This is a genomic window from Thiobaca trueperi (assembly GCF_004342175.1).
Classification (GTDB): Bacteria; Pseudomonadota; Gammaproteobacteria; order Chromatiales; family Chromatiaceae; genus Thiobaca; species Thiobaca trueperi.
The window spans coordinates 1-56338 of the sequence record NZ_SMAO01000005.1; the positions used below are offsets into that span (position 1 = coordinate 1).

The window sequence follows — 56338 nt, forward strand, 5'->3', positions numbered from 1 at the left end:
TCAGGTTGGGACGGCTTCCCCGGCTCACGCTTCTATAAACTCCGTTGATCAAAACTCCGTGTCAATCCTTGGGAACAGAACATACAAGGTTGGGACGGCTTCCCCGGCTCACGCTTCTATAAACTCCGTTGATCAAAACTCCGTGTCAATCCTTGGGAACAGAACATACAAGGTTACATACAAGGTTGGGACGGCTTCCCCGGCTCACGCTTCTATAAACTCCGTTGATCAAAACTCCGTGTCAATCCTTGGGAACAGAACATACAAGGTTGGGACGGCTTCCCCGGCTCACGCTTCTATAAACTCCGTTGATCAAAACTCCGTGTCAATCCTTGGGAACAGAACATACAAGGTCGGGTTAGCGGAGCGTAACCCGATCTACAGGATCGGTTTAACCCGCCTCGTCGCGAGTCAGTTTGTCGTAGGTGCCGACCAGTTCGGTATGCGCCAGGATGTGATCCTCCATCGCCAGCAGCAGATCGTCCTTGCCCGGATTGCCCAGTTCAGCGGGCAAGCGGGTATCCAGGGCATAGAGTCGATGGAAATAGCGGTGACGGCCAATGGGCGGACAGGGTCCGCCATAGCCGGTGCGCCCCCAACTGTTGACGCCCTCGCCGGTGCCTGCCGGCAGATCTGCCAGGGCGACGCCTTCCGGCAGTCCCCGGCAGGACGGCGGCAGGTTATAGAGGATCCAGTGATCCCAGACCATGCGCGGTGCGGCGGGATCGGGCGCGTCCGGATCATCGACGATCAACACCAGACTCTCGGTGCCGTCCGGGAGATGATCCCAGGTCAGCGGCGGTGATCGATCCTCGCCCTCACAGGTCAGACGGCGTGGGATGGTGCCACCATCGACGAACGCATCGGATGTGAGAACCAGTGCCATCTTCATCTCCTCCAGTCGTTTAAACCGCGTCCAGCGCGATATGCATCATTTTCATTTTGTGTTTGACTTTGAGGATGTCACCGACTTCAGTGGAGACGCGGTTTAAAACTTCATATTATTGAATATATTAAACCGCGCCAACTCCAACAGTCGTCGATTCTGCCAAGGCCGACCCAATCCCCAAACATCACATACCGCACCGGGCGCGGTTTAAGATTGACGTTTTTTTTACAGTATACTTCGGCTCTTCGCACTCAATCGCGGGGGCGGTATGCCATGCCCCGCTTCTCACTCAAGCGCCAAGACAGGATCAACAATGCCTGATTACAATGCCGAGGATGTCCGCAATCTCGCCCTGGTCGGCCACGCCGGTTCCGGAAAAACCACGCTGGTGGAGGCGTTGCTTGCCGCCACCGGCGTCATCCCCGCGCCAGGAAGCGTCACCCGGGGCACCACGGTCTGCGATTTCGATCCGTTGGAAAAGGAACTGCAACACTCGCTGGATACATCCATCACCAGCTTCAACACCGCCGGCAAGCATATCAATCTGATTGACACCCCCGGCTACCCGGATTTTCTTGGACGCAGCATCGCGGTGCTGCCTGCCGTCGAGACCGCCGCCCTGGTCATCAATGCCCAGGCCGGGATTGAGCCGATGAGCATCCGGCTCATGAAGGCCGCCGACAACCGCAATCTCTGCCGGCTCATCATCGTCAACCAGATCGACGCCCCGGATCTGGATCTCGCCACACTCACCGCGCAGATCCGCGAGACTTTTGGCGCCGAATGTCTGCCGATCAACCTGCCAGCGGACGGCGGCAGGCGGGTTATCGACTGCTTCTTCCAGCCCAGCGGCGAAGGTGCCGATTTCTCCTCCGTCGATGAGGCGCACAGTCAGATCATCGATCAGGTCGTCGAAGTGGACGAGGATCTGATGGCGCTCTATCTGGAGCAGGGTCAGGAACTCCAGCCCGAACAGCTCCATGACCCCTTTGAGGTCGCACTGCGCGAGACGCATCTGATCCCGATCTGTTACGTCTCCGCCCAGACCGGCGCCGGCATCCCCGAACTGCTGGAGATCCTGGTCCGGTTGATGCCCAATCCGTCCGAGGGCAATCCGCCGCTCTTCCTCAAAGGCGAAGGTGCCGACATGGCCCCGGCCAGCGTCGCGCCCGATCCCGCGCTGCATGCCATCGCTCATGTCTTCAAGATCGTCAACGACCCCTATCGCGGCAAGCTCGGCATCTTCCGCATCCATCAGGGCCGGATCAATGTTGGCAGTCAGCTCCTGATTGGCGACGCCCGCAAGCCATTCAAGGTCAATCATCTCTACCGGCTGCATGGCGCCGAGCAGATCGAGGTCAGTGAAGGCGTGCCGGGCGACATCCTCGCCGTCTCGCGTGTCGATGACATCCATTTCGACGCCGTGCTGCACGATTCACACGACGAAGACCATTTCCATCTCTCCAGCCTGGAGTGCCCGGTGCCGCTGTTCGGGCTCGCCATCAACACCACCAAGCGTGGCGACGAACAGAAACTCACCGACGCCCTGCACAAACTGGAGTCGGAAGATCCCTGTTTCCATATCGAGCACAACGCCAGCGCCAACGAGACCATCGTGCGCGGTCTCGGCGAGCTGCATCTCAAGGTGATCCTGCGCCGGCTGTCCGAGCAGTTCCATGTGGACGTGGAGACCCATCCGCCGAGCATCCCTTACCGCGAGACCATCCTGGGCAAGGCTGAAGGTCACCATCGGCACAAGAAGCAGACCGGCGGCGCCGGCCAGTTCGGCGAGGTCTATCTGCGGGTCGAGCCCAACGAACGCGGCGCCGGCTTCGCGTTCATCGATGCGGTCGTCGGCGGGGTCATCCCCGGCAACTTCATCCCGTCCATCGAAAAAGGCGTGCGTCAGGTGCTGGATGAAGGCGCGATTGCCGGTTATCCGCTTCAGGATCTCAAAGTCACCGTTTATGACGGCAAGTTCCATCCCGTCGATTCCAAGGATATCGCCTTCGCCACCGCCGGACGCAAGGCCTTCATTGATGCCGTGCTCAAGGCGCAGCCGGTGATTCTGGAACCCATCGTCAAGATCCGCATCACCGCCCAGGATACCGCCATGGGCGATCTGGCCGGCGATCTCTCTAGCCGGCGCGGACGCATCAACGGCAGCGAAACCAAGAGCCGTGGACGCATCCTCATCGAAGGCGAAGTGCCGCTGGCTGAACTGTCAGGTTACGATGCCCGTCTCAAGGCGCTCACCGGCGGTGAGGGTACCTACAGCATCGAACTCAGCCACTATGATCCGGTGCCCGGCAACATCCAGAAGCAGATGACCGACGCTTATCAGCGGGCGGAGGACTGAGATCCGACAGGCGCCGGGAAACGTCGCGCCAGTGGCGTTTCCCGACTGTCCTGCGAACCGTCGCAAAGCATTCAAGTCGCCCTATCGGCAGTCGTTAAAGACTGAATCATACGGCAGGCCCGCAACGGGTTTCTGCCGTATTCAAGATGTCTGCCACACCAAGGGCAGACACCGGGCTGTATCCAGCAGCATTCCTGATTCGGGGACTCCACCATGTACAAATCTTCCAGCCTTTTCCTTGCCGGCTGTCTGGCGCTCGCATGGTCGAACAGCCATGCCGCCGACTACCCCTATTCAATGAAGATCACCGTCAATAAGCCCAAAGGCAGCGTTGCCGAGGCGGCGGCCAAGAACAAATCCAATCCCTCGACGATCCCGTTCACCCCGTGCAACGATGATGTGGATCAGGATGTTTTGGGGTTTCAACTGGATTTCGATGCAGGTACGCGCACCCGCGACAAGAAAGATCCCTCACTCATCGTCTCGACGCTCAGAAATGTGTATTTGATCTTTTATAACCCCAGTGCCCTGGGCGCCAAGCCAATCCCGGACACCTCGCTCACTCAAGGGACAGCGGAAAACGCAGAGCTGACGGATCAGCCGCCCCCGGAGCCCTATCCCACCCCGCTTTACCCCGAGTTGTGCGAAAAAACCGATGGGACTTACGTCGCCTGCGATCCAAAGGTCTGGGTGCTGGTACGTCCCGCTGTGAGTTTTGGCATCATGGCGATGGAGCCGCTGGTGGACATCACCGATATCCGTCCGTTGGACATACCTCCTTCCCCAACGCTGCCGCTTGGACTCCACGGACATATCTATCTCTCCACTGACGAAAATCTTGGCACGGGCAAGATTTCCGAGCTTCTGCTGCGCTCCTACATGCGTTTCGACGAACTGAAAAAGGGCATCTGGGCTCTGGTTGGAATCATTGCCCCGAAAGACGATCCGGCCCAGACGGATCCTGCACCCGTTCCGCTGAACTTTGCCGATCCGACCACCTGGGCCGCTTGGGATGCAGCAACCTTCCTGCTTGGTGCACCCTGGACACATCCCAGCCAGACTGAAGCGAAACCCGCAATCAGTCTGATATGCAAATGAAATCCGGGATGGAGATTGAAAACGCCGCGCAAGCGGCGTTACAAACCAGCCATTGAATCACTGTGAGTCGCAATGGCCGTTTTAGCGGGGAGATGGATAAACGCCGGGGGCGTAACCGGGGGCATAACCAGGGAGAAAGCCTGGATACCCATAGGGTGAGGCGGCCGGAACGGGTGGCTGCATGCGTTCCCAGTGCTGGCGCATCCGCTCGTCCGCCTCGCGACGCATCGCATCGTACTGGGCTTCATATTGGGCCCGGATACGATCCTGCTGCCAGGCAATGAGATTGGGGTCGAAGGGGGCAGGTGCCATCGGTTGCACCGCTGCTGGCGCGGCAGGTGCGGCTTGCATGGGTGCAGGGGCGGGTGCGGATGTCATGGCAGTGGGCGCTTGCGGCGTCACGACCGGCGCATTGATCTGCCTTGCCGACGCCGTCTGGATTGGCGTTTCAGCGGCAGGTGCCGGTGGCTGGATTCTGGCGGGGGCGGTTGTCAGTGCCGCCTGTGCGGGTGCTGTCGTGACGGGCGTGTTCACCGGCGCTGCTGCTGGTGCCGTTTCGTTCGCGGTCCTGGCTGCTGCGGTCTGACTGGCAACATTCGGTGTGACCGCCGGTTCCGCGCTCGGCAGCGCAGTGATGGCGAGCGGATTCAATTTATTGATGGAATCGACGACTTCAGTGAAAGAAGGATTTCCCTCTCGTTCAATCGAGCTGAGATAGAGATAGGCGAATGTGATCACCAGTCCCCACAGGATCAGTTTCGGCAGCCAGCCGAAACCCGAACGGGGCGAGGTATTGTCCGGGGTCGTCATGGTTGGTACTCCTGAAAGCGGTTGAGTTGAAGAATAGCCCCGTGCATGGCGTGGCCAGCATCAGCGCACGGTTGCCAGGTTGGTCAAGACCCCGACGATCCGCTCGACGCAAAGGGCCAGGTTTGCCTCGATCTCCTGCATGGTGATGATGCCGTCGTCGCCTTTGCCAGCGGCCCAGTTGACCACAAACGCCAGACTGGCATAGCACAGCCCAAGCTCACGCGCGAGGCTCGCCTCGGGCATGCCGGTCATGCCAACCATATCGCAGCCATCGCGCTCGTAGCGCCGGATCTCGGCGGCGGTTTCGAGCCGTGGCCCCTGGGTTGCGCCATAGACGCCGGTATCGATGACCGTCTGACCGGTGTGGGTGCAGGCGCTGATCAGAGCCTGACGCAGTTCCTCGCAATAGGGCGTGGTCAGATCAATGTGTTCGACCGTTCCAGTCGTGCCGTCGTGGATGCTGTGTTCGCGTCCGTAGGTGTAATCGATGATCTGATCGGGAACCGCCAGGACGGTGGGCGCAAAACGGGGTGTAATGCCGCCCACCGCCGCCAGGGCAACGACGTGCTCGGCGCCGCAGTTGCGCAGCGCCCAGAGATTCGCCCGATAGTTGATCCGATGCGGCGGCAGATGATGGGAAGGGCCGTGGCGGGGCAGGAAGAGCACCTCCGCATCGCCCAGCCGACCCCGTGTCACCGGGGCCGAGGTTTCACCGAAAGGCGTCGCGACAGTCTGTGCGTCGCTGACCAGGAGCGAAGGCAGCCCGGAAAAACCCGAGCCGCCGATAATAGCGAGAGGAATCATGCGCCCACCACGACCAATAAAGGGGAGGTCAGTCTACCGAAGAGCGCCCCGGAAACCAAACCGGCGCAGTGGCGCCGGTTTCTTCGGGTTTTGTCCGGCGCCTCAATAACCCATTGAGCTGGCGCGCGACGTCTCTTGGAACAGGCCGATTTCCAACAGCTTGGGAAGCAAGACCTGCTCTTCCCGTTCGATCCGTTTGGCCACCATATCGAAGACCTCATGTGTTTCGGCCAGAAAATCGTCGGTGAAGTCAAAATCGCAGTGTCTGAGCCAGTTTTGATGGTAATCGTCGAAGACCTTGCGCAAGGGTTTCTCGCCGCTGATGAAGCCCCAGGCAATGGATTTCACCTTTGGATCGTCATGGATCAGCAGGGTCGGATAAAGACCGCGATCCTCCGCCGCCAGATGAACGCTGACCTTGGTGCCGAGATCGCACAGGAGATCGTAAGCGGTTTTGGCGTTGGGACGGACCTTCAGCCGCTCCGGAGTCAGGATGGCCTTGAGTTCTGCGATCATCTGACGCAGCTCGGCGTGCGAGTTGCGATATTGGTCCAGGCTGGACATGGGGTATCCTCCTCATTGATCTATTTATATTGATGATGCGATCAAACACGAACAAGGCGCCCGTTACTCAGATATCCGCCTCTATATCAGATATCCGTTTCGGCCACGGCATAGATGCCGGGGGCATTACGAAAATAGTTTTTATAGTCGAGACCATAGCCATACAGGTAGCGATCCGCAACCTGTATGCCGACCACATCCGCCTCACACTGGTGCGGACGCCGCTTTTCGACCAGCACGGCGGTCTGTACGCTCGCCGCGCCGTCCTCATGACAGGCGCGCACGATCTGCTCCAGGGTGATGCCTTCGTCCAGGATGTCATCCAGAACCAGTATATGCTCGCCGCGAATCGCTGCTGAGGGACGATAGCGCCAGGCGATCTCGCCGCCGCTGGTCGCGCCCTGATAGCGACTGGCATGAATATAGTCGATCCGAAGCTGGAAATTGAGCCGTGGCAACAGCAGGCCGGCGACGATGACCGCGCCGGTCATGACGCAGAGCACCAGCGGATCCTTGTCCGCCAGACGTGCGGTCAGGTCCGCCGCCATGCGATCCAGCGCCGCCTCCATGTCCTGAGCCGTGGCCAGGCAGTCGGCGCGTTCCGCGACACCTGCATATTGATTTGCGTCGAGCTTCATCCAGGGTTCTCCGGGTTGGACCGCGTCCAGTATGGCGTGCGGTGTTTTGGCGTTGGTCACGCCTCGTCTGGAATGAGGCGGACTCGCTCCAGGCAGGCGCAAAACAGGATGCGTCACGCTGGACGCGGACTGGTCGGGTCGGTCAGTCCGAGATCAAGCGTTTCCAGTTCTTCGAGCCGGGCGACATGCTGGACCGCGTGTTGCCAGTCGGGCTGTTCGTGCAGATGCGCGCGGTCGGGTCGGGGGCCGCGGCCGTGCATGCGCAGCAGTCGCAACTGGATCGCCGGATCGGGCGGGTTGCGGAAGGCATCGACAATCGCGACCGCTGCCGGGCGATTGTTGCAGATCAGAAGCATATCGCAACCCGCCTGCGCCGCCGCGTGCGCGCGTTCGGGATAATCGCCGCCGGCCGAGGCCGCCGCCATGTTGAGGTCGTCGCTGAAGATGACGCCCTGGAAGTCGAGCCGCCCGCGCAGGATGTCGTGCAGCCAGACCGGCGAAAATCCAGCGGGCCGGGTGTCGATCTGCGGGTAGATGACATGCGCCGGCATGATGGCCTCCAGACCCTGATCGATCAGGCGCTGGAAAGGAACCAGATCCTCCATCAGGAGATCGGCGAACGGGCGCGGATCGGTCGGCAGATCGGTGTGCGAATCGGCGGCGATGCCGCCATGACCGGGAAAGTGTTTGCCGACCGCCGACATGCCCGCGCGTCGCACGCCATCCGTCCAGGCCGACGCCAGCTCGCAGACCGGCTGTGTCGCAGACGCGAAGCCGCGATCACCGATGACCCGGCTGATCCCCCGGTCCAGGTCGAGCACGGGCGCAAAACTGAAATCGACCCCGACCGCGCGCAATTCGGACGCCATCAGCCAGGCGACCGACTCGCAGACCCGGCGCGCCTGTGCGGGATCCTGTGCGTACAGGCGTCCGAAACGTCCTGCCGCTGGTAGTCGTGTGAAATCGGTGCGAAAACGCTGTACCCGACCGCCTTCCTGATCAACGCCGATCAGGAGTGGCGGTTCGCGCAGGGCATGGATCGCCGTTGTGAGTTCGGCCAGTTGTGATGGCGATTCATAATTGCGGGCGAAGAGAATCACCCCGCCGACAGCCGGATGACGCAGCAGCTCGCGGTCCTCGGCGTCGAGCGCCGTCCCCGCGAGATCAAGCATGATGGATCCGAGTGACATTCCAGGTGGCCGTTGGTCATTGACTGCGCTTTTTTAACATAGGCGCATGGCGGGTGGCGAGGATCGCGCGCAATCACCAAATCCAATCGGCCCGCAAACCTGTTAATCTTCGGTCGATTCAGGATGCCGGATGGCATCCTGTTGGTTTTTTCACCCCCGCCCCGATACTGGCGTCAAGGCGTTGTGATCACAGCGCACGGGTCAACGAGGATAGTCTTGAATGAAAGCGAAGAACCTGAACATCCTGCTCTGGATCGGCGTCACCTTCTGGCTGGTGACGATGCTCAATAGCATGAGTTCGCCCAATCAGATCGAGTCGCGCAGCCTGAGCTACAGTCAGTTCCTCCAGGAACTGTCGGAAGGATCCATCCAAGAAGTGACCATCCAGGAGCAGCGGGTGATGGGGGTGCGTCGCGATGGCTCGCGCTTCGAGACGCTCAATCCCGGCGATCCGGCGCTCGTGGGCGATCTGCTCAAGAATTCAGTCACCATCCGCGCCGAGCCGCCGGATTCGCCCAGCGTGCTGGTGCAGCTTCTCAGTTCGTGGCTCCCGTTCCTGCTGCTGATGGGCGTCTGGTTCTGGTTCATGCGGCGCGGCGCGGGCGGCGGTGGCGCGGGCGGTCTCTTCAATTTCGGCAAGAGCCGCGCGCGTCAGCATGCCGAGGGCGAGGTCAAGGTCACGCTCAAGGATGTCGCCGGGGTCGAAGAGGCCAAGGAAGAGGTGGGCGAGCTGGTCGAGTTTCTGCGCAACCCGCAGAAGTTCTCCAATCTGGGCGGCCATATTCCGCGCGGTGTGCTGATGGTCGGTCCTCCCGGCACCGGCAAGACCCTACTGGCGCGCGCCATTGCCGGCGAGGCCAAGGTGCCCTTTTTCAGCATCTCCGGCTCGGACTTCGTCGAAATGTTCGTTGGCGTCGGTGCCTCGCGGGTGCGCGATCTTTTCGAGCAGGCCAAGAAAAGTGCGCCCTGCATCATCTTCATCGACGAAATCGATGCTGTGGGACGCAAGCGTGGTGCGGGTCTCGGTGGCGGGCACGACGAGCGCGAGCAGACGCTGAATCAGCTTCTGGTCGAAATGGACGGCTTCACCGGTAACGAGGGCGTGATTGTCATCGCCGCCACCAACCGCGCCGATGTGCTGGATCCGGCCCTGCTGCGTCCCGGTCGCTTCGACCGCCAGGTGGTGGTGGGGCTCCCGGATCTCGCCGGTCGCACCGCGATTCTGGAGGTCCACATGCGCAAGGTGCCCATCGCCGAGGATGTCGATGCCCGCACCATCGCGCGCGGCACGCCCGGTTTCTCCGGCGCCGATCTCGCCAATCTGGTGAACGAGGCGGCCCTGTTCGCGGCCCGTGCCGGTGACACCGAGGTCTCGATGCGGACCTTCGAGAAGGCCAAGGACAAGATCATGATGGGCGCTGAACGGCGCAGCATCGTCATGTCCGAGTCCGAGAAAAAACTGACCGCCTACCACGAGGCCGGGCACGTCATCGTCGGGCGGCTGGTGCCGGAGCATGATCCGGTCCACAAGGTCAGCATCATCCCGCGCGGTCGGGCGCTGGGTGTCACCATGTTCCTGCCGGAACGTGATCGCTACAGCATGAGCAAGCGTCAGTTGGAGAGCCAGATCTCCAGTCTCTTCGGCGGGCGCGTGGCGGAAGAGATGACCTTCGGCCCCGAGCAGGTCACGACCGGCGCCTCCAACGACATTGAGCGCGCGACCGACATCGCCCGCAACATGGTGACCCGCTTCGGGCTCTCGGATGGCATGGGACCGCTGGCCTATGCCGAGGACGAGGGCGAGGTGTTTCTCGGTCGCTCGGTGACGCAGCAGCGTCAGGTCTCGCCGGAAACTGCACTGTCCATCGACCGTGAGGTGCGGCTCATCATCGATCGCAACTATCGGCGTGCCAAGCAACTGCTGGAGGAAAACCAGGACAAGCTCCACACCATGGCAACGGCCTTGCTGAAATACGAGACCATCGACAAGGACCAGATCGAAGACATCATGCAAGGTCGCCCGATGCGCGAGCCGGAGGATGACCATCATCATTCCAAGCCCCGTGCCGGCAGCGGCAACACGGCTGCCAAGGGTGACGGCGCTCATCCGCCGATTGTCGCCGACGGGATCTGAGCCGATCCCGGTCAGGGGTCGAATCCTGGCTGACTCTGGCTGAACGAAAAAAGCCCCCGCAAGCGATGGCGGGGGCTTTTTCATGCCTGTCGATCAGTTTCCCAGCAGATGCTGGAAATTGGCCAGTCGCTGGGGATGAATCAGTCCTCTGGCCACCGCATCGAGAATGGCGCAGTCCGGCTCATGCCGGTGCCGGCAGTCGGCAAAGCGGCAGCGACCCAGATAGGGCTGGAACTCACGGAATCCCTGCTGGAGCGCGTCGCGGTCGATGGCGCCGAGCCGGAAGCTGCGCACGCCGGGCGAGTCGATCAGAAAGCCGTCATTGGGCAGACGGTAACAGGTGGTCGCGGAGGTCGTATGCCGGCCCAGCCCGGTCGCTTTTGACAGACGGCCGATCTGAATCTCGCGATCCGGGAGCAGTGCCTTGACCAGCGACGATTTGCCCACGCCGGACTGCCCGACCAGCACGCTGGTCTCGCCCGCCATGCTGGCGGTCAGTTCGGCCAGGGTCTCAGGCTCGCGCAGGCTGGTCCAGAAGGTGCGATAACCGATGGCGGGATAATGGGCGAAGCGCTGCTCGAACGCGCGGCGCGCCTCGCCTTGCAGCAGATCCATCTTGTTGCCGACGATGACCGCATCGATGCCGATGAGCGCCGCCGCGACCAGGTATTGATCGATCAGATAACCGCTCGGCTCGGGTTCGGGCGCGATCAGCACCAGAAGCCGCGTCAGATTGGCGGCGAGCGCCTTGTCATGACCGTTGAAGTCGGGTCGGCTGAGGACGGTCGCGCGCGGCTGGATGGCCGTCACCACACCCTGATCGTCGGCGATCCGCTGCCAGACCACGCGATCACCACAGACCGGATGGCCGATGTTCTGGCGCGACAGACAATGGAAGAGATGCCCGTTGGCGCCCTCGACCGCCAGATTGGCGCCATGACGGACGACGACCCGACCCGCTTCCGGCTCGGTCTCCGCATCGATCTCGGCCAGCGCGCTCTCCGGTCGCGAGGCGAGCCGCTCGCGGCGGCGTTCCTGGATCGCTTTGATCCGCTCGATCTGACGCTCTGACAGCCGACGCTTGGGCATCGGATCAGCGCGGGGGGCAGTGGTTGGATGTGGCGGGCAAAACGGTCGTCAGGACAGAGATGATGACAGGGCAGGGGGCGATCATGGGTGTGGCTCCGGAATCCATTTCCGGTGCATTGTAGGGGAAAGCGGAGCGGCTCCGCACGATTTGCGCTCCAGCCGTGCTTCGTCACGTGCATCTTCCATTGTGCCAGCGACTCGGGCGTCACAAGCCCCACCCGCCGCCGGTTGCCTGGACGGTCAGCGCGTCAAAGGAACCGCCATGCCGGGCGAACGGTTGTCGGCGGATCATCCACTCATCGCAAACCGCGCGGCAACCCTGAATGCGGCTTCCGGCCTGACGCGGGCTGTGGGATCATCGTCACCCCTTCGCTTGCAGTAAGCTCACTCATGACCAATCCCGACGAAACCATCCGCTTCAGCGTGTCACTGCCCAAAGCGCTCCTGGACGAACTGGACCGGCGCGTGGTCGGCAAGGGCTATGCCTCGCGTTCTGAACTGGTGCGGGATCTGATCCGCGAGCGGATCGTGGAAGCAACCTGGGATCGTGGCGACGAAGAAGTGGCGGGCGTGCTGACCATCGTCTACGACCATCATCAGCGGGAACTGACCCAGCAGATACTGGAGATCCAGCATCGCCAGTTCGTGCAGGTGGTGGCGACCACGCATGTTCACATGGATCACCATAACTGTCTGGAGACCATCATCATTCGCGGCATGCCGGCGGAGATCGAGCGTCTCAGCCAGGAGATCGGCGGTCTGCGCGGGGTGCGCTTTGCCGAACTGACCCGCGCTTCGCGGATTCAGAATTAAGGCGTTTTCCAGGACAGTTTCTACCCGCCTGAAACGCCGTCAATTGAGACAGGATTAACAGGATTCAAAATAATTTTTTATAAATCCTGCTCATCCTGTTAAACCGCGCCCGGTGCGGCATGTGATATTTGCGGATTGACTCGGCCTTGGCAGAATCGACGACCGTTCGAGCGGGCGCGGTTTAAGATAAAAAATATAAAATTTTAAACCGCGTTTCCGCTGATGTTGGTGGCCTCTCCAAGCCGAATACAAACTGAAAATGACGTATATCGCTCTGGACGCGGTTTAATCCTGTCTATTTGAGGCGTGTATCAGGTATGAATCTTTTTATTTGCCGTCTGACCGCCGCGACCCTGCTCGCGCTGTCGTCGGCGTGGGCGGCCGAACCGGCGGTGGCGCCCGCCATCCCTTCAGCGGATGCGACCCCGCCGGAGTCGGCGCTGGCGACCTATCAGGCCCTGTCGGCCAGCCAGTCCCGCAACTATGACCGCACGCAGGATATTTCGCCCCGGCAGATGCTCCTGCTGCTGGAGGTGTGCGAGCGTACCGGGGCCAGTCTGGGACAGATGCTGGCGACCGGGGAGCATGAGAGCGCCCGGACCTGGAACGACCATGTCCGTCCCACCTTGAACGACGGCAGTCTGGGTTCGGCAAGCGGGGTCTGGCAATTCATGCCCGGGACCTTCCATCGCATCGTTAAACGATTCGGAACGCAACTGCTGGCGGCGAGCGAGGCGGACCCGACCGCCGGACGCGAACACCTGGATTTGGGTGAAGGGCCGTTCAGCGATGCCCAGGTGCGTGGTCTGATTCAGGAAACGGTGGATGGCAAACGGGGTGCGGACGATGAGGAACTCAAGCGGCTGCGTCACAATTTCGCGGTGCTGGCCTTCGCGAAACATTATCTGAGCGTGGATTCGGGCGCCAGGACACCCGAAGAAGACTATCTCTATCACTTTCTGGGGGCCGAACAGGGGCGACGGGTATTGGCGCTGGCACAGGGCGAGGCCCGCAATACCCTGAGCGTCAAACCGGTGGAGACGCCACTGCCCGTCGCGGCACCGCCCGCGCTCGCCGTGGCCGATGTCCGCGCCTCCATCCGGGCCACCGCCGCGACCATCTCGCGGGACGAGATCCTGATGCCTGCCGAACGGCGTTTGTCGCCAGTCGTCCGTCAACGGGCGCCGTCGCGCGTGTCGGTACAGTGGGCGCCCGTCACCGCATCGCAGAAATCCGCATTCGATTACATGATCGCCAGCCTCAAGCCCAATGCCGCTGCGCTGGAAAGGTCGGCGGATCGTGCGCGCGTGCCAACCCCTCGCGTCGGCTCGGCCATCTGGTCGCCGCCAACTCCTGCCATACCGCCGCCGGTCTCCTCAGAGTGGGGATTTGCCGCCGATTCACCGGTCGTGACCGGCAACCTTGGGATGTTCTACCGCGACGGTCAGGGCCAGACCCAGCCGTATACCTGGGGCGAATTCATGGATCATCTGGCCCAGCGCGTCCGGGCGAAGGATCAGCCGGCGATGGTGCGGGCCAAATATGGTGTCGGCTTCGGATTGACAGGCGGCGATCTGCCGCAGCGTGCCTTTAATCCGGCGATCGAATCGAAAGCGGCGACCTTTCGTCATGAGATCAGCGGCGAGGTGCTGGTCCCCGAGGCGCTGGTGACGGGGCCGCTCGGCCCGGACGAAACGCGGTGGTACAAAAATCGCCTCGCCGCACTGATCCAGCAGGGCGAGGATCAACCGCTGGAGACGCTGCCGCCGGAGACCCTGGCGGCGCTGCGTCACTTGACGATGTTATCGCCGGATCTATCGGATGCCAGCACCGCCCACCCCGAGGTGAGCGAAGCGCTGCGCGCCTTCCGCAAACTGGTCGGCAAGGATCAGCCGGATGATCCGGCACATCTCAACCGGCTGATGCCCGCCGAGCGGATCGCGCTGGCGATCTACGACCAGCGCCTCGCCCGCTATGCTGCTTTGCAGGCCGCCCAGCAGGCATCCATGAGCGATGCGGCTGACCTGAGCCGGATCAAAACGATGCCGGTCGGATTGCAGAACGCGGCGGCGCCACATGTTTCTGTGCTGCAAACGGCGCTTGCCGAACGCGGGCTGCTGAAGCAGCCGACCGAGAAAGTTGTCTGGCGTGACAGGCAACGCAAAAAGCATGTGACCTACAAAGCGGTGCCCTTCGTGGGGGTCGTCGGCAAGGCCACACAGGCCGCGATCCGGTCATTCCAGTGGCGTCATGGTTTGCGCGACACGCAGGGCGTGCTGGATGCCGTGACACTCGGCATGCTGGGTCTGACGCCAATGGGGCCGGAAATCTTTCGTCCCCTGTCCGGGCCTGAGTGCGCCATCGACGAGACCGGCGTGACGACGCCCGCTTGCGAGATCCCGTCCAGCAATCGGCACACTCAGCCGGTCGATGTCATCCTGCCCGATGTGCGATTGGCGCGAGGATGGGAATGGGAGTCTGGTCCCGCCGCGAACGAATCGGAGCGGGATCAGGAACCGCCTTCGCCGTAATAATTGCCGATATAGTTCTCGAACTTGGTGTACTTGCCGAGAAAGGTCAGGCGCGTGGTGCCGATGGGTCCGTTGCGCTGCTTGGCGATGATGATCTCGGCGACGCCCTTGTCGCTGCTGTCCTCGTGATAGACCTCGTCGCGGTAGATGAAGACGATGAGGTCTGCATCCTGTTCGATGGCGCCCGAGTTGTGACTGACGATGCCATCGGCGAGCCAGCTCGCGGGGCCGGGGACCGTCAGATCAAAGACATCCTCTTCGCCATCCGGCTCAATCGCGACCACGGTATCCCAGAACAGATCGCTCCCGGCGACGGCTCGCAATGCGTCATTGTGCGGTAATTCGCGCGCCAGTGCCAAACGCGCGCCTGGGTTGAGGCTGCCAACATGCTGCCAGCCGTCGGCACCCAACAGACGATGCTCCGCCGTTGCCCGAATCCGACGCCCGCTTGCAAGCCGCACGGCAAACACTGGTCGGCGACCCACACGCCAGACGCAATCTGCTTTGGCCTGGATGAGTCGGCCTGTTGCATCAACTGAGATGACTTCCGGGCAGGTGCCGACGAGATCCCGAATCGGCAGGCGGCGTCCATCGGCCAGCACGACCAGGGTGTCCCCAGTCACGCACTCGCGCAGATCCGACATCACCGGACGCTTGTTCGGGCGCTGTTCAAGACTGCGGTTGAGCTGCGAGAGCGCAATCACGGGGACGTTGAGTTCCTTGGCCAGCGCCTTGAGCGAGCGTGAGATCGCCGAAATCTCGTTGGTGCGGTTTTCGCCCGCGCCCGGCGCCTGCATGAGTTGCAGATAATCGAGCACGATCAGTCCGAGATCGTTCTGTTCGCGCTTGAGACGCCGCGCCCGCGCCCGGACTTCGGTCGGCGACAGGGCTGGGGTGTCGTCGATGAAGAGGCGTGCCTCGGAGAGCAGGTTGACCGCCGAGGTCAGTCGCGGCCATTCGTCGTCTTCGAGCTTGCCGGTGCGCACCCGGTGCTGATCGATGCGCCCGAGCGAGGACATCATGCGCATGGCGAGTGATTCGCCCGGCATCTCCATGCTGAAGACGGCCACCGGGCGTCTGGACTGAATGGCGACGTGTTCGGCCATGTTCATCGCGAAGCTGGTTTTCCCCATCGACGGTCGCCCGGCGACGATGACGAGGTCTGCTGGCTGGAGCCCGGAGGTCATCTCATCGAAGTCGGAGAAACCGGTGGCGAGTCCGGTGATCGGCTCGTCGCGCTGATAGAGCGCATCGATCCGCTCGACCGCGCGGCCCAGCAGAAATTTGATGGGCTGGAAGCCGCCCCCACCGCGCGCCTCCTGTTCGGCAATGGCGAAGACGCGCCGTTCGGCATCGTCGAGCAGTTCGGACGCCTCGCGCCCCTGGGGGTTGTAGCCATTGTCCGCGATGGCCGTGCCGGCGGCGATCATCTGTCGCCGGACCGAGGTCTGGCGCACGATCTTGGCATAGGCCTGGATATTGGCGGCGCTCGGCGTTTCGTTACAGAGTGCGCCGAGATACGAGAGACCGCCGGCGTTGGCAAGCTGTTCGCTGCGTTCCAGGGTTTCGGCCAGGGTTACGACATCGAACGGCTGCTCGCTGGCGGCGAGTCTGGCGATGGCGGCAAAGATCAGGCGGTGCTCGCGGCGATACAGGTCGCCCTCAGTGACCAGATCCGCGATGCGATCCCAGGCGCTGTTGTCCAGCATCAGACCGCCGAGCAGCGATTGCTCCGCATGCATGTGATGAGGCGGGACGCGCAGCTCGTCGTACCCGGCATCGATTGGCGGCGGCGCCATCTCTTCGGTATTTGGAGCGAACATGGTTCCCCGGACGGGCGGCAGCACCCGTGAGTCGTTGAGTCGGATCGGAGCGGTTGGAGCACACGCAGACGCTGGCGTCGGTCGGGGTCGATTTCCCGTGATCAGGCGCGCGAGGAGGTGGAGATTGTGGGCTGTCTGCCCAAGTCAGGCAAGCGTGCCGGAGACATCCGCCACGCACGGGCGCAGAGAGGGCGAATGCTCAATGCCGAGGCAGAAATCCGCTCGCGGGCGGCACGAGAGGTGAGGCCATGCCCGGATCGGACAGGAGCCGGTCGCCCGCAGGCGGGCTCCCGCACCAGTCGTCCCGGGCCATTCAGGCTGCCCCGGTGATACCGGGGCAGCGGGACATCAGTTGGCGGGAACGATGTCGATCTTGATCCGCGCATCCACGTCAGCGTAGAGATGGAGCGTGACCTCGTACTCGCCCACGGCGCGGAATGGCCCTTCCGACAGACGGACTTCGGACTTGTCGAGCGTGAAACCGGCCTCGACGGCGGCGGTAGCAATATCGGTCGTACCGACCGAGCCGAACAGACGGCCTTCGTCGCCGGCCTTGCGGGCGATGGTCAGACTGACACCGTCGAACTGCGCCTTGCGCGCCTCAGCGGCAGCCAGTGCCTCGGCGGCGGCACGCTCCAGTTCGGCGCGACGGGCCTCGAAGGCTTCCAGGTTCGCGGCGTTCGCCAGCACGGCGAATCCACCCGGGACCAGATAGTTCCGGCCATAGCCCGGACGCACCTTGACCTTGTCCCCGAGCACGCCGAGGTTGGCAACATTTTTCAGCAGGATGACTTCCACTTGTGTATTCCTCTCTAAATTCGTCTGCGTATCGCGTCACGGGTCTCAGCGCGGCCCGGAGGCGCGCTGCGCGACCCGGGCGCGGATGTCCGCCCAAAGATCAACCAAACCGACACAGGCGATCAACAGCCCCATCTGCGGCATGAATAGGATCAGCAGCGCATATAAACCAATCAACCAGCCGCGATGCACGCCCCGTGCCTGACGCAGCCAGTGCGCCACAGCCAGCCCCTGGAGGATCAGCAGCATCCCCAGGATCGGCAGCAGATCGACAATCAGGCTGCCTGCTCCGGCGAAGCTCGACCAGACCAGCAGCACCAGGATCACCGCCCCAAGGCTTCGTCCCAGACGCAACGCCCTGAATTCCTCTCCGAATCCGCCGGGATGATAGAGCGCCGCCTGCCACCAGCGGGCAATGAAGAGGCTCATCAGCAATTGAAAGACGAGGGCTGCGGCAAAGAGCCCGGTCATGCGTCTGGCCACTTCGTCGAACAATGCCTGACCCGCCTCCGCCTGCATCAGACCGTCGGTAAGCAGCGTCTGACGCAACGGATCCAGCAGTTGCGACCAGTAAGCAACCGGATCGCCGACGGATACATGGAGCGCGAGCACCAGGATCAGCCCCAGCATCCCGGCGAGCTGGATGGTCAGGGCCAGTGATCGTGACGCCCGCAGCACCACGGCGAGCGTCCAGATCGGTGCCCAGAACACCAGCAGAATCCCGAGCGCCAGCCAGGGCGAGCCCAGGGCCAGAGCGGACAGGATGCCCGCGCCGAGGAGCGCCAGCGCGATGGTCGTCAATCCCTGACGCGCACCATTGCGCAGCGTCACCAGCCCCACGGCTGCCGCGCCGACCGGCCCGAACAGTGGCATGAGCAGCGACAGCAGCGCCGCTGCCGTCGCCACCAGGGCGGCCTGTGAGTGACCCCGCATGATGAAGCCGGCCAGCGCTTTCATTGCCGATGATCCTGATTGGGCCTGACGGCGCTATTGCTGATGACGGCCTGCCGGGCGACCGGTTGCCGATCCATCAGGGCGAATCAGTGCCCGTCGGTATAGGGCAGCAGGGCCAGATAGCGGGCGCGCTTGATAGCCTGGGCGAGCTGACGCTGATATTTGGCCGAGGTGCCGGTGATGCGGCTCGGCACGATCTTGCCGGACTCGCTGACATAGGCCTTGAGCAGGTTGAGATCCTTGTAATCGATCTCGGTAATGCCTTCGGCGGTGAAGCGGCAATAGCGCTTGCGGCGAAAAAAGCGGGACATGGGTTTCTCCGTTACTGATATAGAGCTTGAGCATCGATCCCGGGTTCAGCCCGAGTCGATCCTGAATCGATCCTGACGGGGCGGACTCAGTCGTCGCTGTCGTCGTCGCGGCGGGAGTCGTCGTCCAGTCGCTCGGGACGCTCGCGCTCTTCACTGCCCTTGGCGAGCGGGGATGGCTCGGTGACGGCGGTATTGCGAAGGATGATCAGGTTGCGCAGCACGGCGTCGTTGAACCGGAAGGCGCTTTCGAGTTCGTCGATGGCCTCCTGATCGCACTCGACATTCATGAGCACATAATGCGCCTTGTGAATCTTGTTGATCGGATAGGCCAGCGGACGCCGGCCCCAATCTTCGAGGCGATGAACCACGCCGCCGCGTTTCTCCAGGTTGCCCTGATAACGCTCGACCATGCCGGGCACCTGCTCGCTCTGGCTGGGGTGCACCAGAAAAACCACTTCATAATGTCGCATTGCTGCTCCCTACGGATTGACAGCCTCCCGTGGATCACGGTGAGGCAAGGAGAATCCCCGCACAACGGGGAATCGCGCATTCTATGTGAATGAGGGGTGCGTTGAAACCCCCGATTGCAGGTTTGCAGGTTGACTGCGGATCGGGTCGCGCCGCCTTCCCACTTGCTCAAACAGCGCCCCTCGCTCAAACTTGCTGCATTTACAATAAATCAGAATATTAGGAGGGACAGCCAGCCATGAGTACCGGACATGATTTCGCCCCGCTCCGTCATTCCAGCCTGACGGCCAGTCTCACCGACGAACAGGTCGAGGCGCTGGCTCATATTGCCTGCTGCCGTCGTCTCGCGGATCAGGAGATCCTGATCCGCGAGGGCAACATCGACAACAGCCTGCATGTCATTACCGAGGGCGCGATTGCCGTTACCCGCGATGTTGGCAGGGGCGAATACACGACCATCCATGTCCTGCGCACCGGCGACATGGCCGGTGAGATGGGGTTCATCAGCGGTCAGCCGCACACCGCCACCCTGCGCTCGCTCGGTCGAACCGAGATTTGCAGTGTTGAGCGGGATGCCTTCGAGTCGCTGCTCATCGAGCATCCCTGGCTGGTCTACCGGGTGATGCAGAACATCGTCCGGGTCAGTCAGGACATTCTGCGGCGCATGAATGCGCAGCATGTCGAGCTGACCAAATATGTCAGCCGTTCACATGCGCTGTTTTAAACCGCGTCCAGCGCGATATGCGTCATTTTCAGTTTGTGTTTAGCTTTGGGGATGTCATCGGCATCAGTGGAGACGCGGTTTAAAACTTTATTTTTTAATATCTTAAGCCGCGTCTGCTCGAACGGTCGTCGATTCTGCCAAGACCGACTCAATCCTCAAATATCACATACCGCACCGAGCGCGGTTTAACGTCCCTGAGTCCCTGTCAGGCCATCCTGAATCTGCCGCGCCGCTCCGTTGAACTCCCACACCGTCCCGCAGGATGCGAATGTTCAATCGCACTGTCGCAACGGACGCCGGGTATAATCCTCGCCTGATCATGGCGAACAACCCGGCCACGCAGGACAGCCGGTCACGTCACAGGATCCGAGTGTGCTGGAGAAACGGGGCGGTGGGCCGCCTGCCCCGCGCTGGTTCTCCTCAAATCCGCGTCCCATTTGTCTAACAGGAGCTGAAGTTTATGATGACATTGCCCAAACCCAAGAATGTCGGTGCCAGTGATCGTAATATTCGCCTTGCCGCTGGTGGCGTGCTGATTCTGGCTGGCCTCATCACCTCGTCGATCATTCTGGATATCCTGGGGCTGGTTCTCCTGGCGACCGGTGCGCTGGGCACTTGCCCGGCCTATTTCCTTTTCAAAATCAACACGATTAAGGAGGGTGAGGAGTAATCTCCTTCCCTTTTGATCGGCGGCGGGGGTCGTCCGCGCGGCGGGGGCATCAAGCCCCCGCGCGCGACCCTTCAGGGCCGATACGGCGGTTGACGCCGTCATGCTACACTCACCCGCATTCCACCCTAGTTTCTTAAATTCCGACCGTCGGCAAGGACATGACCAGGCAGAAGACCTACCTCGTGATCTCGGCACTTGGCGAAGACCATCCCGGTATCGTCAACCAACTCTCCCGCACCGTGCTTGAGCATGGCTGCAACATTGAGGACAGCCGCATGACGGTCCTCGGCGGCGAGTTCGCGGCGATGCTCCTGGTGGAAGGCAAATGGAACACGCTGGCCAAGATCGAAAATGCGCTGCCCGAGCTGGAGCGCCAGCTTGGCATGACCATCATCTCCAAGCGCACCGGCGAGCGTGCCACCGGGCGCAATCTGCTGCCCTATGCGGTGGACGTGGTCTCCATGGATCACCCCGGCATCGTCAACAACCTCGCCGGCTTCTTCGCCGACCGCAAGATCAACATCGAAGACATGGCGACCAGCACCTATGCCGCCGCCCATACCGGCACGCCCATGTTCTCGGTGCATATGACGGTCGGTATCCCGGCGGACATCCATATCGCCGGGCTGCGCGAGGAGTTCATGGACTATTGCGACGGGCTCAATCTGGACGCCGTGCTGGAGCCGCTGAAGGGGTAAGGAACCACCGGCCATGCCTACCATGATTGGCGAGACCATCCCCGACATCGAGTGTCCCGCCACCGGCGGTCAGACCATCAGGCTCTCGGATTATCGAGGCCGCAATCTGGTGCTCTATTTCTATCCCAAGGCCGGCACGCCCGGCTGCACCCAGGAAGGACTGGATTTCAGCGCGGCGGCGGATGATTTCGCCAGCGTCGGCACCGCCATCCTCGGTGCCTCGCGCGACAGCCTCAAGGCCCAGGAAAACTTCAAGGCCAAACAGGGTTTTCCCTTCGACCTGCTCGCAGATCAGGACGAGACCCTGTGCCGCGCCTTCGCTGTCATCAGGCTCAAAAAGCTCTACGGCAGGGAAAGCCTGGGTGTCGAGCGCAGCACCTTCCTGATCGATGCCGAAGGCGTACTGCGCCGCGAATGGCGCGGGGTCAAGGTCAAAGGCCATGTTGAAGAGGTTCTGACCGCCGTCCGCGAACTCGCCTCAAATAGACAGGATTAACAGGATTCTCCAAGATGGACAGGATTTTCAAATCCGTGTTTTTAATCCTGTTAGTCTTGAATCATCCTGTTAATCCTGTCCATTGACGGCGTTTCGGGCGGGTACGAACCTTCCCGGAAATCACCTGATTTAAACCGCGTCCCGCCAGTCGTTGCCGATTGCTGTGAGGTCGGGGTCATTCACCACAACGCCTGAACGCTCTGGGACGCGGTTTAAATGATCAAACGCGAAAACGACAAGCCCTGCCTCTTCGTCCTCGACACCAACGTGCTGATGCACGATCCGACCTCGCTCTTCCGCTTCCAGGAACACGATATCTTCCTGCCGATGGTGGTGCTGGAGGAACTGGATCACGGTAAGAAAGGGCTGTCCGAGGTCGCGCGCAATGTCCGTCAGGTCAGCCGCTTTCTCGACCAGCTCATGTGCAATGCGGACAAGGCCGAGATCGACGCCGGGCTGCCGATCCATCCCACCGCCACCAACGGCGGCGGCATCGTCCTGCCGGCCACCGGGCGGCTCTTTTTCCAGACCGATCCGCTCGACCTCAAATTGCCGGCCCTGCTGCCTGGAACCACCCCGGACAACCATATCCTCGGCGTCGTTCAGGCGCTGCGCGATCTGCGCACTGATCGCCAGGTGATCCTCGTCTCCAAGGACATCAATCTGCGCATCAAGGCCGCCGTACTCGGCATTCCCGCTGAGGACTATTCCAACGACCAGGTGCTCGACGACGCCAATCTGCTCTATACCGGGCTGGACGTGCTCGCGGACGATTTCTGGGATCATCACGACAAGTCGGTCGATGCCTGGAAGGAAGAGGGCCGTACTCTCTACCGCATCAAGGGACCGGACATCGCCGACTGGTATCCCGCCCAATGTCTCAGTCTGGGCGAGGATGGCATCTTCGACGCCATGGTGCGCGAGAAACCCACCGCCACCGAGGCCATCGTCGAACTGGTCGATGACTACCGCCTGCCGCGTCACAACGTCTGGGGCATCAACGCGCGCAACCGTGAGCAGAATTTCGCGCTCAACATGCTGATGAATCCCAACCTGGATTTCGTCACCCTGCTGGGCACCGCCGGCACCGGCAAGACACTGCTGGCGCTTGCCGCCGGACTGGCGCAGGTGCTGGAGCGCAATCTCTACCGCGAGATCATCATGACCCGCGTCACGGTTCCGGTCGGTGAAGACATCGGCTTCCTGCCCGGCACCGAGGAAGAAAAGATGACCCCCTGGATGGGCGCGCTCATGGACAACCTGGAAGTCCTGACCCGTCCCGAAGGCGGCGACTGGGGCCGCGCGGCGACCAACGATCTGGTCCGCAACCGTATCCGCATCTCGTCGCTCAACTTCATGCGTGGACGCACCTTCCTGAACAAATACATCATCCTCGACGAGGCCCAGAACCTCACCGCCAAGCAGATGAAGACCCTCATCACCCGCGCCGGGCCAGGCACCAAGTTCGTCTGTCTCGGCAACATCGGCCAGATCGACACGCCCTATCTCACCGAGACCACTTCCGGTCTCACCTATGTCGTTGACCGCTTCAAGCACTGGCCGCACAGCGGGCACATCACGCTCATGCGCGGCGAGCGTTCGCGTCTGGCCGACTTTGCCTCGCAGGAACTGTGAGCACGGCTGGCGTGGATCCTCCCGCCGGCTGACCGCTGATTAACCGCAGGACGGGTATATCCTGCGGCCGGACTGCAATCCCTGGCGTCTGTCGGCCTCAGTCCGTCCTGGCGTCGGCTCATCCATCAGGAAGCACTGACTTGTTTGCCATTCTCGCCGTTACCGCCCCCATCTTTCTGCTGATCGCGCTGGGCTTCGTCGCCGTTCGCAACGGCTGGATGCCGCGCGAGGGCGCCGTGGCGATGAGCCGCTACGCCCTGCTCTTCGCCCTGCCGGCCCTGCTCTTCGACACCCTCGCCGGACGCTCGCTGGAGACGATCCTGGTGCCAGGTTTCCTGCTCGTCTATGTCTGCGGCTCGTTGACCGCCTACAGTATCGGCGTGACGGTCGCCGCCATCGCCCGCCGCACCTCGCCGCTCGACAACGCCTTCTTCGGCATGGGGCTGTCGATGTCGAACAGCAGCTACATTGGTTATCCGCTGGTCGCGCAGTTGCTGGGCGAGTCGGCCCTGATCGCCGTGGTGATGGCGGTTCTGACCGAGGTCTTGCTGATCATGCCCCTGACCCTGATCCTGGCCGAGTTCCATCGCGAACGGGGGCGTGGCGGTCTGCTGCGCACCCTGGGGCGTGTGCTGCGCTCGGTCGGGACCAATCCGATCCTGCTGGCGATTGCCGCCGGGCTGGTTTTTGCCGCGTTCGGCTGGCGTCTGCCGCTGGCGCTTGGACGCACCATCGACATGCTGGCCGGCTCGGCGGCGGTGGTGGCGCTCTTTGCGATCGGCGGCAGTCTGGCCGGGCAGCGCGTGCGCGGTGACATCAGATCCGCTGCGGCCATCGCCATCGGCAAGCTCCTGATTCATCCGGCGGCGATGCTGCTGATGCTCGGGCTCTTCCCGGCACTGGACCCGACGCTCACGGACGCCGCGCTCATCCTCTCCGCGCTGCCGATGGTCACCATCTTTCCGCTGCTCGCCCAGCGTTACGGACAGGGTGAGATCTGTGCCACGGCGCTGGTGGTCACCACGCTGCTCGCCTTCGTCACACTGAATCTTGTGCTGTGGTGGTGGGGAATCGGGACGCCGGCTTAGATCTGAAGCCGTCACTGAAATGTCATCCAGTCGGTGCGCGAGAACCGATATGCTCGCTCCATCAAGGCCGGACACCCCGTCCAGTCGCCCACAGAGGAGTCCAGCATGCGTGAAAGACCTTACAACGTCCTGTTTTTATGTACCGGAAATTCCGCCCGCAGCATCCTGGGCGAGAGTCTCATCAACCGTCTGGGGCAGGGTCGTTTCGTTGGCTACAGCGCCGGCAGCCATCCGGCGGGGGCGGTGAATCCGCTCGCCCTGGAGATCCTGCGGCGCAACAACTATCTGACCGACGGGCTGCGCAGCAAGGATTGGTCTGAATTCGCGACGCCGGACGCGCCGCAAATGGATTTCGTGTTCACGGTCTGCGACCGCGCGGCAACCGAGGTCTGTCCGGTCTGGCCCGGTCAGCCGATGACCGCCCATTGGGGCGTGCCCGATCCGGCGGCGGTCGAGGGTGACGAGGTGACGCGGATGATGGCCTTCCGGCAGGTGTTTCGGGAATTGCAGAATCGTATCCAGATCTTTGTCAGCCTGCCGCTGGGTTCGCTGGATCGGCTCAAGCTGCAACGTCAGCTCGATGAGATCGGACGGTCTCGCGCCGACGAGTCCGCAGCTTAACTGTCGCCCCCGGCGGGCTCCGGTGCAGCAGGTGCGCCGATCCCACAAAAACAAACGCCGCGCACCCGACAGTCAGGTGCGCGGCGCGGTCAGACAGCATGAACAGCGAGCTGTCGCATGCTCTCGACTCAGCGTGAAGTCATCAGTAGTCCATATCGTCCATGCCGCCGGTGCTGGGTGAGGTCACGCCCTTTTCCGGCTTGGGCTCGTCAGCAACCATGGCTTCAGTGGTGATCATCAGACCTGCAACCGATGCGGCGTTCTGCAGCGCGGTGCGCGAGACCTTGGTGGGGTCGATGATGCCCATCGCCATCATGTCGCCATATTCGCCAGTCGCGGCGTTATAGCCGAAGTTGCCGGTGCCTTCCGCGACCTTGCTCATGACGACCGACGATTCATCGCCCGCGTTGGCGACGATCTGACGCAGCGGCTCTTCCATCGCGCGCCGGGCGATGCTGATACCGACATCCTGATCGGCGTTCGCGCCCTTGAGTTCCTTGACTGCTGCGATGGCGCGCACCAGCGCGACACCGCCGCCGGGGACAATACCTTCCTCGACTGCCGCGCGGGTGGCGTGCAGCGCATCTTCGACGCGCGCCTTCTTTTCCTTCATCTCCATCTCGGTCGCCGCGCCAACCTTGATGACGGCGACGCCGCCGGCCAGCTTGGCCAGACGCTCCTGGAGCTTCTCGCGATCATAGTCGGACGTGGTGTCCTCGACCTGACGACGGATCTGGTCACAACGGGCCTTGATCTGGTCGTGCGAGCCGGCGCCGTCGATGACAACGGTGTCTTCCTTGGCGATCTGAATCTTCTTGGCCGAACCCAGGTCATTCAGGGTCGCCTTCTCCAGCGACAGACCGACCTCTTCGGCGATGACCGTACCGCCGGTGAGGATCGCGAGGTCTTCCAGCATCGCCTTGCGACGATCACCGAAACCGGGCGCCTTGACTGCGCAGACCTTGAGGATGCCGCGCAGATTGTTGACGACCAGGGTCGCCAGCGCCTCGCCCTCGATATCCTCGGCGACGATCAGCAGCGGACGCCCGGCCTTGGCGATGGCCTCCAGCACGGGGAGCAGATCGCGGATGTTCGAGATCTTCTTGTCGTAGAGCAGGATGTAGGGATCGTCCAGCTCGGCCTTCTGGCTCTGCTGGTTATTGATGAAATAGGGCGACAGATAGCCGCGGTCGAACTGCATGCCTTCGACCAGTTCGAGTTCGTTGTTGAGCGACTTGCCTTCCTCGACCGTGATCACGCCTTCCTTGCCGACCTTCTCCATCGCCTCGGCGATGATGTTGCCGATGGACTCGTCGGAGTTGGCGGAGATGGTGCCGACCTGGGTGATTTCCTTGTTGGTCGAACAGGGACGCGAGATGACCTGGAGTTCAATGACCGAGGCCGCGACCGCCTGATCGATGCCGCGCTTGATGTCCATCGGATTCATGCCGGCGGCGACCGCCTTCAGACCCTCGCGGACCATCGCCTGGGCCAGCACGGTGGCGGTGGTGGTGCCGTCGCCGGCCACGTCGGAGGTCTTGGAGGCGACTTCCTTCACCATCTGCGCGCCCATGTTTTCGAACTTGTCCTTGAGTTCGATGGCCTTGGCGACCGAGACGCCGTCCTTGGTGACGGTGGGCGCGCCCCAGGACTTCTCGATCACCACATTGCGGCCCTTCGGACCCAGGGTGACCTTGACGGCGTTGGCGAGGATATCGACCCCACGCATCAAACGCACACGGGATTGTTCGTTAAAAAAAATCTGTTTGGCAGTCATCTTTGTCGGCCTTGGTGAAATTCAGTGGTCAGTGGTCTTCGGGTGTCAGGATCGACTGGGGTTATTCGATGACGCCCATGATGTCGTCTTCGCGCATCACCAGCAGCTTGTCGCCTGCAACCTTGACCTCAGTGCCCGAATACTTGCCGAACAGCACCCGGTCGCCGACCTTGACATCGAGCGGGCGCAGACTGCCGTTGTCGAGCAGCTTGCCCTTGCCAACGGCGATGACCTCACCCTGAATCGGCTTTTCGGTCGCGCTGTCCGGGATCAGGATCCCGCCGGCGGAGGTACGTTCCTCTTCGCTGCGACGCACAACGACACGGTCATGTAAAGGACGGAGGTTCATGGATGGCGATCTCCTCGCGAAATCTTGGGTTGAAGCGGATGGGGCTGACGCCTGTTAAACCGCGCCAGCGCGATATGCGATGTTTTTGGTTTGAACCCGTCTTGGCGGCATCGACGACCCTGGGAGCTGCGCGGTTTAAGACTTAAAAAATTTTAAACCGCGTCTCCACCAAGGGCCGTGGATACGCCAGGCGTTGAATTCACTCGACACTCAGTATCTCGCTCTGGACGCGGTTTAGCACTCAAGCGTCACGAGTGCTAACAATGTCATCTGTCAACGGCTGTTGTCAAGATCCGTCGTCGCCGATGGCCTGACGGGCGGATGCGGAATACACTGGTGTTCTTGCCGCTGATGGCGATGGTCAATCCTTTACTCACCGTACCGAACCTCCGATTCAATCCGTGATTTCACCCCGCATCCGTCGTCTGCCTCAGCATGAGGCCATTGCCAACGCCCGAACCCCGCAGGAACTGCTGACCGCGCTCTATGCCCAGCGCGGTCTGAGCAATCCGGAGCAGGCCGCGCCGGGCCTGGGGGATCTGGAACCCGTGACCGCGCTGCGTGGAATCGAGCAGGCAGTGGCGTTGCTGGCAGACCGGCTTCGCGCAGGCGCTCATCTGCTGGTGATCGGCGACTATGACGCCGACGGCGCGACCGGCAGTGCGCTGGCGGTGCGGGGTCTGCGTGCGCTCGGTGCGGCGCGGGTCTCCTACCTGGTGCCGAGCCGTTTCGCCTTCGGCTATGGTTTGAGTCCTGCCGTGGTCGATGCCGCCATGCCGATGCAGCCCGACCTGATCATCACGGTCGATAACGGCATCGCCAGTCTCGCCGGGGTCGAACGGGCGCGTGAACTGGGTGTGTCGGTACTGGTGACGGATCATCATCTGCCCGGCGACCGGCTGCCCGAGGCCGCCGCCATCGTCAATCCCAATCAGCCCGGCTGCGACTTTCCGAGCAAGCATCTGGCCGGGGTGGGCGTGGTCTTTTATCTGCTGGCCGCGCTGCGCACCCATCTGCGGGCAAACGGCTGGTTCAATGCCGGGCGCGCCGAGCCGAATCTGGCGGAGCTGCTGGATCTGGTCGCGCTCGGCACCGTCGCCGATGTCGTCACCCTGGATCGCAACAATCGCATCCTGGTCGAGCAGGGTTTGCGCCGCATCCGCGCCGGGCGTTGCAGCGCCGGCATTCTGGCCCTGTTGCAGGTGGCGGGACGGGATCCGACCCGCGCCACCACGACCGATCTCGGCTTTTTCGTCGGTCCCCGGCTCAATGCGGCCGGACGGCTGGAAGAGATGTCGCTCGGGGTCGAGTGTCTGCTGACCGAGGATCCGGCGCAGGCTGCCGCGATGGCGCAGACCCTGGATGGTCTCAACCGCCGTCGGCGTGAAATCGAAGGCGAGATGAAGGATCAGGCTGAGTTGCTGCTGGACGCACTCGCTCTGGACGGAGAGCAACTGCCGCCAGCGCTCTGTCTCTTTGGCGAGGACTGGCATCAGGGGGTGTCGGGAATCGTCGCCGCCCGTCTCCGCGAACGCTATCATCGCCCGGTGATCGCCTTCGCCGAGGCGGGCGATGGTCTGCTGCGCGGCTCGGCGCGGTCCATCGACGGGTTGCATATCCGCGACGCCATCGACTGGGTGGATCGTCGTCATCCCCGATTGATCGACCGCTTCGGCGGGCATGCGATGGCGGCTGGCCTGACCCTGCGCGCCGGCTGCCTGTCGACTTTCCGCGATGCCTTTGTCGAGGCGGTGCGGGCACAGCTTGGCGAGGTGCCGCCGCAACCCGAGATCCGCTCCGATGGCGCGCTGCCGGCGCTTCTCCTCACCCTGGAGACGGCTGAGATCCTGCGTTTCGCCGGTCCTTGGGGCAAGGATTTCCCGGAGCCGGTCTTTGATGACCTCTTCACGATCCGGAACGCGCGGATCGTCGGCGAGCGTCATCTGAAATTGCGGGTGGCGACGCCCGGAGGCATCGAGATCGAGGCCATTGGTTTCAATCTTGGCGAACAATTGGACGAAGCGCGGGAGCGGGTGCGACTGGCCTACCGGCTGGATGTCAACGAATATCGTGGCGTCCGTTCGCCGCAACTCGTCCTCGCCGCACTGCAATCTCAACCTTAAAGAAACAGAATCCGCGAAGCACTGCCGATGAATGACGACCACGACGAATTCGATGACGATGAAGACGAGCTGCCGCAAGGCCCGAGCAAGAGCCAGATCAAGCGCGACAAACTGGCGCTTCAGGCGCTGGCCGAGCGTCTGGCAGCCATGCCGCGCGCCGAGCTGGAACGGCTGAAACTCAGCGAGGCGACCTGGATCGCGCTCGACGAGACCCCGCGCATCAAGGATCCGCGCGCCCGTGGCCGGCACTGGAAACGTATCGCCAATCTTCTGGAACGCGAGGACATGGAGGCCGTCCGGCAGCTCATGGAGGGTGCCGAGGAACGTGAGCGCGAGACCAACGCCCGCCACCATGCGCTCGAAGGCTGGCGCGAGCGCCTGATCGGCGAAGGCGATCCGGCGCTGGCCGATTTCATCGAACAGTGTCCAGCCGTGGACCGGCAGCAGTTGCGGACCCTGGTGCGCGCCGCGCAGCGCGATACCGAGCGCGGCAGGCCGGACGCCCCGCGCAAGCTCTTTCGTTTTTTGCGTGAAACGATGGATGCCGTTGACAGTTGAATTTTGCCGGTGGCGCCGATACTGTGCCGCCGCTCAGGCGTCTTTGCCGCGTCTCCCTGGAAACCGACCATGACCACGTCCACCGATCCTCGCGTTCCTGGCAACAGCCGGCCGACGCTCTCAGTCGTCATCCCCATGTATCAGGAACTCGACAATGTTGAACCGATGGTGGCGCGGGTGCATGAAGGGCTGGCCGATTATGGCGGCGACTGGGAGCTGATCTGTATCGATGACGGCAGTCGCGACGGCACCGGCGAGCGGCTGCACGAGCTGGCCGAACGTACCGGCAGCCATGTGCGGGTGATCCGGCTGCGGCGCAATTTCGGCCAGACCGCCGCCATGCAGGCCGGCTTCGATGCCGCACGCGGCGAGCTGATCGCGACCCTCGACGGCGACCTGCAGAACGACCCGGCGGACATCCCGCGTCTGGTCGATGAGCTGCTGGAGCGCGATCTGGATCTCCTGCAAGGGTGGCGGCGTCAGCGTCAGGATGGGCTGATCCTGCGCAAGATCCCCTCGCGGATCGCGAACAGGCTGATCGGCAAGGTCACGGGGCTGGCGCTGCACGATTACGGTTGCAGCCTCAAGGTCTATCGTGCCGAGGTCATCAAAGAGGTCACGCTGCTGGGCGAGATGCACCGCTTCATCCCGGTCTGGATGGCGGGCGTGACCTCACCTGCGCGCATCGGCGAGACCGAGGTGAGCCATCAGGCACGTCAATTCGGCGTCTCCAAATACGGCATTTCGCGGACCTTCCGGGTACTGCTGGATCTGCTGTCGGCGTTCTTCTTTCTGCGTTTCGGCTCGCGCCCGGGGCATTTTTTTGGCTCCATCGGCATCGTCTTCGGCGTCGTCGGAGCGCTGCTGATGAGCCATCTGTTGGTGGTCAAGTTCGTGCTGGACGAGAACATCGGTCATCGCCCCATGCTGTTCGTCTCCATTCTCTTCCTCGTCACGGCGGTCCAGTTTCTGACCACCGGTGTGCTGGCTGAATTGCTGATACGCACCTTTTACGCCTCCGGCGAGCGCACCCATCACCGGATCCGGTGGCAGTCCGACTCCGCGACGGCGGGCTGGAAGGGGAGGGCATAACAACCATGAATCTCGACTCGACATCCGCCAGGCCGTCCTTCTGGCTCCTGGTCATGCAGCGGGCGATCACCTCGCCCTGGCTGCTGATCCTGGTCGTCGCCCTGAGCTTTTTCTGGCAGTTGGGAGCGGTGCCGCTCTATGACCTCGACGAAGGCGCCTTCACCGAGGCGACCCGCGAGATGCTCGACAGCGGTAATTTCATCACCCCGCACAAGGACGGCGAGCCGCGCTATGACAAACCCGTGCTCATCTACTGGTTGCAGGCGGCCTCAGCCGAGACCTTCGGTTTCGACGAATTCGCGCTGCGTCTGCCTTCGGCGCTGGCGGCGAGCCTCTGGGTGCTGGCGCTCTGGTTCTTCGTGCGCGCGCGTCTGGATGCGCCGACCGCCACCGTCGCCGGGCTGACGATGGCGCTCTGTCTCCAGGTCTCGCTGATCGGCAAGGCAGCGGTCGCGGATGCGCTGCTGAATCTCTTCATCGCCCTGACCTTCTTCGAGATCTATCGCTATTACCTGGATCCCGATCCCAAGACCAACCGCCGCTTCGTGCTGCGCGCCTATCTCTGGATGGGGCTGGGATTCCTGACCAAGGGGCCGGTCGCGGTCTTTTTTCCGGTGGTGGTCAGTTTTCTCTTTTTTCTCTCCGGGATCCGTCTGTCGCGGGCGAGCCTGGCGCGCTTTGCCCGCTGGTTCAAGGCCGTCTTTGCGCCGCTCGGCTGGCTGATCTTTCTGCTGATTGCCGGTCCCTGGTATCTGGCCGTCTATCTGGACGATGGCGCCGGATTCTTTCGCAGTTTCTTTCTGGAACACAACGCCGGGCGTTTCAGCGGAACCCTGCACGGCCATGCGGGATTCCCCGGTTACTATCTGGTCATGCTGCCGCTGGTGCTGATGCCCTTCACCGGCTGGTTTCTGAGTCTCGTCAAAACCTGGCGCACCGCCTGGTCGGATCCGCTGGATCGTTTCCTCTGGATCTGGTTCCTGACGGTCCTGGTGTTTTTCTCGTTCTCGGGCACCAAGCTCCCGCACTATCTGCTCTATGGCAGCGTGCCAGTCTTCATCCTCATGGCACGGCATCGCGATGCGTTGACCAACCGCTGGCTGGCCTTCGCGCCACCATTGATCCTCTTCGCGCTGCTGGTGGCCCTGCCCTGGATGCTGGATGCGGTCATGCAGGTCGCCCAAGCGATTGCGGCCAGCCCCTCGGCCTCGATCCGCTCGATGCTCACACTCAAGGCGCATGAGCTGGCGCTTCTGAACGATGGACGAATTGCGCTCGATCTCGCCTATGGCATCGCCGTGCTGGCCGGTCTGGCAGGCATCGTCGTCCTGCTGCGCTGGTCCAGTCCGCCGCTATGGCAACGCCTGATCCTGGCCGGCATGATCCAGTCGGTGGTGGTCTTTGGCTTTCTGGTGCCCCGGATCTTCGAGGCCATGCAGGCGCCGGTCAAAGAGGCCGGACTGCTGGCCAGACAGCTCGACCTGCCGACGGTGGTCTACCGTACCTCCATGCCGAGCTTCAGTGTCTACCGCGACGCCATCACGCCGCATCGACCGCCGGTCGCGGGCGATCTGGTGTTTCTGCGGATCGACAAGCTGGAGCAACTGGCGCGCGATTATCCCGAGCTGAGTCAGGATCTGCTCTACCGGCGCGGACCGGTGGCGCTGATCTGGATGCGCTCCGTCTCGGATTCGCAGACTCCATCCATCGAATAGGCGTTTGGCATGACTGACAACCGATTGACGTTTCTGCGCCGCGTCTGGGCCGAACAACTGACAGCCGGAGTCGCGCGCACGCCGCTGACCTCACCGGACGGTGCGCGCTGGCTGCTGCGCTGGGCGGGGGTCTGTCTGATCGTCGCGGCGACGCTCTATCTGGCCTGCGGCTATCAGGCCGGCTTTCTGCGCCTGAATGCCTGGGCGACGGCTTATCCGGACTGGATCTGGCAGTGTCTGACTGTCCTCGGCGATGAGCGCATGCCATTCGCGCTCGCGCTCTTTTTCTCGCTGCGCTATCCGCGCCTGCTCTGGACCCTGATCCTGGCGGGGCTGATCGCCGCCCTTTACAGCCGTGGACTCAAGGAACTGTTCGAGTCAGTCCGTCCGCCGGGCGTGCTGGCCGCCGATGCCTTCCATCTCATCGGACCAGGGCATCATTCCAACAGTTTTCCCTCAGGGCACAGTGTCGTGGCCGGGGTCTTCTTCGGTGTGCTGATCCATTACGCCCGTCTGGTCGAATGGCGTCTGCTGTTGCTCCTGGTCGCGGTGCTCGTGGGTCTGAGCCGGGTGGCGGTGGGCATCCATTGGCCGGTGGATGTGGCGGCGGGTCTGATGGGCGGGGCGCTGGCGGCCTGGCTCGGTGCGCGGCTCGCCGCATCCTGGCCGGGGCCGGCGACCCGCGTCTCCATTCATCTGACGGTGGTCACGCTGGCCTGCGTGCTGACCGTCGGTCTGCTGTTCGATGACGGCGGCTATCCCGCAGCGGCGCCCATGCTGCGAATCCTGGGTGCAGCCGCGCTTCTGAGCGCACTGGGGCAATATCTGGTGTGGCCGCTGATGCGCGGTCGCGCCGAGAGGCGCTAACCTTTCCGACGCGCCCGTGAGGCGATCAGGGTCAGGCCCATGTTGGCCTGCTGAACGAAGTGTTTGAATCCGTCGAAGATGGTCTTGTCCAGCGGTCGATGACTGAGACCCCGGTCGGCATAGAAGATCCCGATGCACTGATTGTTGACAATAATGGGCGCGACCATGAACGGCACTGGCCCAATCGTCTGGGTCAGCTTGCCGGGGATCAGCGAGGCATGCGCCTTGCGTTCCTCGTCGGTGATCCAGTGCGGATGTTTGCGATCCATGATCTCAAAAAGAATATTGGGCTGCCCGTTGGGCGTGCGGCTGAAATAGAAGCCGCCTGACAGTTGCAGATGATCCTCGCCGAGCGCGTATTTGGCCTTGAGCGCCTGCTTGTCCGGCGTGAGCAGGGCGAACAGCACCCGATCCATGCCGACGCCGCGGTAGATCCCCTCCAGCACCAGCTCCATGATGAGATTGAAATCGCACTGGCCTTCCTCGATGAGCGTTGCCATCTCCCGCAGGATCTTGATTTGCAGCATGTCATCGGCTGGAGGATAGCCGGGGGCGGCGGGCTCGGCGGGCGGTAACTCGGGTGTCTGCGCCGCAGCCTCTGCTGGTGCCGTCTCGTCGAGGCTGTGCAGACTGGGCTGGGGAATATGGACCGCCGCGAAGCGCGCGCCGAAGTCGGCGGCCAGCGTCGTGGCATCCTGCGCCTTTTGGAAGAGCAGCGCCCGGGTGTCGTCGAATGAGCGTTCAATGATCTGGGCGGATTTGCGGATCAGACCATCCATGTCGTTTGAGCGCCAGCCTTTGTCCACCGCGCAGCGGGCGATCTGCTGGCCGAGCAGAACGGTCTGGATCCGGTCCTCCTTCTGCCCCGGTTGAGTCACGGCCTTCTGCAGCAGGTCGGAGAGATGCCACTCGCGCGCCAACTGCCGGCTCAGGTGGCTCAGCCGAAAGCCAAGCAGTTTTTCCTGCGCCTGTTCGGGGATCATGCCGGGCTGGTTCATCAGGCGTTCGAGCTGGTCCCCAAGCTCACCGCCGAAACACCAGAAGGCCAGTTCACCGATGCGGTAGAAGAGGGTGGCGATGAAGACCTCTTCCGGGGATTTATCGCCGCGCGCCTCAGCCAGTGCACGGGCCTGAGTGGCGGCATGCATGGAGCGGGCGAGTTCGCGGGCGAAGCGCTCGCGGGTCGATCCCGCAGCCAGATCATCGACCAGGCTGAATGTCAGGCACATATTGCGCACCGCATTGAAACCCAGCACGATAATGGCGCGGGTGACGGTGCTGACGCTGGAGAGTGTCGGGTTGTAATGGACTGAATTGGCCAGCTTGAGCACCCGCGCGGTCAGCGAGGGATCCTGCAGCACGATCCCCGCCAGGGCCGAAATGGGCGCCAGATCGTCCTGCGAGACCGTGATGACCTGCTGCACCGTGTTGTCGAAAATGGGCATGTCCCGATGCCGGATCGATTCGACCCATGTTTCCAGTTTACTTTGCGGGGTGATTTGAGTGCTCAAGGCAGCGTCGCGTGGGTATCACATCTGCGTTCCAGGATTGAGACCTGGGTCACTTTTGCGGATGTTACGATGAAACCCGTGCGCTGACCATGATTCGGCATTCTTTGAGACCGCCCCTTCTTGACTCCGGATTGAACCCATGTCGCTGCCTGTTTTTCATCGTCTGCGTCTGGCGGCCCATCTCATGCATCGCGGCGGCGTGATGGCCTATCCCACCGAGGCCGTTTACGGTCTGGGCTGCGACCCCTGGAATGGCGAGGCCGTCGCGCGTCTGCTTGCCATCAAGCGGCGGGACGTCGCCAAGGGACTGATTCTGATCGCCGCCGACGCCGCGCAACTGGCGCCCTTCGTCGAGGAACTGCCTGCCGTTCGCATGGCCGAGATCCGGGCGAGCTGGCCGGGTCCGCATACCTGGCTGCTGCCAGCGCGCGCGACCACGCCCCGCTGGCTGACCGGACGCTTCGACACCCTCGCGGTGCGGGTCACGGCCCATTCGCTTGCGGCGGGACTCTGCCATGTCTATGGTGGCGCCATCGTGTCCACAAGCGCCAATCTGGCCGAGCGCCCGCCCGCCCGCACCGCCCTGCAGGTTCGTCTGAGACTGGCCGACCAGCCTGATGGCATTCTCGCTGGACGCTGTGAGGGCGCCGGACGACCCTCAAGCATTCGCGATGGACGCACTGGGCGACTCCTGCGTGCCTGACGACCTGTTGTGGTCAAACAGCGTTGCCAGCAGCGTCAGGCGGCTTTGCGTGGTGCTGATGCCGGCGCACCCGATATGAAGGGGCGATTGAAGTCGCACCTACATTCTTTGGTCTGGCTCGCGCGGGTCGATGCCTTCCAGCATGAAAATGAAGGCCAGGATTTCGGCAATGGCGACATAGAGCGCGGCGGGAATCTCGTCCCCGAGCGGGATCTGCGCCAGGGCTTCGACCAGGATCGGATCGGAGCGCAGAGGCACGTCATGCGCTTCGGCAATGCGCAGGATTTCCTCGGCCGTGAGCCCGGTGCCGGAGGCGGTGATCCGTGGCGCATGCTGACGATCCCAATGCAGGGCGACGGCCTTGGGCGTGGCCGGTTTGATCTCCGCGTCCGTCATGCCTGTTCACTCAGCAGTGGAGGCCGGCGGGTGGAGCCGGTGTCAGTCCGGGGCCGCTGGCTGGCGTGCAGGCTGGCAATCTCGATCTGGCGGTCTTCCAGTTGCTGGCGCAATGTCGCCAGATGTTGCCGCAGGATCTCGACAGCGGCCTGATGCTCGGCCTGGAGGGAGGCATTCAGGCGATCCGCGCGCAGATTCAGGTTGATCGAGAGTGGTCCCAGGCGGGGCAGGTTCAGTCGTATCCGCATGCTCCAGCCGTCCGTTTCGGCCTGACCGGCGCGCGCCTCCCGCTGGATGTCGGCTTCGAGGGTCAGGAGTCCGGCTGGCGTTTTGAAGGGCAGCTCCAGCACCCAGCGCGGCGGATCGGTACCGGCTTCGAGCGTCTGCAGCTGCTGAGTCACCACCTGTTTGATCATGCCATCGACCTCTCGCGCCAGGGTGGGGGGTGGAGGCGGTTCAGTGCTCGGCGTTCGCGTCTGCGTCTGAGGTGCCGGGTCAGTCGGTGGCGCCTGGCTGGCGGTGCGGACAGGTTCGGTCGGGTTGGGTGAGCCGGACTCCGGGGGCTGGCGGCCTGGCGATGCCATGTCGGGCTCGGTCGGCGGGGCAAGCGGCTTCTGTCCGGCGGGTTGTGGCGTTGTCGTGCCGCTCGGGTTGGGCGTTTCCGGCTCTGGCTGCGGGCGGATCGGCGCGGTCGGTGGAGTGGACGGCGTCCGACCGTCCGGGAGCGGCGTTGGATTGCTGCCGGACTTGGTTGTCCCCGGCTCTGGCTGTGGGCGGATCGGTGCGGTTGGCGGGCTGGGCGTCCGTCCATCCGACGGTGGTATTGGATTGCCGCCGGGCTTGGTCGTTCCCGGTTCCGGCTGCGGGCGGGCCGGTGCGGTCGTGTCGGATTCGGTCGGTGGGGTGGGCGTCCGTCCGTCTGGCAGCGGTGCTGGATTGCCACCGGGCTTGATCGCTGCCGGTTCGGGCTGCGGGCGAGCCAACGCGCTTGTCTCGGGTGCGGTTGGCGGGGTGGGGGTCCGTCCGTCTGGCGACGGCGTGGGATTGCCGCCAGGGTTAGGCGCTCCCGACGCCGGTTGCGGGCGAGCCGGTGCGGTTGTGTCGGGCGCGGTGGATGGTGTGGGCGGTGCCTGATTCGTCGCGCGAATCTGCTGGGCCAGGCGCAGCAGTTGCCCTTTCAGATCAGCGGTCAGATCGATCCTCTGAGCCGGGTTTGCCGCTGTCTGCGCCATCAGCGCCTCCAGCCAGATGCCGGATTGCTTGAGTGCGTCCGGCAGACGCACCGGGTCGGTCAGTTCCGCCGTGGTTGCCAGCCGGTTCAGGATGGTGGCGATCATCCGCTGGGTGACATCCGTGGCGACTGGGGATTGACTCACTGACGGGGTATCCAGACCCTCGCTCGGGGGCAGTCGCCTGATCCAGCTTTCCAGGGTGGAGGCGAGTGGACGCGACTGTGGTAGATGCTGGCGGATCTGTGCATCCATCCATTCCCGCGTGCCAGCGGTAGGGGAGGGCGTGGCTGAGCCGGATGGCTGGCTGGTCTGGGGCAGAATGCGCAGGGTCAGCACGGGGCTGACGGCGACGACATCCGCCTGGAGGCGGATCGGGTTGCCGGACGGCGTCCCGGCTGCGGCCTGTCGCGCCAGGAGATCGGGCAGCGGCGAAGATAATTGAAGGCGCGTCGCCGTTGACCAGGGCATGTTTTCACCCGGTACCCGCAGGCGCGCTTCAATGCGGTTTGCGGACAGGGTCTGTGTCAGTTGAATCTCAAGCCGCGCGCCAATGGCGAGCGTGAGAGGAAGGCGCTGATCGGGGCTGGAGGCGGCTGTCAGGGGTGTCAGGCGTGTGGGGCCGAGCGGTCCAGGCGGTGCCGAAAGAATGGACTCGCTCATTGATAAACGCCTCGGTTAGGCAACGAGTGGAGGGTGTTTCGACAGTCCGGTTATCCGGCTTCCTGAGAATCTCCTAACCCTCTATCTTTCTTGCCTCACGCTGATAATACAGCGCGGCACGCATCAGCGCGCGTTCGGTCTGAGGGTCGAGGTTGAAGATGGCAAAGCCAGCAGCGACCAGGTCGGACTTGAGTGATGGACGTGGACGCAGATTGACCAGTGTTGCCTCGCCCGATAATGGGCTCTGCACGTCTGGCAGGATTATGTTCCGATATTCGAATCGCGTCCCGATGGGATACCGGGCGATGTCGGCGGCGTTCAGTTCGAGGCAAAAACCTTTTACCGACAGATCAATAAGCTCGGCCCCGATCTCGGTCTTCGTTTGACTGTGCCTGAGTTTCACCGGGCGCCGGTCATAGAGCGGCAGTCGCACACGAAAAACCTCTCTGCGTTGCAGACGGCCGATTTCCGTCGGATAGCGGCACGCATAGAGGAGTCCTTTCTTTTCCGCTACGATGCTTTCGACGGTGACGCTGAAACGAACCGCACCGCCCTGCAGGCAGGACAGGATGCTGAAGCTGTGTCCGGGCTGGATTGAACTGCTTGCATCGATCGGACTCAGTTCGTCCAGATAAAGCATGGCCTGCTCATGATCCAGGCGGACAAGCACTGTCTGATAGGGTGGACCCTCAGAAGTCTCCAGACGCACACTGATCAGAACGAGTTGGCGCTTGATCTCATCCAGGATGGCGGCAATGCGCTTCGGTGTCGTGACGGACTCTTCGTCATCGGGTCTGTCTGCGTGATCCGCTCTGGTCTGATTCAAGATGCTTAAGGCCTGCTGCCGGATCTTATGCCTGACTGATTGAGCGGGATCTCAATCCACCTGGTTCGCGACTTCCGCGCAGATTATAGGTTGTCGAGAAACCGTCGTCACCGCTCAGAATGCGCAGCGTCAGGTTGATGCGTTGACGGTCACGTTCGATCAGGCGCGCGTTCGCCTGGTTCAGGCGATCACAGCGGGCAATGGATTCGCGCAGGCTCGACCAGCGGTCGAGTGATCGTCGGTCCTGATCGAAGCTGGCGAAGAATTTCGCCATGCCGACAGGAGTGAAAGTGTGTCCAGCGAGTTCCACCCACTGTTTCTGTTTGCCCGTCTCCGCTTCGAGCTGCACGACGAGGTTCTGTTTGTCGGCCACAACCCGCAGGAGATCGTCGGGATCCCGCATTTCGATGGCGCGGGTTTCATCCAATAGCGTCCGCTCCAGTTGCAGGCTCAACTGAACCGAGCACTCCAGCGATTGAATGAACTGGCTCATGTGGTTCGCTGTCATTGGATCCGGTTGATGTGATCCCATGTTGATGTCGCTCCATCTCAAGTGGATTGTGGCCGCTGCGGGCTGGCTAACTGCCCTTCAAAATTGAGCAGACGCCCCGCCAGCCGCTGGTTGTCGATGGTGTAACGACCTTCAGCCACGGCGGCCTTGATCTCCGCAACTTTTTCGCGATTGAACGGAATGGCGCCAGCCGTGTCGCGCGCCGTGCTCAGCGTCCGGGCCGTTGCGGTGAGCGTGACCGACTCGTCGTTTGTCTGTCCCGTCTTGATGGCTTCCGAACTGGTCTCGATGGTTGAGGTGCGCGACTTGATCGCCGGGGATGAGCCCGAGCCATCGGTGCGGATGCTGGCGCCAGTCAGATTTTTGATGTCCATGAGAATGATCCAGATCGACGGGTGGTCTTGTTTTCATTAACGACCAGCCACCAAAAAACTGTAGCGGGAGTCGCGGCGCTGGATGATGAGGCGAGGCATGTATCAGAAGGTCACACGCACCGCGCCGCTGGGTTCGACATAGCCTTCGACAATGCGCCTGGACGAGCGGTTGCGGACGCGGATCCGCTGACCCGCTGCGCCATCTTCCAGCGCCTCGCCGGTCATGCGCACGCTCAGTCCGGGCCTGCCTGAAAACAGCGTGACCTGCTGACCGCGCTTGATCAGTTGTCGCGGCGCAAGGTGACTGCTGCTCACCACCTGGCCGGGTGTCAGCTTGCGCCGCGCCTGGAGGCCGATCACAGCAGTCAGGTCATCAATATAGCCGGTGGCGAGCTGGGATGTTTTCTGACGCTCAAGCCGGACATCGCCGGGCTGAATGACCTGCTGGCGCGAGATCGCCCTGGCGGCGACCACGATGTCAGCGTAGCGTTCCACGCGCACCGGCACAAAGATAGACCAGGGCGCGGGTTCCGAGCAACGCACATTGACTGTGGTGCTGGTTTCCGCGCGGGCGCCGGGCGCCAGTTGGGCCGTTGGTGGATGGGCGCAGCGGTTCAGGCGGAGCCGATTGTCCAGCCGACCGATCTCGATCCGGGTTTCGGTATGTTCGTCCGTTCCCAGGGCGTCGGTTAAAAAGGTGCGGGCGGTTTCGAGGATGCGGTCCAGCGGCTCGGTCTCGCTGCTGCTGGCGGCACTGACCGTGGTGAACAACAACATGACCGTCAGGCCGCACAAGGCACGACGCACATGATCGATCAGTTTTATGCGGGCGATGGACATGATGCGGATCCTGTCTGGAGGTATCTGGTGCAGCACCTTAAAATCCCGAGGCCGTTCGTTGTCGTTGTCGTAATCGTCGTCGGTTTGTGAATCTTCGATTACGACAACGACAATGATCGGAGACGGTCTCGGAACATCTGCACTGCTGTACTGGCCGTAGCAAGCATGAATAACGCCACCACGGTGAGAACGCTGCATACTGCACTGGATGCGGTTTAGGCTATCATGCTGTAAAACGACAAGGCCAACTTTGAGCCGGAGGCGGCGGGATGAGTCAGTTTATTGACGATGTTGATCAGCGGACGCGCCTGGTCGGGCAGAACCGCATGGAATTGCTGCTCTTCCATCTGGGCGGCAAACAGACATTCGGGATCAATGTTTTTAAGGTGCGCGAGGTCATTGCCAAACCGACCCTGCGACATCTTCCAGGCTCCAACCCCATTGTCTGCGGCGTGGCGAACATCCGGGGCCGCACGGTGTCGGTAATCGATCTGGCTCGCGCCATCGGTTTTGCCGCTCAGTCGACTGAGGACGATCAGGACGCCAAGGTCATCGTCACCGAATTCAACCGCTCGGTGCAGGGATTCTGGGTTTCCGCCGTTGACCGCATCGTCAATGTGAACTGGGAGACGGTGAAGCCGCCGCCGCGTGGCACCGAGCGCGAAAGCTATCTGGTCGCCGTCACCGAGGTTGATAAGCGGCTGGTCGAGATCATCGATGTCGAGCGGGTCTTTGCCCAGGTCAACCAGCTCAAGGCCGATGTCTCCGAAGAGGTGCAGAAACAGGCCGAGGTGCTGCCGCATGACCGCCGGATCCTGATCGTCGATGATTCGCTGGTCGCGCGCAAACAGATCGAGCGCGCCATCATCGAACTCGGTTTCCGCACCGAGACCCGCTCCGACGGTCGGGCGGCTCTGGACTATCTGGAGGAACTCGCCACCGAAGACATGGTGGACTCGACCATCGAAATGGTGATCGCCGACATCGAGATGCCGCGCATGGATGGTTACACGCTGACGCGCAAGATCCGGGAGCATGGCAAGCTCAAGAATCTGCGGGTGATCCTGCATTCGTCACTGAGCGGCCAGTTCAATTTCGACATGGTCAAACGCGCGGGCGCCGATGATTTTCTGGCCAAATTCGATCCCGATGAGTTGGCAGCGACCGTGCTCAAGCATGCTCGGCACTCCTGAAGGGGTTAAGCCGTGATTGATGCGCAGGATTACGCCGAGTTCTCCCGGTTTCTGTCCGAATGCTGCGGCCTGGTGCTGGGCGAGAATCGTCAATATCTCGTCTCCAGCCGGTTGTCGCGTCTGCTCAACGAATTCGCGTTCGACAAGGTCGAGGATCTGCTGAAGGCGTTGCGGCGCTCGCCCGATCCGACGCTCAAGTCGCGCGTGATCGATGCCATGACGACCAACGAAACCTCCTGGTTTCGCGACAACTATCCATTTGAAATCCTGAGACAGAACGTGCTGCCGACACTGGCGGCCAAACAAAAGCCGATCCGGATCTGGTCGGCGGCCTGTTCGAGCGGGCAGGAGCCCTACAGTATCGCCATGGTCGTGGCGGAATGGGAGGCGACCCTGCCGCCGCCGAAGAGCGCGCCGGTCAGCATTGTGGCGACGGATCTGTCTGAAAGTATCCTGGCCGAGGCGCGCGCCGGGTTGTATGACGGTTTGAGCATTGTGCGGGGTCTGAGTCCTGAACGTCGGCAACGCTATTTCGAGACGCTCGAAAACGGCCATCGCATCAAGCCGGACATTCAGCGCCGGGTGCGTTTTCAGAAGCTGAATCTGATGGAGTCCTACACCGCGCTCGGTAAATTCGAAATCGTCTTCTGTCGCAACGTCCTCATCTATTTCTCCGCTGACACCAAGCGCCGGATTTTTGACGGCATCGCCCGTCAGATGGATCCCGGCGGTTATCTCTTCGTTGGCGCCTCCGAATCGGTCGGTTCTTACACCGACGCCTTTGAGATCCTGCGCACGCCACAGGGCACCATGCTGCGCAGGCGTTGATCCACAGCCTCCAGCGGTCGGCCTCTAGTCGCCAGCGGTTATTGGCGCCATGCCTGAATTTTCACGCAAACACCATCCAGGCTGGTAGCTGGCGACTGTCTGGCATATCCATTGCATTGACTCCGTCAACAACAGCGACGGGGTTTTGCACCCATGAGCCTTTCTCTCAATAAGGCATTCGGTATTCTTCCGGCATCCATCAGGCTTCAGGATCGGCGTGCCGAATTCCTGGCCTCGAATATTGCCAATGCCGATACCCCGAACTACAAATCGCGCGATTTCGATTTTCGCGGCACGCTGTCGGCGATTGCCGGCGTCGGGAAAGGATTGGAGCTGGTCAAGACGCAATCCAATCATCTGCAGCTTCCCGGCTTCGATCCGAATTCAAACCCGGAAACACTCTATCGCATCCCCGCGCAACCCGCGCTGGACGGTAATACCGTTGATCCGCAACTGGAGCGCGCGGCCTTTGCTGAAAATGCCATGCGTTATCAGAGCACGCTCGAATTTCTGAATCGTCGCGTATCGGGTCTGCGCGCCGCCCTGCGCAAGGAGTAAAGCTCATGAGTGAAAGCGATCTTTTCCGTGTCTTCAATACCTCGGCCTCGGCCTTGACGGCGCAATCAGTGCGATTGAATACGGTCGCCTCCAATCTGGCGAATGCCAGCACGGCTGCATCGACCCCGGAAGCGACCTATAAATCCAAACAGGTGCTGTTTCAGACGGTGATTGATCAGGAGAATCCAAACCGTGCCTCCATGCCGGTACGGGTTGCCGACATCGTCGATTCGCCGGCCAAGCCGATCCCGACCTATGAGCCGAATCACCCTCAGGCGAATGATGACGGCTATGTCTTTCGCCCGGCCATCAGCGTCGTCGAAGAAATGGCGAACATGATGTCGGCCTCGCGCAGTTATGAGGCCAATGTCGAGGTCATCAATACCTCGCGTCAGATCCTGCAACGCACCCTTCAGGTCGGTCAGAGCTGATCGATTGATTCTTTTCCAAGGAGCCGATTCTCATGACCACGATCAGTAATGATGTCCTGACCAGTCTGGGTCTGAAATCCCAGACGAATACGGCGGCGACCGCCAAGAGTCGCGATACGCTGAGTCAATCGCAATTCCTCAAATTGATGACGGTGCAACTGGCGAATCAGGATCCCTTCAAGCCAATGGAAAATGGCGATTTTCTGGGTCAGATGGCGCAATTCTCGACCGTTAGCGGCATTGAGCAGCTGAGCACCTCGTTTGCGGCACTGTCGCAGTCGGTCAATCAGGGACAGGCGATGCAGGCGGCTGCGCTGGTGGGCAAGCAGGTTCTGGCGCCGGGCACCAAGGCTCAACTGGATGCGGGGCAGGGTATGAAAGGGGCGATCGGACTGACGGCGCCAGCGGATCGCGTCACGGTCGGCGTTTACGATGCCAATGGTCAACTGATGCAGACCCTGGATCTTGGCGCTCAGGGGTCAGGCATGACCGACTTCAGTTGGGATGGTCTGACGGCTGATGGCAAGCCCGCGCCGGAAGGGGTCTATGAGTTTCGTGCCACCGCATCAGGTGGTGGTGGTTCACAGCCGGTCGAGACCTTTCTGGGGGGCCAGGTGCAGAGCGTGACCGCTGACTATACCAATGGCGGTCTGATCCTCAATGTGCTGGGGCTGGGGGCGGTCAAGTTCGGAGATGTCGCCCGGATCGGTTAAGGATGGCGTTGCGCCACGCGCTGGTGTCAACTGAATAGCAATCAATGAATACTCGCGAAGGAGCACCATCATGGCCTTTAACATCGGATTGAGCGGATTGACCGCAGCGGCTGCCGATCTCAAGATAACCGGCAATAATATCGCGAATGTCGCGACCACCGGTTTCAAGCAGTCGCGCGCTGAATTCGGTGATATTTTCACCCGTTCCTATGGGACCATCAGCAAGACCAATATCGGCGCGGGCGTGCGGCTGATCGCCTCTACGCAGCAGTTCACTCAGGGAACGCTTGAATTCACCGATAACAGTCTGGATCTGTCCATCACCGGGCGTGGTTTTTTTGTCCTGAACAGCGCGGGTAATGACGATAATACCTATACCCGCGCTGGCGCCTTTCAGGTCGATAATGAGGGATACATTGTCAATAACGGTTCACCGCCCCTGCGTCTTCAGGGGTTTCCACCGACCGATCCGACCGATCCCAACAGCCCTTTCCGTACCGGGCTGCGGTCTGATATGCAGATCAATTTGGGCGATTCGCCGCCCAATGCGACAGCTGGGATTGCTGCGCAGATCAATCTGCGTTCGGATGCCAAGCAACCGGTCGATGCCAACGGGGATCCAATACCTTTTGCAACGGATAACCCCGACAGCTACAGTTTTTCGACCTCAACAACCGTGTACGATTCGTTGGGAACGCCACGTGCGGTCACCATGTATTTTGTCAAGGGCGAGGATCCGGGTGCCTGGGAAGTGCACGCTCAAATGGATGGTGCGATCGATCCTGACGTCTTTCCGGATGGGTCGCCGATTGCGCTTGAATTCGATACGAACGGTCTCCTGGTCAGTGAGCCTGCTACCGCACTGACGTTCGACATGGAAAACTACAATCCGCTGAATGGCGCAACGGTTGGCAAGGACGATCCCACGACCCCGATTCCTCCACCCACCACGGCTGGCGACAACATCATCACACTCGATCTCACCGGCACCACACAGTATGGCCAGCGCTATGCCGTGACCAGTCTGGAGCAGGATGGCTATACCACGGGACGTATCACGGGTGTCGATGCCGATGAAGAAGGCGTGCTCTTTATCCGCTACTCGAATGGCCGGGCGCTGCCGCTGGGTCAGGTTGCGCTGGCCGATTTCGACAATCCGCAGGGGCTCCAGCAGATCGGTGACAATTCCTGGGCTGAAACCACGGCCTCCGGCGGTCCGGTGATCTTTTCGCCCGGCACCGGCAGTCTGGGTACCATCCAGGGCGGTGCGCTGGAGACCGCGAACGTCGATCTGGCGACCGAGCTGGTGAACCTGATTACCGCCCAGCGCAACTATCAGGCGAATTCGCAGACCATCAGCGCTGCCAATCAAGTCACCCAGACGATTCTGAATATCCGCTGAGACTGGACGCGAGGCGAGGCGGGCGTGTCCGGTGCGCCGGAAGCGCCCGCCCGGCCTGAACGCCCGGATCACCAGGAGCCGACACCATGGACCGTTTTCTCTATCTTGCGATGTCGGGCGCCAAGGAAAATCACTACGCGCAGGCCATCAACAACCACAACCTGGCGAACGCCAATACCCATGGCTTTCGTCAGGCGCTGGCGGATGCCTATACCGTCCCCGTGCGCGGCCCGGTGTATGACTCTCGCGACTATGTGCAGATCCGCGACGAGGCCATCGATTTCTCCAAAGGTGCGCTGCAAAGCACCGGGCGCGATCTGGATATCGCCATTGAAGGCGAGGGCTTCATCGCGGTCCAGGCGCCGGATGGCACTGAAACCTATACCCGCGCCGGCAATCTGCATATCGATTCGCTGGGTGTCCTGCGTGACGAGCGTGGTCTGGCGGTGCTCGGCGGTGGCGGCCCCATCGCGATTCCGCCCAATGAGTCGCTGCTGATCGGGACCGATGGAACCATTAGCGTGCGTCCATCAGGATCCGGCCCGAATGCGTTGGCGGCGGTCGAGCGCATCCGTCTGGTCAATCCGGATACCAAAACCCTGAAGCGTGGAGAAGATGGCCTGCTTCGTGCTGGAGATGGTCAGGCCGCGCCGCCTGCCGATGCCAATGTGCGGATCGTGACCGGGATGCTGGAAACCAGCAATGTGAACACGGTGCACGCCCTGACGCGCATGATCGAGTTGTCGCGCCACTTCGAAACCCAGGTGAAGATGATGGAAAGCGCCAACAAACTGGAACAGACCCACAACCAACTCTTGTCGATCAGATAGTCGGGCCGGCTGCATCGCAGGAAGGAGAAGACCATGAACCAAGCGCTCTGGATCGCCAAGACCGGGCTCGACGCCCAGCAGACCCGCCTGTCCGTGGTCGCGAACAACCTTGCCAATGTCAGCACCACCGGCTTTAAAAAAGGCCGGGCGGTCTTCGAGGATCTGATCTATCAGACCATCCGCCAGCCCGGTGCCCAAGCCACGCAGGAGGCGCAACTACCCTCCGGCCTGACGCTGGGCATGGGTGTACGCACGGTGGCGACTGAAAAGCTTTTTTCGCAGGGCGGGTTCGTGCAGACCGAAAACTCGCTCGACCTCGCCATTGAAGGGCGCGGTTTCTTCCAGATCCTCATGCCCAATGGCGACATCGGTTATACCCGCGATGGTGGTTTCCAGATCAATGCCAACGGCGAGGTGGTGATGTCCAACGGCTATCCCTTGCAACCCGGGATTGTGGTGCCGGAAAACGCCCTGGCGATCGCGATCGGCAAGGATGGCACGGTTTCGGCGCAGATACCCGGTCAGGCTGAATCGCAGCAATTGGGTCAGGTTCAGCTTGCTGACTTCGTCAACCCCGCCGGATTGCAGGCGATGGGGGAAAATCTTTTTCTGGAGACCGGCGCCTCCGGTGCGGTGCAGACCGCCAGCCCCGGACAGAATGGGGTCGGTACCGTGATTCAGGGTGCCCTAGAGACGAGCAACGTCAACATGGCCGAAGAGCTGGTCCAGATGATCGAGACTCAGCGCTCCTACGAGGTCAATTCCAAGGCGGTGTCGGCAGCGGATCAGATGTTGCAGTTCGTCAATAACAACCTCGCTCGCTAGGATGACGATCATGACTCCCCCGTTCCGTTTCATCCTGGGGCTGGTCGCTGTCCATCTCACAGCCTGTTCCACCCTCAATCCTCCCAAGCCCGGCGATTCAGTGGAATATCGCCCTGCCGCGCCCATTGTTCCCATTCCGCCAGCATCCAATCATGGCGCCATCTTTCAGTCCGTACAGGGACAGGGTTTGTTCGAGGACTACAAGGCGCGTCGGGTTGGCGATCTGGTTACCGTCGTTTTGGCCGAGAATACCAACGCCAAAAAGTCGGCGGTGACTTCGACCGCGAAAAAAGGCGAAATGGATCTGGGATTAGGCAGCCTAAGCGTCGCCGGTCAGCCGATCATCAGCAACGGATTGGATCTGTTCGCCGCGACGTCCAAAGGGGATCGCTCCTTCGATGGTTCCGGCAATTCAGCTCAAAGTAATCAGCTTAGCGGTGAGATCACCGTCACCGTTGCGGAGGTTCTGCCGAATGGCAATCTGGTGGTGCAGGGCGAAAAGTGGCTGGGTATCAATCAGGGCAACGAATTCGTGCGTCTGCGCGGCATCATTCGTCCGGTGGACATCAGCGCCGCCAATAGCGTGCAGTCAACCCAGGTTGCCAATGCGCAGCTTTATTACGGCGGGACCGGCGCGATTCCGGACAGCAATGCGCAGGGCTGGCTTTCACGTTTCTTCAATAGTCCGGTGTGGCCGTTTTAAGAGCTTATCTGTCCGGAATGGCCGAGTTGTAATCGGCCTGTGGGTTTCGGTCACAGGGTCGAAACGCCGAGTGCAACTTGGCGATCCCGGGCAACAAACAGTCCTTTGATAGACCCTCAGGGCGCTACCAAAATAACGAGGCATATCATGAACACGAGCCCATCCATCCTGCGCGGTGTCCTGCTTGCCGGTCTCTGTCTGGCAATGACCGATCTCTCTGCCGGTAACGAACGGGCGGACGGCAACTCATTCGTCGCCAATGCAAGCAGCGCAGCGGGCGATGAGCGGATCAAGGATCTCGCCACCATCGCCGGGGTGCGCGACAACCAACTGGTCGGCTACGGTCTGGTGGTGGGTCTCGACGGTAGCGGCGACCAGACGACTCAGGCGCCCTTTACCGTGCAGAGTCTCAAGAACATGCTGGGACAGCTTGGCGTGACCGTTCCGCCCAATGTCAATCCGCAGCTCAAGAATGTGGCAGCGGTGATGGTCACCGCCGATCTGCCGCCCTTCGCCAAGCCCGGACAGCGCATGGACATCACGGTGTCCTCGCTCGGCAATGCCAAGAGCCTGCGCGGCGGAACCCTGCTGATGACGCCGATGAAAGGCGCGGACGGTCAGATCTATGCCATGGCCCAGGGCAACCTGACCGTTGGCGGTTTTGGTGCCGGCGGGGCCGATGGCAGCAGTGTCACCGTCAACGTCCCCAGCGTCGGGCGCATCCCCAACGGGGCGACGGTCGAGCGTGAAGTGCCGACCGCCTTTACGCAGGGCGATTCGCTGGTGCTCAATCTCAAGCGTTCGGATTTCACCACGGCCAACCGCATGTCGGAGGTCATCAATCAGAACTTCGGCGGCGATGTCGCCCAGCCGCTCGACGGCTCCTCGGTGCAGGTGCGCGCGCCGATCGATCCGGGTCAGCGTGTCGCCTTCGTGTCGATGCTCGAAAACCTGACGGTGGCGACCGGCGAGCCCCCGGCGCGCGTGGTCATCAATGCGCGGACCGGCACCATCGTCATCGGCGCGGGCGTCAAGGTGACGCCGGCAGCGGTCACGCATGGCAGTCTGACGGTCACCATCAGCGAGAATCCGGCGGTGTCGCAGCCCGGCGCCTTCGCGGGTGGCCGGACAGCCGTTGTGCCGCAGACCGATATCAACGTGGAACAGGGCAAAAACCGGATGTTCCTCTTTGCGCCGGGAACCACCCTGGGTGAGATCGTCCAGGCTGTGAACGATGTCGGCGCCGCGCCCGGCGATCTGGTGGCCATCCTCGAAGCCCTGCGCGAAGCCGGCTCACTGCGCGCAGATCTGGTCGTGATCTGAGCCGCCATGCTGTCCACCAGCGCGCCAATCCGTTCAGGCCGGTCGGCGGGCGAGCCCGTCCCGACCGGACTGGTGAGCGATCCGGCGAGCTTCGGGGCGCTGGCGAAGTCCGCGCGGTCGGGTGATCGGGCGGGGATCGAGGGCGCGGCGCGGGCCTTCGAGTCGCTCTTGCTGGGACAGATGCTCAAGCAGATGCGCACGGCCTCGCTGGGCGGCGGGTTGTTCGATTCCGAACAGACCAAACTCTATCAGGATCTCTATGATCAGCAGGTGGCGAGCACACTCAGCGAAGGCGAGGGGATGGGCATCCGCAAGGCGCTGTTACGCCAGCTAGCTCCCGAGTCGATGGATGGCTCTGGCGCGTCCGCCGCCAGGGAGCTGAAAGTCCCCGAGCGCAATCCTACGCTCTTGAGCCTCAGGCGTCGGGAAGTTGACGCCGCCAGCACCGAAGACGCCGGGACACCGGCGGTCCCGGCAACCCGCGCTGCGTCCGCAGACCAGAGCGGCGTTAGCGCCGTTCAGGGGCAATGGCCGCCGCGCAGTCCGGCTGAATTTCTTGCCTATCTCAAACCCTATGCCGATCAGGCCGCTGAGGCGCTGGGGATGGATACCAGCGTACTCTTGGCACAAAGCGCGCTAGAGACCGGCTGGGGCAAGCATGTACCACGTCACGCGGACGGACGCAGCAGCTTCAATCTGTTCGGCATCAAGGCTGATCGGAGCTGGGAGGGCGACAAGGTTTCCGTGGGTACGCTGGAATATCGCAATGGCGTGGCACAGCGCGAGCAGGCGAGGTTTCGCGCCTATGAGAGTCCGGCAGAGTCGTTCATTGATTATGTCGCCTTTCTGCGTCGCAACCCGCGTTATCGGGGTGCGCTGGCGAGCACCACTGGCGAGGATTTCATCCGTGGTCTGCAACAGGCCGGTTACGCGACCGATCCGGGTTATGCGTCTAAAATACTGGGTATCCGTGACCGGCTTGAGCGCCTGAGCGCCAGCATCGATGCTCAAGTCTTCACTGCGCAGGCCGATACCAGAGCAGAAGGCTGATGAATATGTTTTTTGACAGGATTAACAGGATTTTTTAAGCCCTTGTTAAATCATGTTAATCCTGTAAATCCTGTCTAAAATTCAAATCGGCAATTCAAATCGGCGGCGAACGGGGAAAGGCCATGAGCGTATTAGGAACGGGGATCACGGGTCTGCTGGCCTTCCAGCGCGCCATGGCGACCACCAGCCATAACATCGCCAATGCCGCCACCGAAGGCTATAGCCGTCAGAAGGTCGATTTTGCCGCCAACACCCCGCAGCGGCTCGGCAGCGCCTATGTGGGCACCGGGGTTCAGATTACGGGCATCCGGCGGCTCCAGAGTGACCTCGTCGATACCCAGTTGCGCACCCATCTCACCAGCAACGCCAACGGACAGGTGCGCGCCGCCTTCGCCGAGCGGCTTGATCGTCTGCTTGCTGACGAAACCACGGGCGTGATGCCGACCTTGGAGAGTTTTTTTGCCTCCACCCATGATGTCGCCAGCGATCCGACCTCGCTCCCCGAGCGGATGGTCATGCTCAATGAGGCCGAAACCCTGGTGGGGCGTTTTGCTGCGGTCAATAACCAGATCGAGGAACAGCGTAACCTGGTCAACGGTCAGATCCAAAGTTCCGTGTCTGAAATCAATCAGTACGCGCAATCCATTGCCGATATCAATGGCCGGATCGTGGCGCGTTCCACGAGCGGTTCGCCAGCCAATGATCTGCTCGATCAGCGCGATGTGCTCCTGAATAAACTGTCCGAAAAGGTCGATCTTTCGCTCACGCGACAGGAAGACGGCGCGGTCAATGTCTTCATCGGTACTGGTCAGGCGCTGGTGATGGGGGGCAGCGCCAATCAACTGGTCACCTCGAATTTCTCGGGCGACCCGATGAATCCGGATATCGGAATCAGGATCGGGAGTGGTCAGCCAATGAACATCACCCGCTTCATGAGTGGCGGCGAGATTGGCGGTTTGCTGGATACCCGTACCAATCTGCTCAATACCTCGCAGAATGAACTCGGACTGATCAGCCTGACGCTGGCGACCAAATTCAACGAACAGAACGGTCTGGGTCTGGATCTCAATGGCGAGTTGGGCCAGGACATCTTCAAGCTGCCGGAGGTCGTGGTCAATACCGGGGTCGGTAATGTTGCGACCGGCTCGCCCGGCGTAACCATCGGCGATGTCACCCAGCTCACCCCGAGCGATTATCGGTTGAGCCACAACGGCACCGATTTTCAATTGATGCGGCTGCCCGATAACACGTCAGTGACATTGACGCCGGATCCAGACGATCCGGACATCCTGATCGGCGATGGTCTGCGCATCAATACCGCCAGCATCGCTGGTCCGGAATCAGGTGATAGCTGGCTGATCCAGCCGACGCGTTTTGCCGCCAGCCGACTGGAGGTCGCGATGACGGATCCAGCGGGGATTGCAGCGGCCTCCGGTGCACTGGCTGACGCCGCCAACAAGGGCGACGCGCGTCTGACGGATCTGCGTCTCAGCGATGACCCGACTCTCATCACGCCCGATACCTATCTGCCAGCGGCGGTGGTTGCCAGTACCGATCCTGCTGGCGACACCTTTCTCAATCTCGTGCGCCCAAGTTATGGCCCAGATGCTGGCGGGGCAACTGTTGAAGCCTTCCGCGTCCTGGATCCCGAACATGCCGATCTCCTGACGCCGGTAGACGTGACCTTCGATGCGGCGAAACAGCAGTTCGTGGTGGGCGAGGAGCGTTTTGCGCTCGACCCGTCCGGCACCACCACCATCCAGGCCAATGGTTGGGAACTGAAGGTCAAGGGCACGCCGACGGATGCCGATCCACTGGTCACGGAGCCCGCGTTCAACATTACAGTTACGCCGACCGCCGTGACCACACCCCAACCTGCGACCACAACCATCAATGGCCCTGGTTGGGAACTGGACATTCGCGGCACGCCCGACGCAAATGATCTCTTCACGGTCGAGCTCAGCAAAAATCGCCAGGGCGACAACCGCAACATGCTGGCGATGTCTGTCTTGCAGGATGAACGTCTGGTGCAGGGACAGACGACCTTTCAGGCCAGCTATAACACCATTCTGTCGGATGTGGGCACCGAGACGCGCCGGGCGCAGATCACCCGCGATTCCAGCGCCACCCTGCTGGCGTCAGCGCAGGAGCAGCGGGAGGCGATCTCGGGTGTGAATCTGGACGAGGAAGCCGCCAACCTGATCCGTTTCCAGCAGGCTTATCAGGCCGCCGCGCAGGTGATTGCGGTTTCCAACAGCATGTTCGACACACTGCTCAACGCCGTCCGGCGCTAAACCGCGTTCAGCGTGACAGGCGTTGTTTCAAGTGAGGATCGGCCTTGCGGCGACCAATGATTTTCGGTGCGACGCGGTTTAGGTGAAATTTTTAACATTAATCGTTTAAACCGCGTCATCACTGACGTCCATCCGTTGCCAGTGAGACCGGACCAGTGCACAAACACCGCATGCCGTAACGGACGCGGTTTTAAGAGGGCGAAGCGATGCGGATCTCCACGGCTCAGATTTTTCAGTCCGGCCTCGCCACCATGCAGCGTGCGCAGGTGGATCTCAACCATACCAGCCTGCAGATGGCCACCGGTCGGCGCATCCTGACCCCCTCCGACGATCCCAGCGGTGCGGCGCAGTCCGTCCAGTTGAATGCCGCTGTCAAGGCGACCGAGCAGTATCAGCGTAACAGCGATTACGCCAAACCCAAGCTCGAACTGGAAGAGTCGCAGATGATCGCGCTTGACAATTACATGCAACGGGCGCGTGAATTGGTCGTCGCTGGCAACAGCGACAGCTATAACCAGGAAAACCGCAACTATATCGCCAGTGAGATCCGCCAGCTTCGCGACGATATTTTCGGTCTTGCCAATACTCAGGACGCCAACGGCGAGTATCTGTTCGGCGGCACCCGTCTGGAAAAGGCGCCATTCGTGGCCGGCGACGAGAAGCAGGTGTCCTATGTCGGCGCCGAGGGCGCTGGCGCCGTCCGCGAGATCGCCATCACCAGCAATCGCCGGATCGCTGCCGGCGATACCGGCGATTATGTCTTCATGGAGATCCCCGAACGGAGCGGTCTGCTGACGGAGGTGGTGCCGAAATCAAATCCACCTAACAGCCCTAATTTGAAGGTGCCGGGCGTAGACATGAAAAGCGAGGTTGCGAATCTGCAGGAATCACTGGACAGCGCAGGTCAAACCTTCCGCATCGTTTTTGAAGAAGATGGTGGCGCCATGACATATAAGGTGCTCGATCCTGATGGCAATTCGGTCAAGGACAGCAACGGCAATCTGATTGGTGGCCCTTATATCGCCAACGAGCCGATCGAATTCGCCGGTCGCCGGGTCACGCTGTCGGTGCCAAATACAACCCCTCCGACCGTTCCCGGCGATGGAGACGAACTCATCTCCCGCCCCGTCAAGCAGATCAGCATCTTCCAGACGCTCGACGACATCGCCACGGCCTTCGAGAAATCGTTGCAGGGCAACGAAAGCCGCGAGGCCTTATCGCAGGCCAGCAGCATTGCGCTGCGCAATCTCGATGCGGGGCTTGAGCGGGTCAATGAAGTCCGCACTTCAGTCGGTGTGCGTCTGAACTCGCTGGACACCCAGAGCGATCTCAATGACCAGCGGCTGGTGGATCTCAAAACCACGCTGTCGGAGGTGCGCGATCTCGATTATGCCGACGCCATCAGTCGCTTCAAGCTCCAGGAAGTGGTGCTGCAGGCGGCCCAGCAGAGCTACGTACAGGTCAGTCGGCTGTCGCTGTTCGATTTCCTGTGACCAGTGGCGTGAAGTTGCGCCGTTTATCCCGGCGCCGGTTCACCTGTCCAGTATTCCATAAGCCTTCCGCATCCGGTCTGGTCTTTCCATGGTGGTGACGGCTTGAGTCTCCATCAGCATTTTTCCCAGCGTCTGCTGACGGGCGGCGGCCCGCGAGGCGATGAACGCCTCCTGCGCACGCACGGCGCTCAAGCGACCGGCGTCTTCTTCCGTGAGTGTTGCGGCCCCTGCATCCTCAATGATGCGCGTGATGAGCGCCGAGCGCCGTTTCTGGATTTTTTCCACCATCGCCCAGTCTTCCCCGCTTGCCGCCTGCTGCATCTGCTCAGTGGCGGCGGTCAGGTCCGTGATCAGGTCTGTGACATCTGGCATTGGTCAACTCTCAAAATGTGGGCCGTGCTGGATCATGCCGAGGGTTTGCGCGACGCCAGCTTTGCGATCCTGTCGAGCAGCTCGCGCTGGCCATCGGCATCCGTGGCGCGAAAGCTCTGGATAAGTCGCAGCTCGTCATCGCTGAGAGGATGCTCTTCATCCAGCAGCAGCAGCCAGGCCGGCGAGACCGTCTCCAGCGCGGCCGCAAGCTGATGCGCCGCTTCCAGTCCCATGCGACGGATACCCTGCTCGTAGTTGCTGATCCGCGATTTGGACAGCAGTCCGGTGGTGCGGAGAGACAAATCGTTCAGTGACCAGCCCCGGCGCTGCCGCTCCGCACGCAGACGGCTGCCGATCCGACGAGAAAGTGAAGCAAATTCAGGTTCCACGATGAGATCACTCCAGAGTTGGCGGGACCGTCCGATCCCGATTGAATGACTGTAGCAAATCGATCACGAGACGTGTGGCTATGTTTTGTGTATGCCTCTTGCGATTCGGCTGACGGGACGCGCCCGGTGCGCGTGGCGGCTACATTGTTGCCCGCTGCGCAACCGGCTATGATCGATCAGACATCATTCGCCACGATCAACACCTAAAACTAAAGGTGCCAAATGTTAAGAGACTGGTCAGACGTTTACCTGATCGGCATTGCCGAGATCGATCAGCAGCACCAGGGATTTTTCGCCGCCGCCCATCGATTATATGAAGAGATTCTGGATCGGGAAGGCAAGAACGCGGTCGTTGAGGCCATGGCCTTCATGCGTGACTACGCCGAACAGCATTTTCAGACCGAAGAGGCATTCATGCGTGAGCATGACTATCCTGGCCTGAAAGAGCACATGCAGCTTCATGTTGCGTTTTTCCGCCGTCTGGACGGTCTGGAAGACGATCTGATGATCTTTGGCCCCAGTCAGGATCTCGCGGATCGCGCCCTGGACATCACGCAGGACTGGCTGATCGATCACATAGCCGACGAAGACATGCTGTATTCGCTGCATGTCAAGGCGCGCGAACCACGTGGGAACGCCGCTTGAGCAGGAAACGTGTTCAGCGTCAGGCGCCCTGTCACTGACTCTTCCATTTTTCGCCGGATTCTGTATATTGGCGCGTTTACCTGCGGGGTCTCCCGCAACGCCCATCCAGTCTGAAGCCAGGACAGCACATGGTCACGATTCGTTTGTCTCGCGGTGGTTCCAAGAAGAACCCCTTTTATCAGATCGTTGTCGCCGACATTCGCGCCAAGCGCGACGGTCGCTATATTGAGCGGCTCGGTTTCTTCAACCCAACGGCCAAGGGCGGCGAAGTGCCCTTGCGCGTGGATCGCGAGCGGGCCGAGCACTGGATCCGTCAGGGCGCGCAGCCGACTGATCGTGCCAGACAGTTGCTGAAGCAGGCGGAGCGCGAGGCGGCGGCGGTCTGAGTCGCGCCCGATGTCCGGGGAGACCGGTTCATCACGGGTTCTGGTCGGGCGCATCGCTGGCGTCTATGGTCTCAAGGGCTGGGTGAAGATTCTGTCCGAGACCGATCCGCGTGCCGGCATCTTCGGCTATTCGCCCTGGCTGATCGGCCCGGACGCGGTTCCTC

57 protein-coding genes (1 of these 57 cut by a window edge) are annotated in these 56338 nt (G+C 61.7%); 34 read left to right on the plus strand and 23 right to left on the minus strand.

The genetic code is table 11. The features are described from left to right. Window positions 1-391: 391 nt before the first annotated feature. Entirely contained in the window at window positions 392-886 is a 495-nt protein-coding gene (locus EDC35_RS10340) for a YbhB/YbcL family Raf kinase inhibitor-like protein (RefSeq protein ID WP_132977191.1), read from the minus strand. Between the two features lie 316 nt (window positions 887-1202). On the opposite strand from EDC35_RS10340, the gene fusA reads away from it, so the two are divergent. Both fusA and EDC35_RS10350 read left to right on the plus strand, forming a co-directional pair. Beyond that, on the plus strand, window positions 1203-3248 hold the full coding sequence (gene fusA / locus EDC35_RS10345) for an elongation factor G (RefSeq protein WP_132977192.1): 2046 nt from the start codon (window positions 1203-1205) through the stop codon (window positions 3246-3248). 213 nt (window positions 3249-3461) lie between these two features. Continuing rightward, window positions 3462-4346, plus strand: coding sequence for a hypothetical protein (locus EDC35_RS10350; protein ID WP_132977193.1), 885 nt, complete (start codon window positions 3462-3464; stop codon window positions 4344-4346). An 81-nt stretch (window positions 4347-4427) separates the two neighbouring features. Here the strand turns inward: EDC35_RS10350 and EDC35_RS10355 are convergent, their stop codons facing one another. The 5 genes from EDC35_RS10355 to nagZ form a co-directional block, all read right to left on the minus strand. Continuing rightward, window positions 4428-5156 (minus strand): hypothetical protein, encoded by a 729-nt coding sequence (locus tag EDC35_RS10355; protein WP_132977194.1) that lies wholly within the window; start codon window positions 5154-5156, stop codon window positions 4428-4430. Window positions 5157-5216: 60 nt separating this feature from the next. Next, the gene (locus EDC35_RS10360; protein ID WP_132977195.1) at window positions 5217-5960 is read right to left on the minus strand and encodes an S-methyl-5'-thioinosine phosphorylase; all 744 of its coding nucleotides are present in this window, start codon (window positions 5958-5960) and stop codon (window positions 5217-5219) included. Between the two features lie 102 nt (window positions 5961-6062). Next, entirely contained in the window at window positions 6063-6524 is a 462-nt protein-coding gene (locus EDC35_RS10365) for a hemerythrin domain-containing protein (RefSeq protein ID WP_132977196.1), read from the minus strand. An 86-nt stretch (window positions 6525-6610) separates the two neighbouring features. Then, on the minus strand, window positions 6611-7162 hold the full coding sequence (locus EDC35_RS10370) for a hypoxanthine-guanine phosphoribosyltransferase (protein WP_132977197.1): 552 nt from the start codon (window positions 7160-7162) through the stop codon (window positions 6611-6613). A gap of 113 nt (window positions 7163-7275) precedes the next feature. Continuing rightward, on the minus strand, window positions 7276-8352 hold the full coding sequence (nagZ, locus tag EDC35_RS10375; protein ID WP_132977198.1) for a beta-N-acetylhexosaminidase: 1077 nt from the start codon (window positions 8350-8352) through the stop codon (window positions 7276-7278). 220 nt (window positions 8353-8572) lie between these two features. On the opposite strand from nagZ, the gene ftsH reads away from it, so the two are divergent. After that, window positions 8573-10486: an ATP-dependent zinc metalloprotease FtsH gene (ftsH, locus tag EDC35_RS10380; protein WP_132977199.1), complete on the plus strand. Its 1914-nt coding sequence runs from the start codon at window positions 8573-8575 to the stop codon at window positions 10484-10486. Between the two features lie 93 nt (window positions 10487-10579). Here the strand turns inward: ftsH and rsgA are convergent, their stop codons facing one another. Beyond that, window positions 10580-11575, minus strand: a complete 996-nt coding sequence (gene rsgA / locus EDC35_RS10385) for a ribosome small subunit-dependent GTPase A (protein ID WP_132977200.1) — start codon at window positions 11573-11575, stop codon at window positions 10580-10582. Window positions 11576-11965: 390 nt separating this feature from the next. Here rsgA and nikR point away from each other — a divergent pair, with 390 nt between their 5' ends. Beyond that, entirely contained in the window at window positions 11966-12388 is a 423-nt protein-coding gene (gene nikR, locus EDC35_RS10390) for a nickel-responsive transcriptional regulator NikR (protein WP_132977201.1), read from the plus strand. A gap of 317 nt (window positions 12389-12705) precedes the next feature. After that, a complete protein-coding gene (locus EDC35_RS10395) occupies window positions 12706-14919 on the plus strand; it encodes a peptidoglycan-binding domain-containing protein (RefSeq protein WP_132977202.1) in 2214 nt (737 codons plus the stop codon). Here the strand turns inward: EDC35_RS10395 and dnaB are convergent. From dnaB to rpsF, 5 genes are all read right to left on the minus strand, one after another. Further along, window positions 14898-16742 carry a replicative DNA helicase gene (gene dnaB / locus EDC35_RS10400; protein ID WP_424565291.1) on the minus strand — a complete coding sequence of 615 codons (1845 nt, stop codon included), beginning with the start codon at window positions 16740-16742 and terminating at the stop codon, window positions 14898-14900. The two genes, EDC35_RS10395 and dnaB, sit on opposite strands and share 22 nt — an antisense overlap. A 348-nt stretch (window positions 16743-17090) precedes the next feature. After that, a complete protein-coding gene (rplI, locus tag EDC35_RS10405; RefSeq protein WP_132977203.1) occupies window positions 17091-17540 on the minus strand; it encodes a 50S ribosomal protein L9 in 450 nt (149 codons plus the stop codon). Between the two features lie 45 nt (window positions 17541-17585). Further along, window positions 17586-18497 carry a DUF2232 domain-containing protein gene (locus EDC35_RS10410; RefSeq protein WP_132977204.1) on the minus strand — a complete coding sequence of 304 codons (912 nt, stop codon included), beginning with the start codon at window positions 18495-18497 and terminating at the stop codon, window positions 17586-17588. A gap of 83 nt (window positions 18498-18580) precedes the next feature. Continuing rightward, window positions 18581-18805: a 30S ribosomal protein S18 gene (gene rpsR, locus EDC35_RS10415; RefSeq protein ID WP_007042066.1), complete on the minus strand. Its 225-nt coding sequence runs from the start codon at window positions 18803-18805 to the stop codon at window positions 18581-18583. Window positions 18806-18891: 86 nt separating this feature from the next. After that, window positions 18892-19275, minus strand: a complete 384-nt coding sequence (rpsF, locus tag EDC35_RS10420; RefSeq protein ID WP_132977205.1) for a 30S ribosomal protein S6 — start codon at window positions 19273-19275, stop codon at window positions 18892-18894. A 236-nt stretch (window positions 19276-19511) separates the two neighbouring features. On the opposite strand from rpsF, the gene EDC35_RS10425 reads away from it, so the two are divergent. The 7 genes from EDC35_RS10425 (at window position 19512) to EDC35_RS10455 (ending at window position 25205) form a co-directional block, all read left to right on the plus strand. Continuing rightward, window positions 19512-19997: a cyclic nucleotide-binding domain-containing protein gene (locus tag EDC35_RS10425; RefSeq protein ID WP_132977206.1), complete on the plus strand. Its 486-nt coding sequence runs from the start codon at window positions 19512-19514 to the stop codon at window positions 19995-19997. A 460-nt stretch (window positions 19998-20457) separates the two neighbouring features. Beyond that, complete coding sequence (locus tag EDC35_RS10430; RefSeq protein WP_424565292.1) at window positions 20458-20667, plus strand: YgaP family membrane protein; 210 nt, start codon at window positions 20458-20460, stop codon at window positions 20665-20667. A 158-nt stretch (window positions 20668-20825) separates the two neighbouring features. Next, entirely contained in the window at window positions 20826-21365 is a 540-nt protein-coding gene (locus tag EDC35_RS10435; RefSeq protein WP_132977207.1) for a glycine cleavage system transcriptional repressor, read from the plus strand. A 13-nt stretch (window positions 21366-21378) separates the two neighbouring features. Further along, window positions 21379-21861: a peroxiredoxin gene (locus tag EDC35_RS10440; protein ID WP_132977208.1), complete on the plus strand. Its 483-nt coding sequence runs from the start codon at window positions 21379-21381 to the stop codon at window positions 21859-21861. 216 nt (window positions 21862-22077) lie between these two features. Next, on the plus strand, window positions 22078-23496 hold the full coding sequence (locus EDC35_RS10445) for a PhoH family protein (RefSeq protein ID WP_132977209.1): 1419 nt from the start codon (window positions 22078-22080) through the stop codon (window positions 23494-23496). Window positions 23497-23636: 140 nt separating this feature from the next. Beyond that, window positions 23637-24584: an AEC family transporter gene (locus tag EDC35_RS10450; protein WP_132977210.1), complete on the plus strand. Its 948-nt coding sequence runs from the start codon at window positions 23637-23639 to the stop codon at window positions 24582-24584. A gap of 105 nt (window positions 24585-24689) precedes the next feature. Continuing rightward, on the plus strand, window positions 24690-25205 hold the full coding sequence (locus EDC35_RS10455; RefSeq protein WP_132977211.1) for an arsenate reductase ArsC: 516 nt from the start codon (window positions 24690-24692) through the stop codon (window positions 25203-25205). 142 nt (window positions 25206-25347) lie between these two features. Here the strand turns inward: EDC35_RS10455 and groL are convergent, their stop codons facing one another. Further along, window positions 25348-26982, minus strand: coding sequence for a chaperonin GroEL (gene groL / locus EDC35_RS10460; RefSeq protein WP_132977212.1), 1635 nt, complete (start codon window positions 26980-26982; stop codon window positions 25348-25350). Between the two features lie 61 nt (window positions 26983-27043). Next, entirely contained in the window at window positions 27044-27331 is a 288-nt protein-coding gene (groES, locus tag EDC35_RS10465) for a co-chaperone GroES (protein WP_132977213.1), read from the minus strand. A gap of 401 nt (window positions 27332-27732) precedes the next feature. Between groES and recJ the strand changes: the two genes are divergently transcribed. The 5 genes from recJ to EDC35_RS10490 all read left to right on the plus strand — a co-directional run bounded on the left by recJ (window position 27733) and on the right by EDC35_RS10490 (window position 33686). Then, window positions 27733-29454 carry a single-stranded-DNA-specific exonuclease RecJ gene (recJ, locus tag EDC35_RS10470; RefSeq protein WP_132977214.1) on the plus strand — a complete coding sequence of 574 codons (1722 nt, stop codon included), beginning with the start codon at window positions 27733-27735 and terminating at the stop codon, window positions 29452-29454. 27 nt (window positions 29455-29481) lie between these two features. Further along, window positions 29482-30012: a ribosome biogenesis factor YjgA gene (yjgA, locus tag EDC35_RS10475; protein ID WP_132977215.1), complete on the plus strand. Its 531-nt coding sequence runs from the start codon at window positions 29482-29484 to the stop codon at window positions 30010-30012. Window positions 30013-30081: 69 nt separating this feature from the next. Further along, window positions 30082-31104: a glycosyltransferase family 2 protein gene (locus EDC35_RS10480; RefSeq protein WP_132977216.1), complete on the plus strand. Its 1023-nt coding sequence runs from the start codon at window positions 30082-30084 to the stop codon at window positions 31102-31104. 5 nt (window positions 31105-31109) lie between these two features. Next, the gene (locus EDC35_RS10485; RefSeq protein ID WP_132977217.1) at window positions 31110-32819 is read left to right on the plus strand and encodes an ArnT family glycosyltransferase; all 1710 of its coding nucleotides are present in this window, start codon (window positions 31110-31112) and stop codon (window positions 32817-32819) included. A gap of 9 nt (window positions 32820-32828) precedes the next feature. After that, window positions 32829-33686: a phosphatase PAP2 family protein gene (locus EDC35_RS10490; protein WP_132977218.1), complete on the plus strand. Its 858-nt coding sequence runs from the start codon at window positions 32829-32831 to the stop codon at window positions 33684-33686. Here the strand turns inward: EDC35_RS10490 and EDC35_RS10495 are convergent. After that, the gene (locus EDC35_RS10495) at window positions 33683-35131 is read right to left on the minus strand and encodes an HDOD domain-containing protein (RefSeq protein ID WP_243651607.1); all 1449 of its coding nucleotides are present in this window, start codon (window positions 35129-35131) and stop codon (window positions 33683-33685) included. The two genes, EDC35_RS10490 and EDC35_RS10495, sit on opposite strands and share 4 nt — an antisense overlap. Before the next feature lie 205 nt (window positions 35132-35336). On the opposite strand from EDC35_RS10495, the gene tsaC reads away from it, so the two are divergent. Beyond that, window positions 35337-35900: an L-threonylcarbamoyladenylate synthase type 1 TsaC gene (gene tsaC / locus EDC35_RS10500; RefSeq protein ID WP_132977220.1), complete on the plus strand. Its 564-nt coding sequence runs from the start codon at window positions 35337-35339 to the stop codon at window positions 35898-35900. A gap of 99 nt (window positions 35901-35999) precedes the next feature. Here the strand turns inward: tsaC and EDC35_RS10505 are convergent, their stop codons facing one another. The 6 genes from EDC35_RS10505 to flgA form a co-directional block, all read right to left on the minus strand. Next, window positions 36000-36296 carry an EscU/YscU/HrcU family type III secretion system export apparatus switch protein gene (locus EDC35_RS10505; RefSeq protein ID WP_132977221.1) on the minus strand — a complete coding sequence of 99 codons (297 nt, stop codon included), beginning with the start codon at window positions 36294-36296 and terminating at the stop codon, window positions 36000-36002. Then, window positions 36293-38188 (minus strand): flagellar hook-length control protein FliK, encoded by a 1896-nt coding sequence (locus tag EDC35_RS10510; RefSeq protein WP_132977222.1) that lies wholly within the window; start codon window positions 38186-38188, stop codon window positions 36293-36295. The genes EDC35_RS10505 and EDC35_RS10510 overlap by 4 nt, the downstream gene beginning before the upstream one ends. Window positions 38189-38261: 73 nt before the next feature. Beyond that, entirely contained in the window at window positions 38262-39014 is a 753-nt protein-coding gene (locus tag EDC35_RS10515) for a flagellar brake protein (RefSeq protein WP_165903408.1), read from the minus strand. A 25-nt stretch (window positions 39015-39039) separates the two neighbouring features. Then, a complete protein-coding gene (locus tag EDC35_RS10520; RefSeq protein ID WP_132977224.1) occupies window positions 39040-39507 on the minus strand; it encodes a flagella synthesis protein FlgN in 468 nt (155 codons plus the stop codon). Between the two features lie 56 nt (window positions 39508-39563). Further along, window positions 39564-39899 (minus strand): flagellar biosynthesis anti-sigma factor FlgM, encoded by a 336-nt coding sequence (gene flgM / locus EDC35_RS10525; protein ID WP_132977225.1) that lies wholly within the window; start codon window positions 39897-39899, stop codon window positions 39564-39566. A gap of 102 nt (window positions 39900-40001) precedes the next feature. After that, complete coding sequence (flgA, locus tag EDC35_RS10530; RefSeq protein ID WP_132977226.1) at window positions 40002-40739, minus strand: flagellar basal body P-ring formation chaperone FlgA; 738 nt, start codon at window positions 40737-40739, stop codon at window positions 40002-40004. A gap of 269 nt (window positions 40740-41008) precedes the next feature. On the opposite strand from flgA, the gene EDC35_RS10535 reads away from it, so the two are divergent. The 13 genes from EDC35_RS10535 (at window position 41009) to flgL (ending at window position 54382) form a co-directional block, all read left to right on the plus strand. Then, window positions 41009-41932 (plus strand): chemotaxis protein, encoded by a 924-nt coding sequence (locus tag EDC35_RS10535; RefSeq protein WP_132977227.1) that lies wholly within the window; start codon window positions 41009-41011, stop codon window positions 41930-41932. Between the two features lie 12 nt (window positions 41933-41944). Continuing rightward, the gene (locus EDC35_RS10540; protein WP_132977228.1) at window positions 41945-42760 is read left to right on the plus strand and encodes a CheR family methyltransferase; all 816 of its coding nucleotides are present in this window, start codon (window positions 41945-41947) and stop codon (window positions 42758-42760) included. Between the two features lie 153 nt (window positions 42761-42913). Beyond that, complete coding sequence (flgB, locus tag EDC35_RS10545; protein WP_132977229.1) at window positions 42914-43318, plus strand: flagellar basal body rod protein FlgB; 405 nt, start codon at window positions 42914-42916, stop codon at window positions 43316-43318. 5 nt (window positions 43319-43323) lie between these two features. Beyond that, on the plus strand, window positions 43324-43749 hold the full coding sequence (gene flgC, locus EDC35_RS10550; protein WP_132977230.1) for a flagellar basal body rod protein FlgC: 426 nt from the start codon (window positions 43324-43326) through the stop codon (window positions 43747-43749). Window positions 43750-43781: 32 nt separating this feature from the next. Continuing rightward, the gene (locus tag EDC35_RS10555) at window positions 43782-44462 is read left to right on the plus strand and encodes a flagellar hook assembly protein FlgD (RefSeq protein ID WP_132977231.1); all 681 of its coding nucleotides are present in this window, start codon (window positions 43782-43784) and stop codon (window positions 44460-44462) included. A gap of 70 nt (window positions 44463-44532) precedes the next feature. Then, the gene (gene flgE / locus EDC35_RS10560; protein ID WP_132977232.1) at window positions 44533-45864 is read left to right on the plus strand and encodes a flagellar hook protein FlgE; all 1332 of its coding nucleotides are present in this window, start codon (window positions 44533-44535) and stop codon (window positions 45862-45864) included. An 86-nt stretch (window positions 45865-45950) separates the two neighbouring features. Then, a complete protein-coding gene (locus EDC35_RS10565; protein ID WP_132977233.1) occupies window positions 45951-46694 on the plus strand; it encodes a flagellar basal body rod protein FlgF in 744 nt (247 codons plus the stop codon). 33 nt (window positions 46695-46727) lie between these two features. Beyond that, window positions 46728-47519 (plus strand): flagellar basal-body rod protein FlgG, encoded by a 792-nt coding sequence (flgG, locus tag EDC35_RS10570; protein WP_132977234.1) that lies wholly within the window; start codon window positions 46728-46730, stop codon window positions 47517-47519. 1 nt (window position 47520) lies between these two features. Next, the gene (flgH, locus tag EDC35_RS10575; protein WP_132977235.1) at window positions 47521-48222 is read left to right on the plus strand and encodes a flagellar basal body L-ring protein FlgH; all 702 of its coding nucleotides are present in this window, start codon (window positions 47521-47523) and stop codon (window positions 48220-48222) included. 147 nt (window positions 48223-48369) lie between these two features. Then, window positions 48370-49545 (plus strand): flagellar basal body P-ring protein FlgI, encoded by a 1176-nt coding sequence (locus EDC35_RS10580; protein ID WP_279387991.1) that lies wholly within the window; start codon window positions 48370-48372, stop codon window positions 49543-49545. Window positions 49546-49551: 6 nt separating this feature from the next. Beyond that, window positions 49552-50595 (plus strand): flagellar assembly peptidoglycan hydrolase FlgJ, encoded by a 1044-nt coding sequence (gene flgJ / locus EDC35_RS10585; protein ID WP_132977236.1) that lies wholly within the window; start codon window positions 49552-49554, stop codon window positions 50593-50595. A gap of 122 nt (window positions 50596-50717) precedes the next feature. Next, complete coding sequence (flgK, locus tag EDC35_RS10590; protein WP_132977237.1) at window positions 50718-52889, plus strand: flagellar hook-associated protein FlgK; 2172 nt, start codon at window positions 50718-50720, stop codon at window positions 52887-52889. A gap of 206 nt (window positions 52890-53095) precedes the next feature. Further along, window positions 53096-54382, plus strand: coding sequence for a flagellar hook-associated protein FlgL (flgL, locus tag EDC35_RS10595; protein WP_132977238.1), 1287 nt, complete (start codon window positions 53096-53098; stop codon window positions 54380-54382). Between the two features lie 39 nt (window positions 54383-54421). Here flgL and fliT read toward each other — a convergent pair whose 3' ends face one another. Then, window positions 54422-54754: a flagellar protein FliT gene (fliT, locus tag EDC35_RS10600; protein ID WP_132977239.1), complete on the minus strand. Its 333-nt coding sequence runs from the start codon at window positions 54752-54754 to the stop codon at window positions 54422-54424. 32 nt (window positions 54755-54786) lie between these two features. After that, complete coding sequence (locus EDC35_RS10605; protein WP_132977240.1) at window positions 54787-55143, minus strand: helix-turn-helix domain-containing protein; 357 nt, start codon at window positions 55141-55143, stop codon at window positions 54787-54789. Between the two features lie 222 nt (window positions 55144-55365). On the opposite strand from EDC35_RS10605, the gene EDC35_RS10610 reads away from it, so the two are divergent. The 3 genes from EDC35_RS10610 to rimM all read left to right on the plus strand — a co-directional run. Beyond that, the gene (locus tag EDC35_RS10610; protein WP_132977241.1) at window positions 55366-55788 is read left to right on the plus strand and encodes a bacteriohemerythrin; all 423 of its coding nucleotides are present in this window, start codon (window positions 55366-55368) and stop codon (window positions 55786-55788) included. 128 nt (window positions 55789-55916) lie between these two features. Then, the gene (gene rpsP / locus EDC35_RS10615) at window positions 55917-56174 is read left to right on the plus strand and encodes a 30S ribosomal protein S16 (RefSeq protein ID WP_132977242.1); all 258 of its coding nucleotides are present in this window, start codon (window positions 55917-55919) and stop codon (window positions 56172-56174) included. A 10-nt stretch (window positions 56175-56184) separates the two neighbouring features. Then, on the plus strand, window positions 56185-56338 hold the 5' portion of the coding sequence (gene rimM, locus EDC35_RS10620) for a ribosome maturation factor RimM (protein ID WP_132977243.1). It continues 356 nt past the right edge of the window; 154 of the gene's 510 nt are visible here — the first part of the coding sequence; the start codon lies at window positions 56185-56187; the stop codon falls past the right edge of the window.

Bases quoted from the DNA above. Each gene is read 5' to 3' on its own strand.
- EDC35_RS10565 (WP_132977233.1), top strand. From the start codon at position 45,951: ATGGACCGTTTTCTCTATCTTGCGATGTCGGGCGCCAAGGAAAATCAC.
- EDC35_RS10495 (WP_243651607.1), bottom strand. From the start codon at position 35,131: ATGCCCATTTTCGACAACACGGTGCAGCAGGTCATCACGGTCTCGCAG.
- fusA (WP_132977192.1), top strand. From the start codon at position 1,203: ATGCCTGATTACAATGCCGAGGATGTCCGCAATCTCGCCCTGGTCGGC.
- groL (WP_132977212.1), bottom strand. From the start codon at position 26,982: ATGACTGCCAAACAGATTTTTTTTAACGAACAATCCCGTGTGCGTTTG.
- flgL (WP_132977238.1), top strand. From the start codon at position 53,096: ATGCGGATCTCCACGGCTCAGATTTTTCAGTCCGGCCTCGCCACCATG.
- EDC35_RS10480 (WP_132977216.1), top strand. From the start codon at position 30,082: ATGACCACGTCCACCGATCCTCGCGTTCCTGGCAACAGCCGGCCGACG.
- flgA (WP_132977226.1), bottom strand. From the start codon at position 40,739: ATGTCCATCGCCCGCATAAAACTGATCGATCATGTGCGTCGTGCCTTG.
- EDC35_RS10520 (WP_132977224.1), bottom strand. From the start codon at position 39,507: ATGAGCCAGTTCATTCAATCGCTGGAGTGCTCGGTTCAGTTGAGCCTG.
- rsgA (WP_132977200.1), bottom strand. From the start codon at position 11,575: ATGCCCAAGCGTCGGCTGTCAGAGCGTCAGATCGAGCGGATCAAAGCG.
- EDC35_RS10410 (WP_132977204.1), bottom strand. From the start codon at position 18,497: ATGAAAGCGCTGGCCGGCTTCATCATGCGGGGTCACTCACAGGCCGCC.
- EDC35_RS10505 (WP_132977221.1), bottom strand. From the start codon at position 36,296: ATGACGGACGCGGAGATCAAACCGGCCACGCCCAAGGCCGTCGCCCTG.
- flgH (WP_132977235.1), top strand. From the start codon at position 47,521: ATGACGATCATGACTCCCCCGTTCCGTTTCATCCTGGGGCTGGTCGCT.
- EDC35_RS10340 (WP_132977191.1), bottom strand. From the start codon at position 886: ATGGCACTGGTTCTCACATCCGATGCGTTCGTCGATGGTGGCACCATC.
- ftsH (WP_132977199.1), top strand. From the start codon at position 8,573: ATGAAAGCGAAGAACCTGAACATCCTGCTCTGGATCGGCGTCACCTTC.
- flgJ (WP_132977236.1), top strand. From the start codon at position 49,552: ATGCTGTCCACCAGCGCGCCAATCCGTTCAGGCCGGTCGGCGGGCGAG.
- rpsR (WP_007042066.1), bottom strand. From the start codon at position 18,805: ATGTCCCGCTTTTTTCGCCGCAAGCGCTATTGCCGCTTCACCGCCGAA.
- flgK (WP_132977237.1), top strand. From the start codon at position 50,718: ATGAGCGTATTAGGAACGGGGATCACGGGTCTGCTGGCCTTCCAGCGC.
- EDC35_RS10395 (WP_132977202.1), top strand. From the start codon at position 12,706: ATGAATCTTTTTATTTGCCGTCTGACCGCCGCGACCCTGCTCGCGCTG.
- EDC35_RS10350 (WP_132977193.1), top strand. From the start codon at position 3,462: ATGTACAAATCTTCCAGCCTTTTCCTTGCCGGCTGTCTGGCGCTCGCA.
- nikR (WP_132977201.1), top strand. From the start codon at position 11,966: ATGACCAATCCCGACGAAACCATCCGCTTCAGCGTGTCACTGCCCAAA.
- EDC35_RS10555 (WP_132977231.1), top strand. From the start codon at position 43,782: ATGACCACGATCAGTAATGATGTCCTGACCAGTCTGGGTCTGAAATCC.
- EDC35_RS10445 (WP_132977209.1), top strand. From the start codon at position 22,078: ATGATCAAACGCGAAAACGACAAGCCCTGCCTCTTCGTCCTCGACACC.
- EDC35_RS10430 (WP_424565292.1), top strand. From the start codon at position 20,458: ATGATGACATTGCCCAAACCCAAGAATGTCGGTGCCAGTGATCGTAAT.
- EDC35_RS10435 (WP_132977207.1), top strand. From the start codon at position 20,826: ATGACCAGGCAGAAGACCTACCTCGTGATCTCGGCACTTGGCGAAGAC.
- EDC35_RS10610 (WP_132977241.1), top strand. From the start codon at position 55,366: ATGTTAAGAGACTGGTCAGACGTTTACCTGATCGGCATTGCCGAGATC.
- EDC35_RS10360 (WP_132977195.1), bottom strand. From the start codon at position 5,960: ATGATTCCTCTCGCTATTATCGGCGGCTCGGGTTTTTCCGGGCTGCCT.
- EDC35_RS10510 (WP_132977222.1), bottom strand. From the start codon at position 38,188: ATGAGCGAGTCCATTCTTTCGGCACCGCCTGGACCGCTCGGCCCCACA.
- EDC35_RS10490 (WP_132977218.1), top strand. From the start codon at position 32,829: ATGACTGACAACCGATTGACGTTTCTGCGCCGCGTCTGGGCCGAACAA.
- dnaB (WP_424565291.1), bottom strand. From the start codon at position 16,742: ATGTTCGCTCCAAATACCGAAGAGATGGCGCCGCCGCCAATCGATGCC.
- rpsF (WP_132977205.1), bottom strand. From the start codon at position 19,275: ATGCGACATTATGAAGTGGTTTTTCTGGTGCACCCCAGCCAGAGCGAG.
- EDC35_RS10440 (WP_132977208.1), top strand. From the start codon at position 21,379: ATGCCTACCATGATTGGCGAGACCATCCCCGACATCGAGTGTCCCGCC.
- EDC35_RS10485 (WP_132977217.1), top strand. From the start codon at position 31,110: ATGAATCTCGACTCGACATCCGCCAGGCCGTCCTTCTGGCTCCTGGTC.
- yjgA (WP_132977215.1), top strand. From the start codon at position 29,482: ATGAATGACGACCACGACGAATTCGATGACGATGAAGACGAGCTGCCG.
- EDC35_RS10580 (WP_279387991.1), top strand. From the start codon at position 48,370: ATGAACACGAGCCCATCCATCCTGCGCGGTGTCCTGCTTGCCGGTCTC.
- EDC35_RS10365 (WP_132977196.1), bottom strand. From the start codon at position 6,524: ATGTCCAGCCTGGACCAATATCGCAACTCGCACGCCGAGCTGCGTCAG.
- flgC (WP_132977230.1), top strand. From the start codon at position 43,324: ATGAGTGAAAGCGATCTTTTCCGTGTCTTCAATACCTCGGCCTCGGCC.
- flgB (WP_132977229.1), top strand. From the start codon at position 42,914: ATGAGCCTTTCTCTCAATAAGGCATTCGGTATTCTTCCGGCATCCATC.
- EDC35_RS10425 (WP_132977206.1), top strand. From the start codon at position 19,512: ATGAGTACCGGACATGATTTCGCCCCGCTCCGTCATTCCAGCCTGACG.
- EDC35_RS10535 (WP_132977227.1), top strand. From the start codon at position 41,009: ATGAGTCAGTTTATTGACGATGTTGATCAGCGGACGCGCCTGGTCGGG.
- nagZ (WP_132977198.1), bottom strand. From the start codon at position 8,352: ATGTCACTCGGATCCATCATGCTTGATCTCGCGGGGACGGCGCTCGAC.
- EDC35_RS10370 (WP_132977197.1), bottom strand. From the start codon at position 7,162: ATGAAGCTCGACGCAAATCAATATGCAGGTGTCGCGGAACGCGCCGAC.
- groES (WP_132977213.1), bottom strand. From the start codon at position 27,331: ATGAACCTCCGTCCTTTACATGACCGTGTCGTTGTGCGTCGCAGCGAA.
- flgG (WP_132977234.1), top strand. From the start codon at position 46,728: ATGAACCAAGCGCTCTGGATCGCCAAGACCGGGCTCGACGCCCAGCAG.
- rpsP (WP_132977242.1), top strand. From the start codon at position 55,917: ATGGTCACGATTCGTTTGTCTCGCGGTGGTTCCAAGAAGAACCCCTTT.
- EDC35_RS10355 (WP_132977194.1), bottom strand. From the start codon at position 5,156: ATGACGACCCCGGACAATACCTCGCCCCGTTCGGGTTTCGGCTGGCTG.
- tsaC (WP_132977220.1), top strand. From the start codon at position 35,337: ATGTCGCTGCCTGTTTTTCATCGTCTGCGTCTGGCGGCCCATCTCATG.
- fliT (WP_132977239.1), bottom strand. From the start codon at position 54,754: ATGCCAGATGTCACAGACCTGATCACGGACCTGACCGCCGCCACTGAG.
- flgM (WP_132977225.1), bottom strand. From the start codon at position 39,899: ATGGACATCAAAAATCTGACTGGCGCCAGCATCCGCACCGATGGCTCG.
- flgE (WP_132977232.1), top strand. From the start codon at position 44,533: ATGGCCTTTAACATCGGATTGAGCGGATTGACCGCAGCGGCTGCCGAT.
- EDC35_RS10455 (WP_132977211.1), top strand. From the start codon at position 24,690: ATGCGTGAAAGACCTTACAACGTCCTGTTTTTATGTACCGGAAATTCC.